The organism is Geomonas sp. (assembly GCF_056994735.1).
Map to the genome: position 1 here is coordinate 1 of NZ_JBXKJL010000237.1, position 56624 is coordinate 56624.

The 56624-nt window shown below is 60.6% G+C and carries 52 protein-coding genes (1 of these 52 running past the window's edge); 31 read left to right on the plus strand and 21 right to left on the minus strand.

Annotated elements, in window-relative coordinates; all coding sequences use genetic code 11:
* The 4 genes from AC11W3_RS10160 to AC11W3_RS10175 form a co-directional block, all read left to right on the plus strand.
* A partial coding sequence (locus AC11W3_RS10160) for a DegT/DnrJ/EryC1/StrS family aminotransferase (protein WP_484092962.1) occupies window positions 1–764 on the plus strand: 764 nt, incomplete at its 5' end.
* A gap of 12 nt (window positions 765–776) precedes the next feature.
* Window positions 777–1544, plus strand: a complete 768-nt coding sequence (locus AC11W3_RS10165) for a class I SAM-dependent methyltransferase (protein ID WP_484092073.1) — start codon at window positions 777–779, stop codon at window positions 1542–1544.
* Window positions 1545–1550: 6 nt separating this feature from the next.
* On the plus strand, window positions 1551–3461 hold the full coding sequence (locus AC11W3_RS10170; RefSeq protein ID WP_484092074.1) for a tetratricopeptide repeat protein: 1911 nt from the start codon (window positions 1551–1553) through the stop codon (window positions 3459–3461).
* Between the two features lie 112 nt (window positions 3462–3573).
* On the plus strand, window positions 3574–4944 hold the full coding sequence (locus AC11W3_RS10175) for a B12-binding domain-containing radical SAM protein (protein ID WP_484092075.1): 1371 nt from the start codon (window positions 3574–3576) through the stop codon (window positions 4942–4944).
* 53 nt (window positions 4945–4997) lie between these two features.
* Here the strand turns inward: AC11W3_RS10175 and AC11W3_RS10180 are convergent, their stop codons facing one another.
* The 4 genes from AC11W3_RS10180 to AC11W3_RS10195 form a co-directional block, all read right to left on the minus strand.
* The gene (locus AC11W3_RS10180) at window positions 4998–6476 is read right to left on the minus strand and encodes a hypothetical protein (protein WP_484092076.1); all 1479 of its coding nucleotides are present in this window, start codon (window positions 6474–6476) and stop codon (window positions 4998–5000) included.
* A gap of 17 nt (window positions 6477–6493) precedes the next feature.
* The gene (locus tag AC11W3_RS10185) at window positions 6494–6928 is read right to left on the minus strand and encodes a DUF2147 domain-containing protein (protein WP_484092963.1); all 435 of its coding nucleotides are present in this window, start codon (window positions 6926–6928) and stop codon (window positions 6494–6496) included.
* Between the two features lie 386 nt (window positions 6929–7314).
* Window positions 7315–8403 (minus strand): alpha/beta hydrolase, encoded by a 1089-nt coding sequence (locus AC11W3_RS10190; RefSeq protein WP_484092964.1) that lies wholly within the window; start codon window positions 8401–8403, stop codon window positions 7315–7317.
* A 647-nt stretch (window positions 8404–9050) separates the two neighbouring features.
* Window positions 9051–10424 (minus strand): sigma-54-dependent transcriptional regulator, encoded by a 1374-nt coding sequence (locus AC11W3_RS10195; RefSeq protein WP_484092079.1) that lies wholly within the window; start codon window positions 10422–10424, stop codon window positions 9051–9053.
* Window positions 10425–10528: 104 nt separating this feature from the next.
* Here AC11W3_RS10195 and AC11W3_RS10200 point away from each other — a divergent pair, with 104 nt between their 5' ends.
* Both AC11W3_RS10200 and AC11W3_RS10205 read left to right on the plus strand, forming a co-directional pair.
* Window positions 10529–11287, plus strand: a complete 759-nt coding sequence (locus AC11W3_RS10200; RefSeq protein WP_484092144.1) for a slipin family protein — start codon at window positions 10529–10531, stop codon at window positions 11285–11287.
* A 218-nt stretch (window positions 11288–11505) separates the two neighbouring features.
* Window positions 11506–12021, plus strand: coding sequence for a ferritin (locus tag AC11W3_RS10205; RefSeq protein WP_484092080.1), 516 nt, complete (start codon window positions 11506–11508; stop codon window positions 12019–12021).
* A gap of 118 nt (window positions 12022–12139) precedes the next feature.
* Here the strand turns inward: AC11W3_RS10205 and AC11W3_RS10210 are convergent, their stop codons facing one another.
* Window positions 12140–13315 (minus strand): peptidylprolyl isomerase, encoded by a 1176-nt coding sequence (locus AC11W3_RS10210; RefSeq protein WP_484092081.1) that lies wholly within the window; start codon window positions 13313–13315, stop codon window positions 12140–12142.
* Between the two features lie 188 nt (window positions 13316–13503).
* On the opposite strand from AC11W3_RS10210, the gene AC11W3_RS10215 reads away from it, so the two are divergent.
* Window positions 13504–13725 carry a YtxH domain-containing protein gene (locus tag AC11W3_RS10215; RefSeq protein ID WP_484092082.1) on the plus strand — a complete coding sequence of 74 codons (222 nt, stop codon included), beginning with the start codon at window positions 13504–13506 and terminating at the stop codon, window positions 13723–13725.
* A gap of 18 nt (window positions 13726–13743) precedes the next feature.
* Here the strand turns inward: AC11W3_RS10215 and ptsP are convergent, their stop codons facing one another.
* Window positions 13744–16107 carry a phosphoenolpyruvate--protein phosphotransferase gene (gene ptsP / locus AC11W3_RS10220; protein ID WP_484092083.1) on the minus strand — a complete coding sequence of 788 codons (2364 nt, stop codon included), beginning with the start codon at window positions 16105–16107 and terminating at the stop codon, window positions 13744–13746.
* A gap of 284 nt (window positions 16108–16391) precedes the next feature.
* Here ptsP and AC11W3_RS10225 point away from each other — a divergent pair, with 284 nt between their 5' ends.
* Window positions 16392–17186 (plus strand): tetratricopeptide repeat protein, encoded by a 795-nt coding sequence (locus tag AC11W3_RS10225; RefSeq protein WP_484092965.1) that lies wholly within the window; start codon window positions 16392–16394, stop codon window positions 17184–17186.
* Window positions 17187–17256: 70 nt separating this feature from the next.
* Here AC11W3_RS10225 and AC11W3_RS10230 read toward each other — a convergent pair whose 3' ends face one another.
* The gene (locus AC11W3_RS10230) at window positions 17257–18360 is read right to left on the minus strand and encodes an NAD(P)-binding domain-containing protein (protein ID WP_484092085.1); all 1104 of its coding nucleotides are present in this window, start codon (window positions 18358–18360) and stop codon (window positions 17257–17259) included.
* 149 nt (window positions 18361–18509) lie between these two features.
* On the opposite strand from AC11W3_RS10230, the gene AC11W3_RS10235 reads away from it, so the two are divergent.
* Window positions 18510–18875 (plus strand): YtxH domain-containing protein, encoded by a 366-nt coding sequence (locus AC11W3_RS10235; protein ID WP_484092086.1) that lies wholly within the window; start codon window positions 18510–18512, stop codon window positions 18873–18875.
* Between the two features lie 4 nt (window positions 18876–18879).
* Here the strand turns inward: AC11W3_RS10235 and AC11W3_RS10240 are convergent, their stop codons facing one another.
* From AC11W3_RS10240 to AC11W3_RS10250, 3 genes are all read right to left on the minus strand, one after another.
* Complete coding sequence (locus tag AC11W3_RS10240) at window positions 18880–19569, minus strand: DUF3047 domain-containing protein (RefSeq protein WP_484092087.1); 690 nt, start codon at window positions 19567–19569, stop codon at window positions 18880–18882.
* A 62-nt stretch (window positions 19570–19631) separates the two neighbouring features.
* Window positions 19632–20522 (minus strand): phosphoribosylaminoimidazolesuccinocarboxamide synthase, encoded by an 891-nt coding sequence (locus AC11W3_RS10245; RefSeq protein WP_484092088.1) that lies wholly within the window; start codon window positions 20520–20522, stop codon window positions 19632–19634.
* Window positions 20523–20684: 162 nt separating this feature from the next.
* Complete coding sequence (locus AC11W3_RS10250) at window positions 20685–22265, minus strand: SurA N-terminal domain-containing protein (RefSeq protein ID WP_484092089.1); 1581 nt, start codon at window positions 22263–22265, stop codon at window positions 20685–20687.
* 236 nt (window positions 22266–22501) lie between these two features.
* On the opposite strand from AC11W3_RS10250, the gene AC11W3_RS10255 reads away from it, so the two are divergent.
* The 6 genes from AC11W3_RS10255 to AC11W3_RS10280 all read left to right on the plus strand — a co-directional run bounded on the left by AC11W3_RS10255 (window position 22502) and on the right by AC11W3_RS10280 (window position 29290).
* On the plus strand, window positions 22502–23548 hold the full coding sequence (locus AC11W3_RS10255) for a rod shape-determining protein (RefSeq protein WP_484092090.1): 1047 nt from the start codon (window positions 22502–22504) through the stop codon (window positions 23546–23548).
* A gap of 42 nt (window positions 23549–23590) precedes the next feature.
* Window positions 23591–24610, plus strand: a complete 1020-nt coding sequence (locus AC11W3_RS10260; RefSeq protein ID WP_484092091.1) for a glycosyltransferase family 2 protein — start codon at window positions 23591–23593, stop codon at window positions 24608–24610.
* 291 nt (window positions 24611–24901) lie between these two features.
* A complete protein-coding gene (gene gmhA / locus AC11W3_RS10265; RefSeq protein ID WP_484092092.1) occupies window positions 24902–25474 on the plus strand; it encodes a D-sedoheptulose 7-phosphate isomerase in 573 nt (190 codons plus the stop codon).
* Between the two features lie 19 nt (window positions 25475–25493).
* Window positions 25494–26066, plus strand: coding sequence for a D-glycero-beta-D-manno-heptose 1,7-bisphosphate 7-phosphatase (gmhB, locus tag AC11W3_RS10270; protein ID WP_484092093.1), 573 nt, complete (start codon window positions 25494–25496; stop codon window positions 26064–26066).
* 249 nt (window positions 26067–26315) lie between these two features.
* The gene (locus AC11W3_RS10275; protein WP_484092094.1) at window positions 26316–28532 is read left to right on the plus strand and encodes a hypothetical protein; all 2217 of its coding nucleotides are present in this window, start codon (window positions 26316–26318) and stop codon (window positions 28530–28532) included.
* Entirely contained in the window at window positions 28529–29290 is a 762-nt protein-coding gene (locus AC11W3_RS10280; protein WP_484092095.1) for a TSUP family transporter, read from the plus strand. The genes AC11W3_RS10275 and AC11W3_RS10280 overlap by 4 nt, the downstream gene beginning before the upstream one ends.
* Before the next feature lie 125 nt (window positions 29291–29415).
* On the opposite strand, the gene AC11W3_RS10285 is transcribed toward AC11W3_RS10280, so the two are convergent.
* Window positions 29416–30084 carry a hypothetical protein gene (locus AC11W3_RS10285; protein WP_484092096.1) on the minus strand — a complete coding sequence of 223 codons (669 nt, stop codon included), beginning with the start codon at window positions 30082–30084 and terminating at the stop codon, window positions 29416–29418.
* A 240-nt stretch (window positions 30085–30324) separates the two neighbouring features.
* On the opposite strand from AC11W3_RS10285, the gene AC11W3_RS10290 reads away from it, so the two are divergent.
* The 8 genes from AC11W3_RS10290 (at window position 30325) to AC11W3_RS10325 (ending at window position 39931) form a co-directional block, all read left to right on the plus strand.
* Complete coding sequence (locus AC11W3_RS10290; protein ID WP_484092097.1) at window positions 30325–30528, plus strand: SlyX family protein; 204 nt, start codon at window positions 30325–30327, stop codon at window positions 30526–30528.
* A gap of 640 nt (window positions 30529–31168) precedes the next feature.
* Window positions 31169–32119: an aldo/keto reductase gene (locus AC11W3_RS10295; RefSeq protein WP_484092098.1), complete on the plus strand. Its 951-nt coding sequence runs from the start codon at window positions 31169–31171 to the stop codon at window positions 32117–32119.
* A gap of 343 nt (window positions 32120–32462) precedes the next feature.
* Entirely contained in the window at window positions 32463–33758 is a 1296-nt protein-coding gene (locus AC11W3_RS10300) for a diguanylate cyclase domain-containing protein (protein WP_484092966.1), read from the plus strand.
* Between the two features lie 30 nt (window positions 33759–33788).
* Entirely contained in the window at window positions 33789–34634 is an 846-nt protein-coding gene (locus tag AC11W3_RS10305) for a PstS family phosphate ABC transporter substrate-binding protein (protein ID WP_484092100.1), read from the plus strand.
* 4 nt (window positions 34635–34638) lie between these two features.
* Window positions 34639–36363: a sensor histidine kinase gene (locus tag AC11W3_RS10310; protein ID WP_484092967.1), complete on the plus strand. Its 1725-nt coding sequence runs from the start codon at window positions 34639–34641 to the stop codon at window positions 36361–36363.
* A complete protein-coding gene (locus AC11W3_RS10315) occupies window positions 36363–36806 on the plus strand; it encodes a response regulator (RefSeq protein ID WP_484092102.1) in 444 nt (147 codons plus the stop codon). Before AC11W3_RS10310 ends, AC11W3_RS10315 begins: the two co-directional genes overlap by 1 nt.
* Before the next feature lie 5 nt (window positions 36807–36811).
* Window positions 36812–38167 (plus strand): GGDEF domain-containing response regulator, encoded by a 1356-nt coding sequence (locus AC11W3_RS10320; RefSeq protein ID WP_484092103.1) that lies wholly within the window; start codon window positions 36812–36814, stop codon window positions 38165–38167.
* 150 nt (window positions 38168–38317) lie between these two features.
* Complete coding sequence (locus AC11W3_RS10325) at window positions 38318–39931, plus strand: HAMP domain-containing methyl-accepting chemotaxis protein (RefSeq protein WP_484092104.1); 1614 nt, start codon at window positions 38318–38320, stop codon at window positions 39929–39931.
* A gap of 245 nt (window positions 39932–40176) precedes the next feature.
* Here AC11W3_RS10325 and AC11W3_RS10330 read toward each other — a convergent pair whose 3' ends face one another.
* From AC11W3_RS10330 to AC11W3_RS10350, 5 genes are all read right to left on the minus strand, one after another.
* Window positions 40177–40893, minus strand: coding sequence for a class I SAM-dependent methyltransferase (locus AC11W3_RS10330; RefSeq protein ID WP_484092968.1), 717 nt, complete (start codon window positions 40891–40893; stop codon window positions 40177–40179).
* Window positions 40894–41025: 132 nt separating this feature from the next.
* Window positions 41026–41517: a methyltransferase family protein gene (locus AC11W3_RS10335; RefSeq protein WP_484092969.1), complete on the minus strand. Its 492-nt coding sequence runs from the start codon at window positions 41515–41517 to the stop codon at window positions 41026–41028.
* A 201-nt stretch (window positions 41518–41718) separates the two neighbouring features.
* Complete coding sequence (locus AC11W3_RS10340) at window positions 41719–42321, minus strand: short chain dehydrogenase (RefSeq protein WP_484092107.1); 603 nt, start codon at window positions 42319–42321, stop codon at window positions 41719–41721.
* Between the two features lie 390 nt (window positions 42322–42711).
* Window positions 42712–43758: a response regulator gene (locus AC11W3_RS10345; RefSeq protein WP_484092108.1), complete on the minus strand. Its 1047-nt coding sequence runs from the start codon at window positions 43756–43758 to the stop codon at window positions 42712–42714.
* Entirely contained in the window at window positions 43755–46079 is a 2325-nt protein-coding gene (locus AC11W3_RS10350; RefSeq protein WP_484092970.1) for a hybrid sensor histidine kinase/response regulator, read from the minus strand. The genes AC11W3_RS10345 and AC11W3_RS10350 overlap by 4 nt, the downstream gene beginning before the upstream one ends.
* 269 nt (window positions 46080–46348) lie before the next feature.
* On the opposite strand from AC11W3_RS10350, the gene fliK reads away from it, so the two are divergent.
* Both fliK and AC11W3_RS10360 read left to right on the plus strand, forming a co-directional pair.
* Entirely contained in the window at window positions 46349–47305 is a 957-nt protein-coding gene (gene fliK / locus AC11W3_RS10355; protein WP_484092110.1) for a flagellar hook-length control protein FliK, read from the plus strand.
* Window positions 47289–47591 carry an EscU/YscU/HrcU family type III secretion system export apparatus switch protein gene (locus tag AC11W3_RS10360; protein WP_484092111.1) on the plus strand — a complete coding sequence of 101 codons (303 nt, stop codon included), beginning with the start codon at window positions 47289–47291 and terminating at the stop codon, window positions 47589–47591. The genes fliK and AC11W3_RS10360 overlap by 17 nt, the downstream gene beginning before the upstream one ends.
* Here AC11W3_RS10360 and AC11W3_RS10365 read toward each other — a convergent pair.
* From AC11W3_RS10365 to purM, 3 genes are all read right to left on the minus strand, one after another.
* Complete coding sequence (locus tag AC11W3_RS10365; protein WP_484092112.1) at window positions 47546–48406, minus strand: ChaN family lipoprotein; 861 nt, start codon at window positions 48404–48406, stop codon at window positions 47546–47548. The two genes, AC11W3_RS10360 and AC11W3_RS10365, sit on opposite strands and share 46 nt — an antisense overlap.
* A 175-nt stretch (window positions 48407–48581) precedes the next feature.
* On the minus strand, window positions 48582–49196 hold the full coding sequence (gene purN / locus AC11W3_RS10370) for a phosphoribosylglycinamide formyltransferase (RefSeq protein WP_484092113.1): 615 nt from the start codon (window positions 49194–49196) through the stop codon (window positions 48582–48584).
* 19 nt (window positions 49197–49215) lie between these two features.
* Complete coding sequence (gene purM, locus AC11W3_RS10375) at window positions 49216–50262, minus strand: phosphoribosylformylglycinamidine cyclo-ligase (protein WP_484092114.1); 1047 nt, start codon at window positions 50260–50262, stop codon at window positions 49216–49218.
* Between the two features lie 142 nt (window positions 50263–50404).
* On the opposite strand from purM, the gene rimI reads away from it, so the two are divergent.
* The 6 genes from rimI (at window position 50405) to AC11W3_RS10405 (ending at window position 54589) form a co-directional block, all read left to right on the plus strand.
* Entirely contained in the window at window positions 50405–50842 is a 438-nt protein-coding gene (rimI, locus tag AC11W3_RS10380) for a ribosomal protein S18-alanine N-acetyltransferase (RefSeq protein WP_484092115.1), read from the plus strand.
* Window position 50843: 1 nt separating this feature from the next.
* Window positions 50844–51653 carry a dihydroorotate dehydrogenase electron transfer subunit gene (locus tag AC11W3_RS10385; protein ID WP_484092116.1) on the plus strand — a complete coding sequence of 270 codons (810 nt, stop codon included), beginning with the start codon at window positions 50844–50846 and terminating at the stop codon, window positions 51651–51653.
* A 2-nt stretch (window positions 51654–51655) separates the two neighbouring features.
* A complete protein-coding gene (locus tag AC11W3_RS10390; RefSeq protein ID WP_484092117.1) occupies window positions 51656–52573 on the plus strand; it encodes a dihydroorotate dehydrogenase in 918 nt (305 codons plus the stop codon).
* Entirely contained in the window at window positions 52573–53610 is a 1038-nt protein-coding gene (locus tag AC11W3_RS10395) for a KamA family radical SAM protein (RefSeq protein WP_484092118.1), read from the plus strand. Before AC11W3_RS10390 ends, AC11W3_RS10395 begins: the two co-directional genes overlap by 1 nt.
* A 345-nt stretch (window positions 53611–53955) precedes the next feature.
* Window positions 53956–54114 carry a hypothetical protein gene (locus AC11W3_RS10400; protein ID WP_484092119.1) on the plus strand — a complete coding sequence of 53 codons (159 nt, stop codon included), beginning with the start codon at window positions 53956–53958 and terminating at the stop codon, window positions 54112–54114.
* A gap of 70 nt (window positions 54115–54184) precedes the next feature.
* Window positions 54185–54589, plus strand: a complete 405-nt coding sequence (locus AC11W3_RS10405) for a TraR/DksA family transcriptional regulator (protein ID WP_484092120.1) — start codon at window positions 54185–54187, stop codon at window positions 54587–54589.
* Between the two features lie 7 nt (window positions 54590–54596).
* Here AC11W3_RS10405 and AC11W3_RS10410 read toward each other — a convergent pair whose 3' ends face one another.
* Together AC11W3_RS10410 and AC11W3_RS10415 are read right to left on the minus strand one after the other, a co-directional pair.
* Window positions 54597–55688, minus strand: a complete 1092-nt coding sequence (locus AC11W3_RS10410) for an AAA family ATPase (protein ID WP_484092121.1) — start codon at window positions 55686–55688, stop codon at window positions 54597–54599.
* Window positions 55689–55751: 63 nt separating this feature from the next.
* A protein-coding gene (locus AC11W3_RS10415; protein WP_484092122.1) for a SpoIIE family protein phosphatase crosses the window boundary here: on the minus strand, window positions 55752–56624 show its end. Its footprint extends 1038 nt past the window's final position; the window shows 873 of its 1911 coding nt (coding positions 1039–1911); its start codon lies off the right edge, out of view; it ends in the stop codon at window positions 55752–55754.

The window sequence follows — 56624 nt, forward strand, 5'->3', positions numbered from 1 at the left end:
TGACGCAGCTGGACGCCGTGCTGACCCGGCGCACGCGCTGCATCCTGCCGGTGCATCTGTTCGGGCAGATGGCGGACATGGGGCCGCTGCTGGAATTGGCCGGCCGCTACGGGCTCACCGTCGTGGAAGACTGCGCCCAGGCCTGCGGCGCCAGCTACCACGGGGAGTGCGCCGGAAGCCTCGGCGATGCCGGGGCGTTTTCCTTCTATCCCACCAAGGTGCTGGGGGCTTTTGGCGACGGGGGGCTGGTGACCTCCTCCCGGGCTGATCTGCACGACCGCCTGCGCAGGCTCCGTTTTTACGGCATGGAATCGGGATATTACGCGGAGGAGGAAGGTTACAATTCCCGCCTGGACGAACTGCAGGCTGCGCTTTTGGACAGCAAGCTCGACCGGCTGGACCAGGCGGTGGCGCGCCGCCGGCGCATAGCGGAGATCTACGACGAAGGACTGGCCGGGGTGGGGGATCTCCGGCTCCCGGTCGTCAGGCCGCGGCGCACCCACCAGTATTACCTCTACACCATCCGCACATCCCGGCGCGACGAGCTGACGCGGCATCTTGCCGCTCAAGGTGTGGAAACGAAGGTGAATTACCCCGATCCCATCCACCTGATGCGGGGCTACCGTTTCCTCGGATACTCCGCCGGCGACCTTCCGGTCACCGAGCGGCTGGCAGCCACCATCGTCTCGCTTCCCATCTACCCTGAACTGCCGGAGGAGCTGGCCGCACGGGTGGTCGCCGCCATCCGGAGCTACTTCGCCTGAGGGGGGCGGGCCATGAACAGCATCGAGTATGGCCGCATGTACCACGCCGAAGACCGCCACTGGTGGTACCTGGGGCTGCATGAGCTGATTGTGCGGACCGTCGAGCGGGAGTCGCGGCGTCTGGGGCGCCCGCTCGATATCTTCGATGCGGGATGCGGCACCGGGAGGCTCTGTCAACTCCTGAACGCCCGCGGCCACAAGGTGCAGGGGTGCGACGCCTCCCGGGAGGCGCTGCGGTTTTGCCGGTTGCGCGGCGTGGCGGCCGTCTCGCTGGCAGATCTCAACTCGGTCGAGCTGGAACCGGCAAGCTTCGACCTCATCACCTCCATCGACGTGCTGTACCACACCGGCGTCACCGACGATGTAGCGGTCATGCGCCGGTTGCGCAAGGGGCTCAAGCCTGGGGGGATGCTGATCCTGAACCTGGTCGCCCTCGAATTTCTGCGCAGCACGCACGACATCGCGGTACACACCAGGGAGCGCTACACCAGGGGGGGGCTTGCCAGGCGGCTGCGGGAGGCCGGATTTGACATCGGCTATGCGAGTTACCGGGTCACGTTGCTGTTTCCCCTCATCTGCCTCTACCGTCTGCTCCTGCGGGCGCTCTCCCGAACGGATGCCGGGGTGGATTCGGACCTCTCTCTTCCGCATCCGTTGCTGAACGCCCTGCTTTTGGGAGTGATGCGACAAGAAAATCGGCTGCTGCGCGTGCTGCCGTTGCCGATCGGCAGTTCGCTATTCGTAGTGGCCCGCAGGCCAGACACCCCTTGTAATGGATAAATGACCATGAAAAAGAGAAAAAGAGCCAACACCCAGGGCGACCAGGTCGGACCGGCATCCGCTGACAAAAGCCTGTGGCAGGATCCCTTTGTACATCTAGTGCTCATTGTCGCCGCGGGGTTTGCCTTGTATTGCACAACCGTGTCGGTGCCGTTCGTGTTCGATGATTACAGCTGCCTGGTTCAGAATCCGGTGATCAAGAGTTTCAGATGTTTTCCAGACACCAGCAGGGTCTTCGATCTTTCCGTGAATCCCGACCTGAAAAACAACCTCATTCTGCGCCCGGTCGCCTACTTCACCTTCGCCCTCAACTACCGTTTGCACGGTCTGAACCTGTTCGGCTATCACCTGGTAAACATTTGGCTCCACATCGGCTCCGCCTTGCTGTTGTATTATCTGGTCGGCCTGACGCTGAAGACGCCGGCGCTGTCCGCCGGCGAAACGGGCAGGGGAAATGAAGACACCCATTGCCTCCCCCTGTTCACCGCCCTGTTGTTTTTGTGCCACCCCCTGCAGACCCAGGCGGTGACCTACATCATCCAGCGCTTTGTGCCGCTTGCCACCTTCTTCTACCTTGCCGCCCTGGCCCTCTATGTGCAATCCCGCTTGGCCTCCCTGCCGAGGCCGCGCCTGATCGCCTATCTCCTCTCCCTGGCCGCCGCCGTGCTTGCCATGGAATCCAAGGAGATCGCCTTCACCCTTCCGGCGGTCATGGTCCTTTTTGAGGCCATCTTCTTCAGCGGCAAGCCGGCCGCAAGGTTTGCCAGGCTGGTCCCCTTCCTGCTGACCATGGCGATCATCCCCCTCAAACTGCTGCAGCTGCCGTCACCGGCAAAACAGCCGGAAAAGATCTCCGGCGCCATGAACCTGGTCAACTTCAGCGGCGTGTCGTGGTGGGACTACCTGATCACCCAATTCGGCGTGATCGCCACCTACCTTCGGCTGCTGTTTCTGCCGGTGGGACAAAACCTCGATTACGATTACCCGCTGCAGCAGAGCTTTTTCAAACCGGAGGTGCTGCTGCCTCTTGCCCTGCTCCTCGCCATCCTGGCAACTGGGATCTACCTGCTGAAACGCTCCGGGACCAACCCGTTCTACAAGATCATAGCCTTCGGCATCTTCTGGTTCTTCATTACCCTGTCCGTGGAATCGAGCATCGTTCCCATCGACGACCTGATTTTCGAGCACCGCGTCTATCTCCCTTCCGTCGGCTTTTTCATGGCCCTGCTCGCCGGTGTCGCCGTGCTAACCAAACGGTTCCTCGGGGAATCGACGGCAAGCCCGAGAACCGCGACCTTTCTGCTGGCAGCCGTGGTTTTAACCCTCTCCGCAGCGACCGTTGCGCGGAACAGCCTCTGGCGGGACGAGGTGGGGTTCAGAAGGGATGTGGTGAGCAAAAGCCCCAACAAGGCCAGGACCCACATAGGCTTGGGAGCGGCATTGCTGCGGCAGGCGGAGGTGGATATGGGCAGCTTTCTGGAAGGAAAGGTGTTGAGGACGGACCGACACCAGCAATACCTGGAGGAGGCTGTCACGGCCTATAAAGAAGCCATCCGGCTCTCCCCGAAGGTGGCGGAATCTTATGTAAAACTGGCCCAGGCTCTCGTGATGCAGAAAAGATTCGACGAGGCGATCAGCTCGCTGGCGACCGCGATAAAACTGGAACCGGCAAGTTCGTCGCCGTACGTCGTGCGGGGTGACGTGTTCCAGGAAGAGGGGGATGCCGTGCAAGCCAGGCAGGAGTACCTCCAGGCGATCAAAAACGAGCCGTCAGACCCGTTCGCGCACATGAAACTTGCCGATCTCTACACCAAGGAAGGTGATATCGAGAGCGCGAGAAGGGAGCTGGAATTCGTCATGCAGGTATACCCGGACGATCAGGCGCGCGAGAAGCTTGCCAAGCTGAAAGGGAGCTGAAGAGACATGTCAAACCGCGCTTTAAGAAGGGAGGCCGGCTTGCCCGGGGCAGTCAATCCCAATCGAGTGCTCCTGTTGCGCCCCCCCCGACCCGCTGCAGGGGTCGGCGTTGTTGAGCCATACGCGCCCCATGAACCTGGCCTATCTGGCCGCCATGCTCCGTACCGCGCAGTTCGAGGTCGCCATCCTCGACTACGAGACCACCCGTTTCAGCGCAGCGCACCTGCAGCAGGTTCTGAACGACATGCGGCCGCTCGTGGCGGGGATCACCTGCACCACGCCCACCGTCACCTCGGCCGCGCGGCTCGCCGCAGCCATCAAGGCGCAGGCACCGGCGGTAGCCACCGTGGTGGGGGGGGCGCATGCCAGCGCGCTGCCGCAACAGACCCTTGAGGCGTGCTCCGGCTTCGACTACGCCGTGATCGGCGAAGGAGAAGCGACGCTGTTGGAGCTCTGCCTCCGCCTGCGTGACGGCGGCAGCGACCGTGGGGTGGCGGGCATCGCCTTTCGCGATGGCGACCGGGTGGCGATGGCCCCGCCCCGCCCGCTGATAGCCGATCTGGACACGATCCCCCATCCGGCGCGTGATCTGATCGACTTCGCCGCTCAGGCCGGGCACTCCAGTCGCGGCTTCTCCAACCGGGTCCTTTCCACCGAACTGTTCACCTCCCGCGGCTGTCCGGTCGGTTGCTCCTTCTGCGCCATCCAGACGACCTTCGGCAAAACCGTCCGCTTCCGCGACCCGCTTTTCATTGAGGATGAACTCTGCCGCATGGTGCGGGAGCATCGCTTCAACCACCTGGTGGTCGCCGATGACACCTTCACGCTGTTGCCGGAGCGCGCGGCGGCCATCAGCGAGATCCTGGGACGCAGCGGCATCGAATCCTGGAACTGCGACACCAGGGTGAACGCCGTGTCGCCGGAGTTGCTCAAGGTGATGAGGCGTAACGGATGCGAGAAGGTCGCCTTCGGGGTCGAATCTGGTAGCCAGCGCATGCTGGATCTGATGGGCAAGGGTATCGGCGTCGAGCAGGTGCGTAGCGCCGTCCGCTGGGCGGAGCAGGCCGGCATCCGGCACATCGAGGGGAATTTCATCATCGGCAGCGATCCCTCGGAGACCCTGGAGGAGCTAGAACTGACCCGCCAACTGATCTGCTCACTCCCCTGGACCTTCGTCTCCGTTGCCGTTATCGTCCCCTATCCCGGCACGCCGCTGCGCGAGCGGATGCTTTCGGCAGGGCTGATCGAAAACGAAACGGGGTGGGAGGATTACGTGATGTTCGGCAAACGACCGGGGTGGCGAACCGAGCATTTCAGCGCCGAGCAACTGTTGCAGCATCAGCGTTACCTAACCCGTTCGTTCTATCTGAGGCCGTCCTACATGATGTCGCGGCTGGCCTCGATCCGCTCTTGGGGAGAGCTTCGGTACTGGACAATAGCAGGGATGTCCTACCTTAAGTGGTACCTGTCCGGCAGAAGCTGAGAAAGGAATGACGGTCGCATGCTGTTGCTGTGGGACCTAGAACGTGGAATCCCTCATACGGCGCGCACCTGGAACAGGGAACATTCCCAAGGCCCCAGCTCGACATACAGACCGGCATCCCTCATGTCGTTGCCGCTTCGTTCGAAGGTCTCACCAGAAAGCCTGTCGTCTAGGCACCACATTTTACCTCTCATCTCATCCCACGGAACCCTGACGAGCCCCTGGGTGGGCCCGGCCGAAAAATTCACGACAATGAGATAGCGCTCGTCATCCTTGACCCAGCACCAGGTAAGAATATTTTGGCAGCTCTGGTTGTCGGGCCAGCCGCTCCGCTCGCAGAGGCGCCAATCACCATTGCGGAAGAGATCGCGGCCGGTCTCCTTCAAGAGCCTTTCGTAAAAGGCCGCAAGGTCCTGATCCACCGGCTCTGCCGGGCGACGGTTAAGAAAGACCGGCAGCCTGACCTTTAGGCCCTCCAGCTGCCCCTCGTGCAGCACTCTTGCCCCTGGGAGAGTAAGGATCGCCACGGCGGCAGCGCGCCCTTTCCCGTCCGGAAACGTGACAGCTGACCTCTGCTCGTCATGGTTCTCGATGAACCGGACCATCCCCTTCTGGTAGGAATAATCCGCCAAAAGGTGCAGCCGCACGCTCTCGGCATCCCCGTGCTCCATCCGGTCGTAGAGTTTCTTGTCGTAGCAGAAGTCAAACCCCTGCTGCAGCAGTTCCCACTCCAAGTCCCAGTAAGCCTCGGCCAGAAACCTGAACTCCGGCCACCGCGCTTTTACCGCCGGGATGATCGTCCTCCAGTAGTCGCTGAACGGCTTCGCTCCAGCACGGGTCCCCCAGGTGCGCTCGAAGATATCGTTCAGCACAAGCATGGCCATATCGCAGCGGATACCGTCGCACTGCCCGGCGATCTCCACGACCGTCTCGATGACCGCCAGCCGAAGCCCCGGTTGGAAGGCGTTGAGTTGGAGTACATCAGGCCACGCCGGGAAGTAGGGGTCCCGGCCGCAGGCAAATACCTCACCTTCCGCCTCGATGAAGGAGGCCGGATCGCTGCACGCATCGTCAGCATTCCCCAGAAGGAAGCATTCAGGATGAGCGCTGACCCATGGGTGGTCTGGGGCTACGTGGTTCGGCACAAAATCGAGGATGAGACGAATGCTGCGCTTTGCGAGCGCTTTACGGGCTGTTGCCAGCCCCTTCGGGCCCCCGAGATGCTCGTCGACCACGTAGCGCCGCACACAGTAGGGTGACCCCACATTGTCCTCCGGCACAAAATCAGGAAGGGTACGTCTGAAATCCTCGAGGAGTCCCTGATTTAGCCTTGAGATCTTGACCCCTGACGGGCTACGCTCCCACACCCCCATGAACCAGACGACGTCAAAGCCATGTGACGCGATGGCATCCCACTCCTTCTCCGGGACCGTGGCGAGGTTCACGAGACTCTGGTATTTGCGGCCCAGTTCACCCAGCCACACCCAGGTGTTGATTTCGTATATGACAGGATGCAGAGGCCATGTTTTCACTTCCTTGCCTCCTCGAATCAACGTGTCCATACCGAGGTGCGCCCAAAAAAGGGGATGCCGATAAAACCACGGACTTCTAGCCGATCGGGTGACACCAAATGTATTTCTCCCCGATAGGTCTTGCCGCTTTCCGGGTCATAGAAGGTACCATTTCCCCAAGTGTTGCCACCCTGTTCGGTGAACCCATTCATTATCCGCAAGCCGATAAGCGTGTGGTTTCTCAGTGCTTGATCTGGATTTTTTCGGTCAATTATCGGCGTGCCAACCTGCCCATTTTTGCTATCGGCATATTTCGGTTCCTTCAGCCAAACAATTTCGCCGCAGATTTTCTCTCCACACCGCAAAATTTCAACTTTCGCCTCATCCCCCTCTGTTTTCCATGTTCCCAAAAGGTCACTCAGCCCCGCGCCGAAGGCTGTTGTCACTGTCAACGGGATCAATGTAAGTACCATAAGAACTTTCATAAAGTTGAACCGCTATAATTTCAAGAGTAGAGCAAAGGATTAAAGTCAATGAATCTATATTACCATGCATCGTAGTGCCGGTCTGCAGGCCCGGGTTGACTGGTGCAGTTTAGTTGCTGATGCAGGCACAGCGTTCACAGCAAGACTTCGCTGCCTTGCACAAATGCCATGTAATTGCAGGGCCATGGTCCAATCATAGGCGAGCTGCTTGGTAACGGGGGATGGAATCGCGCGTTTGGGATGGACCGTAGCCGGTAAGTCCATAGCTTCTTTCGCTGGTCACGTCAGTTTTCGTGGGAGCTGGTATGTCGTGCTGCGATAAAAATGACTGCCAGAATTATGGTGAGTTTTTTGTTCATCCCGTCCCCTTCGGTTCAATCCAAACCCTTCTTCTCGAGAAACCTGTACATCTGGTCGGCAATTTCGAGGTTGTTCAGATCCGAGAATGGAAAGTGTGTGTTGCCACGAATGCCTATTTCGGGAAGATGCACGACGGTCACATCGCCACCGTGGCGGTTCACCGCATCCCTCCATAGCCTGGCCATCGCCAGTCGCACCCGCCATTGGTCCTGACCAGGGTTGGCAATCGGTTTCTCAGGAATGTTGTCGCCGTAGAAGATGATGATCGGGATTTTGGTGAGCTTCATGAACTCCGGAAGAGGCACGCCGACCGCCTCCAACGGACCAGCTGAGCTCGGCATCGGAGCAGGTACTTCGCCGTTCGGGAAGATGAAATTGCTGCCTGGTTCATAAGCAACGATGGCGCGTACATTCTGGCTCTTGATGGCCGTGCGCCACCCCATGCCCCCGCTATGCGAATGCGTGACCAGAATGCCCGCTCCAATCTTGTTGAAAAGTGCGGCAATGGCGTCTGAGTTAACCTCGATATCGATGGGACCGATGTCGGGTGTCATCTGGCGGAAGTACTGATTCATGGCCTCCGGGTCACCTGAGAACTGCACGCCAGGGAAGAAATTGGGCCAGACTCCGAGGCGAAAGATGTCGAACCATTTTTGTTCGTCGGCCACCGGTGTTACGGTACTCGACTTGGTGCTACGCCCTGCATTGCCACGACGAGGCTGATCAACCAGGTACACCCCGAAACCGCGGCGCAGGAAAATGTTCTGATACCCCTCGCGTCCATCCGGTGTAGTTTCCCAGGTCTTAGAGAACTGCCCGAAGCCATGCCAGAGCACGAGGGGAAATTTACGGGCGCGCACCGGAAGCTGGTAAAACACATAGGCGTGGTCCCCGTGGAATGTTTGCCCTTCAGGGGACATTTTGATGGGATCGAAAGTGCCGGGGGTAGTGACCACCGTTCCGCCGATAGCGAAGCTGCCTTGTTCCTGGATGACCAGTGGTGAGGGCTTTTCGTTCCCTCCAGCCATTGCCCATGACGAGGCAAGCACGCTGACGAAGACCAGCATGAACGCGATGAGCGATTTCCCTTGTTTGGCAGTCATGGAATCATCTCCTTTTCAGGTTAACGCAGTACCTTACCGAAGAACCCTTTCAGCTTTGAAACTACGGGCGCTACATACTGCGGCTTGTCGTACAAGTCCATATGAGTTGCCCCGGGAATCAGGAAAGCCCGCTGTGACACCAACCCATCTACTTGCCCGTTTCTGCGTCAGAGTTTCTACCGCTTGCCATGAGGTTAACTTATACCTCAAAGGGCAACGGCAGGTAGACCGATCTTGTGCGATTCTTGCCCGATCATGCGGAAATCCGTTATCACTAACGCAACTCCCTCCCCAATCATGCATCCCACTCCAAGATTCCAGTAGGTGGATCCGGGGACGATCACCGGTTCTCGTGTTTCAGCCGATGATAGAAGGTTACTGCAGAAGGAACCGGGACCGGTAGGCCGATCCTTCAGGATTATTGCCCGATCTTGCGAATCAGCGGATAAGGGTTGTTCTGCGAAATTAGGGTGGGTACTATGCAGTCAGGAGGTGTCTATGCAGAATGATACGGATAACCAGACGTTTGAAGGCGATAAGCTGGAGGTCGCCATCGCGACTTTGGGGGGGAGTATTGCCCGATGGACCGGGTATGATTACCCAAGGCGCCAAACAGGTGGTGCTCGGTGAGGACACGCGCATAGGGGTTACAGCTGCATGCCCAGGCGGCGCATCTTTTCTACGAGGGTGGTCCGGTTGATGCTCAGCATGTTGGCGGCACGGGCCTTGACTCCCCCGGCTAGCTGCAGCGCCTCGCTGATCATCCTCTTCTCAATCTCGTTTATGGTCTGCACCATGTCTATGCCGTTGGGTGACACGCTGGTCGGCGAGCCGTCCAGGTAGTTCTTGGACACGTTGGCGGGGAGATCGCGCAGGGTGATCTGGTCCCCCTCGGTCAGCGCCACCACTCTTTCTATGATGTTCTCGAGCTCCCTCACATTCCCGTTCCAGGGATAGGCCTCCAGCGCCTCCAGGGCCTCCTTCTCCAGATGCATAATGGGACGCTGCATGGAGCGGCAGTTCTTCTCCAGGAAGTGCTTGCTGAGCGGCAGTATGTCCTCGATGCGCTCCCGCAGGGGAGGGATCAGAAGCGGAATCACGTTGAGCCGGTAGAAGAGGTCCTCGCGGAAGTTACCCCGCGTTACTTCCTCCTCAAGGTTGACGTTGGTCGCAGAAACGACGCGAACGTCGAGCTTGATCTGCTTGTTCGATCCCACCCGCTCCAGTTCCTGCTCCTGCAAGACGCGCAGCAGCTTGGTCTGCAGGTGCATGGGGAGTGTCCCGATCTCGTCCAGGAAGATGGTCCCCTGGTTGGCCGCCTCGAATTTCCCTACCTTTTCCTTCACCGCCCCGGTGAACGCTCCCTTTACATGACCGAATAATTCGCTCTCCAGCAGGTTCTCGGGGATGGCGGAACAGTTGACCGCCACGAATGGCTTCTCCTTGCGATTCCCGTTGAAGTGGATCGCCTTGGCTACGAGTTCCTTGCCGGTTCCTGATTCTCCCAGTATGAGGACGGTTGAATCGGTCTTGATGATCCTCTTCATCCTCGTGAAGAGCTGCTGCATCGGCTGGGAGTTTCCTATGATGTTGGAAAATTCATACTTCTCCCGAAGCTGTTTCTTCAGGTAGACATTCTCCTTGAGCAACTGTCCCTTCTCTACTGCCTTGTCGATGATGATGCGGAGTTCGTCTATGTTGAGCGGTTTGGTGATGTAGTCGTAGGCTCCCTTCTTCATGGCCTGGACCGCCGTCTCAGCCGAAGCGTGCCCGGTGACCAGGATCACTTCGGTACGAGGTGAGTCTGCCTTGATCCTGGTGAGGATGTCGATGCCGCTCATATCCGGGAGGAGCAGATCGCTGATCACGATGTCGAAGGGCTCTCCGGCCATGAGGCTGAGCCCCTCCTTACCGCTGGAGCAACCCTTGACCATGAAGCCGTTTCCCTTCAGCAGGATGAGGAGCGCCTCCCGGCTCCCCTGGTCGTCCTCTATTATTAGTACCTTTATGATGGCTTTCATATTAGCAAATCCCCATCTTGCGATTTTTCTTGATAACATGTATGTGCACATTTGGCAAGGCTAATCAACCGGAGCCGACTATCGCGGGCCGACGTGGAGGTGGCATCGTGGACATCTTTGGATTATTTCCGTTGCTGCTGGTGGTGGTTTTCCTGATAGCCATTCTCGCCAACGCGATCAGGGTATTGCCGGAGTATGAGAGGGGGGTGCTCTTTCGCCTGGGACGGGTCAAGAATGTTCGCGGTCCGGGGCTCATCCTGATCATCCCCGGCATCGACAAGCTGGTCAGGGTATCGTTGCGGATCGTGGCCATGGATGTCCCGTCGCAGGACGTCATCACCCACGACAACGTCACCGTCAAGGTTTCGGCCGTCATCTATTTCAGAGTGATCGACGCGGTGAAGGCGGTGGTGGAGGTGGAGAACTTCCTCTACGCCACCAGTCAGCTCTCGCAGACCACGTTGCGAAGCGTGCTGGGACAGGTCGATCTAGACGAGCTACTGGCGAACCGTGAGAAGATAAACAAGGAACTGCAGGAGATCCTGGATCGACAGACCGAGCCGTGGGGGGTGAAAGTCACCCTGGTCGAGGTCAAGAATATAGATCTCCCTCAGGAGATGCAGCGGGCGATAGCCAGGCAGGCGGAGGCGGAGCGGGAACGCCGTGCGAAGGTCATTCATGCGGAAGGGGAGCTGCAGGCCTCGGAGAAACTGGCCGCCGCTGCTGCCGTGATGGCAGGGGAACCGATGTCGCTCCAGTTGCGCTACCTCCAGACGTTGACGGAGATTGCGGCGGAGAAGAACTCCACCACCATCTTCCCCGTCCCGATAGATATGCTGAAGATCTTTCTGGAGAAGCGTTAAGGGTGAAAGGTGAAAGGTGAAAGGTGAATGGTGAATGGTGAATGGTGAATGGTGAATTCGACCGTAAGGTTTCCTCTGTGTCCCTCTGTGATCCTCTGTGGTTGAAGGTTCTCGTCTCTACATCGATGTTGTCTTCCCCTCTGGAACAGGATATGATGGGATCACTGCTGTGACAGTAGCCATCTCTGCAATGACAGACAGCAACGACGGGGGAAACAATGCTTAACGATAAACTTGCCACTGGTTTGAACCAGCAACTCAACAGGGAGCTTTATTCCGCTTACCTATATCTCTCTATGTCATCCTACGCCGGCTCTATCGGACTGAAGGGGTCTGCCAACTGGTTCATGGTACAGTACCAGGAGGAGATGGTCCATGCCATGAAGTTCTTCGCCTTCATAAACAGCCGCGGGCATCACACCGATTTGGCCGCCATTGCCGCTCCTCCGACCGAATTCTCGGGGTTGCTGGACATGTTCCAGCAGACGCTGGTCCACGAGGAGTTCATCACCAAGTCCATCAACGAACTGACGGACCTGGCGCTGGCAGAGAAGGATCATGCCACCCACATCTTCCTGCAGTGGTTCATCACCGAGCAGATCGAGGAAGAGGAGAACGACCGCGACATCATCGGCAAGCTCAAGCTGATCGGGGATAACGGGCAGGGACTGTTGCTGCTGGACAGCGAACTCGCCACCAGGGTCTTCGTGCCGCCTCCGGCTGCTGCGGCTTGAACCTGAAGACGTTTAACAGATCCTGTCCATCCCTGTGGACAGCCGTTGATTCTAAATAAAAAGGCCCGCGAGTTGCGGGCCTTTTTAACTTCAGTCTCTTCGTCTTATCCAGTCTTATCTACTGTTGCGGCTTCTCTATCTTCGCCGTCTTCTTCAATTCCTCGATATAGTCGTTGACGTCCTTCTGCACCTTCTGCCTTTTCAGGAAGGGGACGATCTTCTCCTTCACATCTTCGAACTTCTCCACCGACTCTTCATGTTTCTCGGTAACCCTGATGATGTGGTAGCCGAACTGGGTCTCCACCACGTCGCTTATCTCGCCCGGCTTCAGGGCGAAGGCTGCTTTCTCGAAGGCCGGTACCATCTGCCCGTGGCCGAACTCGCCCAGATCGCCGCCCTGGGCGCTGCTCGGGCAGGTCGACTCGGCGTTGGCGATGGCCGGGAAGTCGCCTCCCTCCTTCAGTCGCTTCAGAATCGCCTCTGCCTTCTCTTTCGCCTTCTTGCGGTCCTCGGGGGAGGTCTTTTCATCAGTCCCTATCAGGATGTGGCTGGCCTTGATGCTCTCGGGCTTCTTGAAATAGGCATCGAGGTTCTCGGTGTAGAACTTACGGGCTTCCTCGTCGCTGACCGTGGCCTTGGCGGCGAACTTGGTCTCTATGAAGTTGCTGATCAGGATGTCCTTGCGGGTGAAATCCCTCATGTCCCTGGGCGTCATATCGACCGCCTTGAGGGCATTTTCGAATTCCTCGGTGGAGGCGAACTTAGCCTTGTTCTCCGCCACCTTGTTCGCCACCTGCTTTTCCAGGTCTTTCACCTGGACCTTGGCCGCCTGCTGGAAGAGCAGCTCCGCGGAGGTCAGCTGCTCCAGGGCTGCAGCCCGGGCCTGAGGCATGACCTGGGCCTGGACGTTCTGCGGTACCTGGTTCTGCGCCAGCATCACTTTCACGGCGCGGTCCAGTTCCAGACGGGTGATGGTCGTTCCGTTGACCTTTGCCATGACGTCATTGGGAGAGGTCTTCGGCTCTGCCTTGGCTTGGTCTTTAGCTTTATCCTGGGCCAGATCCTTTGTCGGTTCGACAGGCTGTGCTTTAGCCTGATCCTTCGACTGTTCCTTGGGCTGCGTCTTTGCTTCTTGTGTGGACTGATCCTTGAGCTGTTCTTTCGCCTGCTCTTTGACGGCCTCTTTAGTAACGGCTTTGGCCGCTACGTCCGCGGCATGGACTGACATTGCCGGGACTGTCATTGCCAGCAGCGCGGCGAGGGTAGGGGTGGCGATTCTTTTGAAGGAAGGCATGCCGATCTCCTTTGGGGTTTTTTGGGATAGTAGCATCGATGTTAATCTTTTTAAACATCAAAAAAATGGCTATGAGTATAACGGTATCTTATTTTTTATCTTCGGGGGTTTTAATGCGTCGCGGAATATGATAAGAATATGCCTGGCTTGAATCGGCCGATCAATTCCAGACTCACGGAGCGTACACAATGTCGAAGAAATCCGAACAGGCACTGCTGGCATTCATCGCCGGAGCTGCAGTAGCAGCTGGCGCAGCTCTCCTCTTTACCCCCAGGACCGGCCGTGAGGTGCGGGAGAAGCTTGGCGAGGCCAAGGACGAGGCGCTCGAGAAACTCAAGCTGCGCATGAAGGGCATCAAGGGCGCCAAGGGTGACTCGCTCAACTACGACGGCGGCGACTGCTGGATATAACGGGCTAAGGGCTAAAGGCTAAAGGCCCGAATGGTGGATAGGCTGGAGACCCAGGTCCCGGCCTGCCTCCTTCAGATAGTCCTTGATCTCGGCGGAACTTGCCATCCCCAGTACCTCGTCGGCGATCCGCCGGGCTTCAGCCATGGAGATGCGGCGTATCGCTTCCTTCACCCGCGGGATGTTCGGGGCGGAGAGGCTGAAGCTGCGGATCCCCAGCCCAGCCAGCAGTATGGCATTCAACGGGTCCCCTGCCATCTCGCCACATATGGTGGCAGGCTTTCCCGCGCGGTCGGCCGCGTCCGCAACCTTCTTTATCGAATGCAGCACCGCCGGGTGGTGCTCGTCGTACCACTTCTTAACCTTCTGATTGTTCCTGTCGCAGGCCAGCGTGTACTGGATCAGGTCGTTGGTCCCTATGCTGAGATAGTCCACTTCCTTGGCCAGCATGTCTGAAACCAGCACCGCGGCGGGCAGTTCCACCATCACGCCTAGCCCGATCTCCGGGTCGAAGGCCTTACCCTCCCGCGTCAACTCTTCCTTGATCTCCTCGACTATCTGTCGTATCAACCGCACCTCGTCCACACCCGAGATCAGCGGGAACATCAGGTTGCATTTGCCGTGAGCCGAGGCCAACAGTATCCCGGCCAGCTGCTCCCTGAAGATGTCCTCGCGCTCCAGGGAGATCCTGATCGAGCGCCACCCCATGAAGGGGTTGTCCTCCTTGGGATGCGGGAAGTAGTGCAGTCCTTTGTCGCCGCCGATGTCGAGGGTCCTGATGCTGACCGGCCGGCCGGCGAATCCGTCCAGCACCTTGCGATAGATGGTCGCCTGCTCGTTGCGGCCGGGGAAGGCGCTTCTGGCCATGAACGGGAACTCCGTCCGGTAGAGGCCGACACCCTCAGCGCCGTGCAGGTGCGCGACCCGCATGTCGCTCAACAGACCTATGTTGGCCAGCAGTGCGATCCTGCAGCCATCGGTGGTTTCGGCCGGGAGGTCGCGGATCCCCTCGAGGGCTCGCTGCTTCTGGTCGAACTCGCCCTGCAGCCTCTCGTATTCGACCTTGATCGCGCTGTCCGGGTTGATGTAGACGCACCCCGAGGTGCCGTCGACTATCACCTCGCTCCTCGCCCCGACCTGCTTCAGGAGCCCTTCCACCCCGAACACCGCCGGGATACCCAGGGCCCGGGCCATGATGGCGGCATGGGCGTTCGTGTTTCCCTTCTCGGTGGCGATGCCGATCACCTTGCCGTGGTCCATGACCGCCAGGTCCGAGGGGAGGAGCTCACGCGCGATGATGATCCCGTCGTCCCTGATCTTGCCGCGCTTCCCGTGGGTTCCGTTCAGGGCGTCGCAGATCCTGCGCCCGATGTCCTCCATGTCGGCTGAGCGCTCCCTGAGGTAGGGGTCCTCCATCTTGGAGAAGGCGGTCACGTAGTCGTTCACCACCTCGCAGACCGCCCTCTGGGCGCCTACGCCCCCCTCGATGAGGGAAGAGATCTTGCCGATGAAGCCTCGGTCCTCGAGGATCATAAGGTGGCTGTGGAAGATGGCGGCGTCCGCCTCGGAGAGGATCTCTTCGACCCTTTTCTCCATGTAGATGGTCTGGATCCTCGCCTTTTCCAGCGCCAGCATGAACCTCTGCTGCTCTTCCGCCCGCGGTCTGACCCTCTCCACTTCAGCCTTTTCCAGCGGTCCCCGGTGCAGCACCGAGACCTTGCCGCCGGCAAAACCGGGGGCGATCGGAATGCCGAAGACCACCGTCTGGGTCGACGGCTGACGCCTGGAGGGGCGCGGGTCCTTGGCCTGGCCGTTACGCTTCAGTCGCTCCACCTCGGCCGCGAAGAAGGCGCGCTCTTCTTCCTTCTTGCGGATCGAGTCCAAGAGCTTAGCGTTGGAGACGATGGAGGAGATCTGCCAGGCGATAGTCGAGACGGCGCTGATCTCGTGCGGCGTGAAGGTGCGCGCCTCACGGTTCTGGATGACGATGACGCCGATGGGGTTGTTTCTTTCGAAGAAAGGGACGCCCAGGAAGGAGAGGACCTTCTCCTCCTTGGTCTGGCGGAAATACTTGTAGCGCGGGTGCAGGGGGGCGTTGTCGGTCGCCACCACGCCGCGCTGCTCTACGGCGAGGCCGGTGAGACCTTCGGAGATCTTCATGGTGATGCCGACGGAGAGCCTGGAGAGACCCCGGGTGGCGTGCAGCCTGAGCGTCTCGCCGTCCTCCTCCAGCAGGTAGATGGAGCAGACGTCGGAAGTGAGTCGCTTCGCTACCAGGTTAACGATGTTGTCCAGCGTCTCCTGCAGGTCGTGGGAATGAAGTATCAGCGCGCTTATATCTTCCAGCGTCCTCAGTCCCAGCTTTTCCCCTGTTTCTTCCGGCATCCTTTCCCCTTTTGTGTCACTGATCGCCCGACATCTTACGGCAACTGCCGATCCGGCACAGTCGTTACGGCCGGCTGTGACTGCCTGAGCACAAGCTGCCCAAGCATTCTCTGTCACAGGGCATATGCGTCACTGTCAGATCTCAACCCCTTTGTTAGTATATATACCAGGATCGAAATGTGAAGCCTTTTTATACTATTTTCAGCGTCTGCTGTTGGCAAAGTAACCTTTTCTCTGCTATAGTGTGCGCCAATGATAAGCAGTCAAAGAGCGCGGAGGTCGCAATGGGAACAACTTTCGATGAGAAGCTGGCAAACGGCATCGCCCACATGGAGTCGGGTGACTATGCCAAGGCCGTAGGGGCCTTCAACGAGTGCCTGGCTCTCGAGCCGGAAAACCCGGAGGGCTATTTCTACCTGGGCGAGGCGCTTTCCGAGGCCGGTCAGTCCGACAAGGCTATAAGTGCGCTGAAGAGGGGGCTGGAGCTTGCCCCCGAGGACCTCGATGGCCTCACCTCGCTCGGTGACGTCTACTTCGAAGCCGGCAGCCACAAGGACGCGCTGGCCTGCTACCGCAGGGTCACCGAGCTGCAGCCCAAGGACTGCGACGGCTACGTCAGCATGGGGCTGGTCTACAACGCCATGGAGCGTGCGGATGACGCCCTGAAATCCTTCCAGCGGGCCCTCGATCTCGACCCGAGTAACGTCTTCGCCCTCAACGCCATGGGCGATCTCTATTATGGGCTGGGCGACAACGAGAAGGCCATCGCCAGCTACCAGAAGGGGATCGACATCGACCCCACCGACGCCACCGCCCGCTTCAACCTGGGCGAGCTCTACTACGACATGGAGGAGCTGGAGGCCGCTGAGCGCGAGACCCTGAAGGCTATCCGGCTCGATCCCGACTTCACCATGAGCTATCTGACGCTCGGCAACATCTGCATCGACCAGGACCGCACCGCCGATGCCATTGGCTACTTCGAGACCTATCTCAAGAAGGAGCATTCCCCGCAGGCGCGGGAGATGATCGCCGAGGTCAAGGCTGTGGTCGAGGGACTTAAGGAAGAGATGCGCGGCTGATCTTCGAGGGGCCGGCCCCCGAATGGTTGCCAGGGAAGTAGGGGGCACTCGCCCCCTTTGCCTTTTCCAGCTACTTCTTCAGCTTGGCCGTGATGGCCTCGATCACATGATACGCGTCGTTGATGGCGGTGTGGATCAGGTTGGGGTGCCTCTCTTCCTGGATCGCTCCCTTGCTGATCCTCATGTAGGACGGCGAGATCGCTCCGCCGATCACGTAGACCCCCTTCCTGGTCGACTCGAATTCGGAGGTCAATAGGAGCAGGCGGTCGCCTTCCTTGGCCACCTGGCAGACCCCCTCCGCGCAGGCGATGGTCTGCACACCGACGCTGTCGAAGATGGAAAGGGGCCCCTGGCTGCCGATGCAGGCAATCACGTTCTTCATCGGGAAGCTCATGGCGTGATAGCGCTCGATGCCGCCGGGGAGCTTGTCCTCGCTCACCCTTATCACCAGCCGGTCCACCCCCTCGTCGTCCACCTCACCGATCCTGGGCGTCGCCCCGGGTAAAAGCCTGATGTTTCCCCCCAATAGGATCTCTTCTCCCAGCCTCTGGGCCGTCTCCTTGTTGACGTCGAAGGTCTCGGCGACGTGCGCCCAGTAGACCGGCTCCTTGTCGTTGACGCTCCGCTTTTCCTTGAGGATCGAGATGATCACGTCCGCCGCGCTGTTTCCGCCGCCGATGACCAGGGTCCTGACCCCCAGGTACTTCCTCGGATCATCCAGGGTCTTGGCCACCATCTTGGCATCGCCGTAAACGGAGAGTTCCTTCGGTATGGAGCTCCCGAAGGCCAGGAGCACCTTCCTCGCCTGGAAGACACCTTTGCTGGTGACCACCTTCAGGAAGTCGCGGCCGTCCTGGATGTCCTCGAACTGGGTCTCGGTCAGGACGTTCAGCCCCTCGTGCTGCACGAAATGCTGCACGTACTGGATGTATTTCTCCACCGTGACCGGCTTGTCGGGCGGGCGCAATTCCTCGACCAGGAAAGGCTCCGGGTCCTCCTTGGGCTTCGAGGGGTAGACGTTTTTCCCTTCCGGGTAGGTGGTCGCTATCCCATGGAAGACCCCCTTGCCCGACTCGATCAGCAGGTGGGAGAGTCCGCTCTTGTGGCACAGGTAGGCTGCGGCTACCCCGCCGGGACCTCCCCCCACGATGATTACGTCATATCTTTGCTCCATGGCGATCCTCTCTCATTATAATGATGTCCCAACTATACACGGTTCGTCCTCCCCGTGCCAAGCCAATAAAGACTTTCCTTGGCAAATGAAGCCCTTGGGGTACTATTATGGCAGTTCAAATCACCGCACACGGGAAAGGAGGACGGGTTATGGCACAAAGAGAAAGGGAAGAAAACAACGCAATGTTGGGAGCCATGATGTTGCTGGTCGGCGGCCTGGTCGGCGCCGCGGTAGCCCTCATGTACGCGCCGCAGAGCGGCGAGAGGACCCGCAAGGGGATCCAGCGCTACGCCAAGAAGGCCCGCAGAAGGACCGAGGACGCGATGGAGGCGGTGGAGGACTTTTCGGAGCAGGTGGCCGACATGGCCGAGGCGGTGGGCGACCGGGCGGCCGATCTCTTCGGCAGGAGCAAGGGGATGGCCTACAGCGCCAAGAAGGGTCTCATCAGGGCCTTCGAGGAGAGCGAGGACCGCCTGGAGAAGCAGCGCAAGCGGCTTATGAAGATGGTAGGTTAGGCACTCAGGGCACCCGCAGGGTGATGTCGCCGTACCACGCGGTGGCCTCGTCCTGGGTGTCGTCGGTATCGGTCATAATGGCAATCCCCCCCAATAGGGGGGGCTCTTCTCCGAAGATCCTCTTGTAGTCCTCGTGAACGTTCCGCTCTTCACTGACCCACTTCCCGACCTTCTCGTCACCGCTCTCCACCGCCATAATAACCGAGTTGGACGTGTACGGGCTCGGCACCTCGCTCCCCTTGGGCATCTTCGCGGACCAGACGTAGTTGATGGCGCGCATCCTCCAGAAGGGGCGCGGGAAGATCACGTAGATCCTGGCCGCGAAGTCATCCCCGCTTTTCAGCTTGATGTCCTCGCGCTTCAGGGTGTGGTCGATCTTCCAGCTCCAGGTCAGGACGGGATACTTCCTGGTATCGACGGTGATCTTCTTGATCTTGCCGGAGCCCGCCTTCACCGCGTGGGCCTTGAGCTTCCCGTCTTCGAGGGCGTAGCTGGTCTTCCCCTTGTACGATTTGTCGGTCCAGCCGCCAAGCTCCGAAGCGCTGAAGCGGCCGACCGGTACTTCGGAAGCCGTCGCGGGTTTCCCGGCGGATGCCCCGACTGATTTCCCGGCGGGCGTCGCGGAGGGGGTGCCGCTGGGTGAAGCGGCGGTGGCGGAGAGGATCAGGCTGGCGATCAACAGGTGGCTGAGCATATTTTCCTCGGAATAAAAAAAGGCCCCACCCCCGGAGGGGGCGGGGCCTCTTGTAGCAACGGCTAGATTCCCTTGCCGGTAAGCTTCACCAGCGCCTCCATGTACTTCTCGGCGGTCTTCTGCACGATCTCGTCCGGCAGCGGCGGGGCGGGAGCTGTCTTGTTCCAGTCCAGGGTCTCCAGGTAGTCCCTCAGGAACTGCTTGTCGAAGGAGGGCTGGGGGCCACCCGGCTGGTAGCTCTCCTTGGGCCAGAAGCGGCTGGAGTCCGGGGTCATGCACTCGTCGATGATGATCAGCTCGCCCTCGTAGATGCCGTATTCGAACTTGGTGTCGGCGATGATGATCCCCTTGGTGTCGGCGATGTCGCGGGCCTTCTGGTAGATCTTCAGCGTTACGTCGCGCACCCTCTCGGCAGTCTCCTGGCCGCAGAGCTTGGCCATGGTCTCGAAGGAGATGTTCTCGTCATGGGTGCCGAGCTCGGCCTTGGTGGAGGGGGTGAAGATCGGCTGCGGGAGGCGGTCCGATTCCTTGAGCCCCTCGGGGAGCTTGATGCCGCAGATGGAGCCTGTCTGCTGGTAGTCCTTCCAGCCGCTTCCGGAGATATAGCCGCGCACGATGCACTCGGCCGGAAGGGGGGCGGCCTTCTTCACCAGCATGGAGCGGCCGGCCAGGGTCTCGGCGTAGGGCTGGCACTCCTTGGGGAAGTCGGCGACGTCGGTGGAGATGATGTGGTTCTTGATGATGTCTTCCATCTGGCGGAACCAGAAGGCCGAGATCTGGGTCAGTACGTACCCCTTGTTGGGAATGCCCTCGTTCATGATGACGTCAAAGGCTGATATCCGGTCGGTGGTGACGATGAGAAGTGCGTCCCCAAGGTCATAGATGTCACGCACTTTGCCTCGGGCTGCCAGCTTCAGTCCCGGGAAATCCGTGGTAAGCACCGGCTTGGTCATAATCTTTTCTCCTTTTCAATCGGTTTAGCGTGAAAAGTGAAAGGTGAAGAGCACGTGAACGTACCCTCCACCTTCCACCTGATAACCATGTCTTATGTCAGTTACTGCCGAAACCCCTTGACGAGCTCGACAGGCCCGGTATGAGCTTCTCGAAAGGTGCCGTTAATCGGCGATGACAGCCGGGTTGATCTCGATCTTGGCCTTGGCGCGGAGCTCCTTCAGCCACTTGTCCAGCGCCTCCTGCTGTTTCTTGGGCACGAGGTTCTGCCTGATCGTTTCCTTCTCCTTGGCGAGATTCGCGGTCGGACCCTCGATCCTGTTCTTGAGCTTCACTGCGTACCAGCGGTCCCCGACCTTGACCACGTTCTTGGCCACCGGGGCCGCCTGGGTCAGGGTGAAGGCGGTTTCCATCAGCTCCGGCGAGGTGCCGACGGTCGGGATGTTCCCCTGCGGAGCGTAGCCGAAGGCCCCGGTATCCTTGGTCTGGACTCCGCCCTTCGCCAGCTGGGCCAGTGCCTCCTCGGCCCTCTTCTTGGCCAGGTCGGCTGCCTTGGCCTGGACCGCCCTCTGCTCCACGGCGCCCCTGATCTCGGCCAGCGGCGGCACGGCGGCCGGTTTACGCTCCAGCACCTTCACGAGGTAGATCCCTTTGGAGGTCTCGACCGGTCCTCCGAGTTCACCCTGCTTGAGGGCGAAGGCGCGGGAGACCAGGGCGGTTTCCCCTGCGATGGATGCGGCCGGAGCCTGGGTGGTGAAGAGGGGGGTCTTTTCGACCTTCGCGCCGAGCGCGGATGCCGCCGCGTTGAGGTCAGCCTGGGCGCGGAACTTGTTGACCGCGTCGGCCGCCTTCTCGAAGGCCTCTTTGGCGGCCTTCTGCTTCTGGGCGTCGGCGGTGGCCTTGTCCTTCACTTCGGCAAAGGGGAGTATACCACCCTTTCCCTGGTAGCGGTCGATGTTCTTCTGGTAGTAGGTCTGGGCCTCCTCGGAGGTGACCGTCACCTGGGAGGCGACCTGCGCGGGAGAGACGATGGCGTAGGCGATGCTGATCTGCTCCGGGGTCTTGAACTCGTTCTGGTGGTCCTGGAGGTAGCTGGTCAGCTCCTGGTCGGTGAGCTTGATCCCACCCTTGACGTCGGCAGGGGAGAAGGTGACGTACTGCAGGTCGACCTTGTCGTTTTGCTTCTTGTAGGCATCCAGGATCTCCTGGTCGGTGACCTTGGCGGAATCGGTGATCTTCTTCTTGGCCTTCTGCACCAGGAGATCTTCCTCCTGGGCATCCTCGAAGGCCGCCGGGGTCATCCTGTTGGCTTTCAGGGTCTGCTGGTACTGATCGAAGTTGAACTGGCCGTCCTTCTGGAAGGCCGGAACCTTGGCGATTTCGGCGGCGACCTCGTCCTTGCTGACCTTGATCCCCATCCGCTTGGCCTCTTTGCGGATCAGGAGGTTGTCAACCAGGGTGTCGACGGTGAGCTTCTTGATCCCCATCTGCTTCTCCATCTCCGGGGTAAGGGAGCGGCCGTAGATCTGCTCGTACATGGAGCGCGTGCGGTAGTAGCTGCTCTGGAATTCGTCCAGGCTTATCTTGGTGCCGTCGACCTTGGCCGCATAGCCGGAGGGGCCCCCCTGCTTGTCACCACCTCTACCCCAGACCAGGAAGATGGTCCCTATGAAAGAAAGCACGATTACCACGAAGACTATCTTTATAACAATTGACTCTTTGTACTTTCTCATTATGCCAAGCATTGCAGTGTGGACTCCTTTGTAGGGAAGGTATGGGCATTACATTAGGACAAGAGTGGCGAATAATAATATAATCTAATAGCAAAAGCAACAGGAGAATGAGGATGGCGGCCGGTCTTGCTGAGAGTCGTAAAAGGTGTCCCGGCCCCTTTTCTTTGTTGCAAGGGTGCGAACACTTTGCTATATTTTTCCCTTTGTCAGGTGCGCTACGCCCGAAGTGATAAACAAAGGAGTAAGAGATGCTCAAGATTTTCGATGCCCTTTTCGGCATGTTTTCCAATGACCTGGCCATAGACCTCGGCACCGCCAACACTCTCGTTTACCTGAAGGGGAAGGGGATCGTGGTAAGGGAGCCGTCCGTGGTGGCGGTGCAGAAGGTGCAGAGCACCGGGCAGCAGAAGGTGCTGGCGGTCGGCATGGAGGCCAAGAAGATGCTGGGGCGCACCCCCGGTTCCATCACGGCCATCCGCCCCATGAAGGACGGCGTCATCGCCGACTTCGACATCACCGAGGAGATGCTGCGCTACTTCATCCACAAGGTGCACAATCGCAAGACCCTGGTCCGCCCCAGGATCGTGATCTGCGTCCCCTCCGGGATCACCCAGGTGGAAAAGAGGGCGGTCAAGGAGTCGGCCGAGTCGGCAGGCGCGCGTGAGGTCTACCTGATCGAGGAGCCGATGGCGGCTGCGATCGGCGCCGGGCTCCCCATCACCGAGGCCTCCGGCAACATGATCGTCGATATCGGCGGCGGCACCACCGAGGTCGCGGTCATCTCCCTGGCCGGCATCGTCTACACCAAGAGCGTCCGCGTCGGTGGCGACAAGATGGACGAGGCCATCGTCCAGTACATCAAGAGGAAGTACAACCTGCTGATCGGCGACAGGATGGCCGAACTGATCAAGATCGAGATCGGCGAGGCCTACCCGGGGAACGAGGTGGTCCACATGGAGGTCAAGGGGCGCGACCTGGTCTCCGGCATCCCCAAGACCACCGAGATCGATTCCAACGAGATCCGCGAGGCCCTCTCCGAGCCGGTGACCGCCATCGTGGACGCGGTGCGCAACTGCCTGGAGCGGACCCCGCCCGAACTGGCCGCCGACCTGGTGGACAAGGGGATCGTGCTGGCAGGCGGCGGAGCGCTGCTGCGCCACCTTGACGTGCTGCTGCGCGAGGAGACCGGCCTGCCGGTGGTGACCGCCGAGGATCCCCTCTCCTGCGTCGTGCTCGGCTCCGGGAAGGTGCTCGACGAGCTGGCCCTGCTGCGCAACGTCGCCGTAAGCTCGTAAACCACACAACATCCGGAGCGGCAACTGGACCTAGGGAGCATCATGCAAGATGCTATTGACATAGACGTCGTCATACCTGTCTGGAACAAGCCCAATGAAACGCGCAACTGCCTGGTCAACCTGATCAATAACACGCCAAACGCGCGCTTAATCATGTATGACTGCGGCAGCGATCGCGACACCGAGAGGCTCCTTCAGGAATTTGCCGACGGGCTGGACGATCGGGCGCTGCTGATGCGCGACGACAGCAATATAGGCTTCGTCAGGGCGGCCAACCGGGGCCTGCAGAGGTCGGAGGCCCCGTATCTGGCGCTGATCCGCAGCACCACCGCGGTCTGCGCCGGTTGGTTCGAGCCGCTCCTGGCCTTCGGCTCCGCCCATCCAGAGGCCGGGATTCTCGTTCCCTGCCTCGAGTCTGCCGAGAACGAGTGCACCGGCCCGATGGAGGTCGACCACGGTTCCTTTGCCGCCATGGTCATCACCAGGAAGGCGTACCAGGAGATCGGCGGCCTTGACGAGGGTTTGGATGGCGGTCTGTGGTGCCAGAGGGACTACACCCGCCGCGCCTGCGCCAAGGGGTTGCTCACCTTCCGGGTGCCCGGCCCCGCGCTGGCCTTCCAGGAGGACGTGGCTCTTGGCTCGGTGCGCAGGCGCAAGGAGAACCTGGAGCGGAGCTTGGCCATCTTCAGGGAACGCTGGGGGGAGGGGAGCAATTACGTGGTCCATGTCCCCAAGGGGGTCGAGAGGGCCCTCCTGTGCCAGAAGCTGGAGGTGATGGTGAAGGGAGCACGCCGCGGGGACAGCTTCCACGTCCTGGTCCCCATGGTGCTCTACAAGGCCGCGCTCCTCGCGGGACTGGGGAACCTGCACGAGAACGTCAGGCTGGTGCCGCTGCCGCGCCTGGCCCTGGACATGAACCGCAGGCACATCTTCGAACGAATTGCCGCCAGCACCCCCGGAACTCTTCCCGTCACCGCCGTAGACGGCATCGCCTTTCCCTGGAGCCCGTCCTACCTCTCCTTCACCGAGCTAAGCGAGCGGATCCAGAGTCACTACGCGTAAAACTACAAACGGCTCCAGGTTCCCGGTTCCGGGCATTTCAGGTACTGAAGCGCTAATCTTCCGCTATGAGATTGTCCTCCCCGAATGCCCTTATCGGGGATCCAGATTTCACGTCGTTTAGGAGCTGGATTCCCGATCAGAATCGCTTCGGGAATGACAGTTTTGGAAGCTGGCGGAAGAATGGTACTAATCAGGTTTCAGGTTGGCCGTTTTCCGGTCGACGCCGGAGCTTCCAGGAGCAGGTTCTGGTAACTTTCGGCAGGTAAGCCATATCGAGAGCAGGGAGGGTTGATGTTAGCAGAGATAAGGTCGCAGCTGAGAAGTCACTGCGATGTGATGTCGGTCATCGAGAAGGAGCTTTCCCCCGCAATTGAGCAGACGGTCTCTCTGCTCACTGCTGCCTTGCGCGATGGAAAAAAAGTCCTGGTCATGGGTAACGGCGGCTCCGCGGCCGACGCCCAGCATTTCGCCGCCGAGATCGTCGGGCGCTTCAAGCTGGAGCGGCCGGCCCTTCCCGCCATCGCCCTCACCACCGACACCTCCATCCTTACCGCCATCGGCAATGATTACGGTTTCGACCGGGTCTTCTCCCGCCAGGTGGAGGCCCTGGCCCAGGCCGGCGACGTGGTCATCGGCATCTCCACCAGCGGCAACTCCCCCAACGTCCAGCTCGCCCTGGAAGCAGCTGCCGGTAAAGGGTGCCGGACGGTCGCGCTGCTAGGCAAGGATGGCGGGACCATCAAGAAGGTCGCCGAGCTTCCCCTGGTCGTTACCTGCAACGACACCCCCCGGGTCCAGGAAGGTCACATCACCATCATCCACATCATCTGCGATCTGGTCGAAAAAAACCTTTTCGCCGCCTGATGAAAAGAGAGCTGACAGCATGGCAAAGAGAAAAGCCGTCTTCATGGACAGGGACGGTACCATAAACGTCGAGGTGCAATACCTCTGCAAGACCGAGGAGTTCGAGTTCATTCCCGGTGTTCCCGCCGCCTTGAAGCGTCTTAAGGACGCCGGTTTCCTGCTGGTGGTGGTAACCAACCAGTCGGGGATCGGACGGGGCCTCTACGACGAGGCCGCCCTGGAGTCGATCCATCGGCACATGCACGAGGAGTTGGCCGGTTACGGGGCCGCCATCGATGCCTGCTATTTCTGTCCCCATCACCCCGAGCACGCCAAGGGAGATTACCTCAAGGAGTGCGCCTGCAGAAAGCCGCTCCCCGGCATGTTGCAGCAGGCCGCCGGGGACCTGGACATCGACCTCTCCGCCTCCTTCATGGTGGGCGACAAGCTGGGAGATATAGAGGCCGGGATCAACGCCGGATGTACCTCTCTCATGGTCCTGACCGGTTACGGGGCCGCCCATGCCGAGCGACGCCCTGCCGGAGTCGAGCTCTATCCGGATCTTCCCGCCGCAGCCGCAGCGATCCTGGCGCTCGACGCCGCGAGAGGCTGATTCTCCCGATCTATTCCCCCCGACTCCTGCATCCAGCCCTATCCCCTCTCCCCTCGGAGAGGGCGCCCGCAGCGCGGGCGAGGGAAGTTGCGAAGTCCGAGCAGTGAGCCCTCTGCCGACCCCCTCACCCTGCCCCTCCCCGGAGGGGGAGGGGATCTCAACTTCTTGACTCCCTGCTGAAACGCTCATAGAGTAGCGCGACCATGTTTGACTGTATCAGGGCCAATCCGCTGTCACCGAGGTGCGCCGATGGAGCTTGTGTCCTACCTTGACCTGATTCAGAACCCCGAGCCGGTTATGACCCTGACGCTGCCGCGGAAGAGCGGCAGGATCCCGAAGGGGACTTACCGTTTCCTGGAGTACTACTGCATCGAGCGCGGATGCGACTGTCGCCGCGTGATGCTGCAGGTGGTCAACGAGAAGATGAAGCCTAAAGCCTTCGTCAGCTTCGGCTTCGACCAGCACGGTCCTTTTGCCGGACCCTATCTGGAGAATTCGAAACGGCAGGGCCCCTACGCGCCGGACCTCCTCGAGCTTTTCGTGAAGTACCTCAACGCAGGGCCTCAATATATCGAGATTTTGTACCGGCACTACGTGGCGGTTCGGGAGAAGTCGGAGGTGAAGACGTACGCGGGGAAACGATTTCCGAAACCGGGGACCCTGGTCTATCAGGCGACGGCGCCGCCTGACCTGGCAGCGGAAATAGAGGAGTCGCTAAGAACCCTGCAGAAGGGGCGCCCCTCTCCGGGAGCGTCCACTGGACCAAAGGGGAGACCCGCAGCCGCGTCGCCAGAGGTCAGACCGCCCAAGCCTGAGACGGTGGCCTCCTTTGTTTCACGCTACGTCGAAGCGGGGGCCGCCGGTCACTCTTCCGCTATCATCCGGCTCCAGGACGACCTGCGGAAGTTCCTGCTCGCTGACATGGGGGCGGGGGAGGAGCTGGCTTCACTTCTGCCGGCACTTTACCAACAGTCGCCGCAACCGGACGAGCAGATCCAGGGGGCGCTGAGGCTCCTTTTCGACACGCTGGATCTCCTGGACGAGGAGGTCGAGGTTGGCAACGTCAGGGCCAGGAGGTCGATGGAGATCGTGCAAAAGGCCCTTGCCCGGCATATCTACGCGGAGAACGAGGACCCCGATCTCTGCGCCGCCGTGACCAATATCCTGGTACAGAGCAGGGTCGACATCCTCCCCGTGCTCCGGGAATCGAATCCCTTGACGCTTGCCTCCTGCGGCGCGCGCACGGATCTGCACGATCTGCCGGCTGAAGACGTGCTGACGGGGATCTCCAGAAGCTTTCAATCGATCGGTGTCACCTCGCCCTTCGAAGGTGTCCAGGAGTTGCTCGACCTCTTCACCCTGAGCGATACCGGCATCCAGACCGCGCTGATCGGCGAGATGTTCGAGGCGGAAGACCCTCTGCTGCGCGATGCGGCGGCACTGATGCTCTTTCATCACGACTCCGGGGTGCGCCTGGGGGTATCGAGGATACTCTCGACCATCGACGGCCGTCGGATCAGCGGGGAGACCCTGCGCCGGTTGATCATCTCCCGCAACTGGTTCGAGAACGAGGTCAGGAGGGATGTGGACCGGGGGATCGCCAGTGCACGGAAGGCCAGGGTGGAGTGCGCGCCGATCAAGAGGCTCCCCTCGACGACGGTGTATGCTTCGTCCATCGACCCCGTGGGGGAACAGTCCTTCCAGGTCCTGGTCCCCGATGGCCAAGCCTTCGCCAGGTGCACGATCGTCCTCAAGCAGGAGGAAGGTGTTGTCAACTCCTTCGTGGTGCCGCTGAAGTCCCAGTACCAAGTGGACGATATCGTCAAACTCCTCAGGAATGATCCTTCCTTCCTCGAGTCCTCGGCGGAGCATCTTGACCTGCGGGTCTGCAACGCCCTGGCGGACGGGGCCCGCGCCGGCAAGGTTCCCAGCCATTGGCTGGTGCGGATAGCCGAACTCCTCGGGCGGGACCGTTGGCGGATCATTACTTTGGACGCCGCGAGGGAACTCCTGCTGCTGCAAGAGGAGCTGGCCTCGCATGATCCGAAGCTCCTCGAAGAGCGGGAATATCGCGACTCCGTCGAGCTTTCCTGTGCTCTTTATGCCGAGTCGCCACTGCTTAACAGGTGGCATGAGCATGACGAGGCGGTTGACCGTGAGGTCGAGGCCGCACGAGGTAGAGGTAAGGCGATCGATTCCGCGGCAGCAACCGACCGCATCCTCGGCGTGCTGGAGAAGCGGCGGGGCTATTGGCTGGAGCGGCTGGTGGTGACGGCGTTGTGGCTGAAATCGTCATCCAGGCCTCCGGTCAAGTGGCATCGCATCTACCACCTCGCCCAGGCCGTCGCCGATGAAACGATCCCCTTCAGGGAGATCCCGCTGATGGTTTCCATCGCCCAAGCCACTCTTCGGGCTTACATATCAAGTAAAGGCAAGGCTCCTGGCAAGCCTGCAGAGGTCAAATGATGCATCTTTCACCAGCAATGCTTCCCCTCCTCTTTCTCACCGGCGCCCTCGCAGGCCTCATCGACTCCATAGCCGGTGGGGGAGGGCTGATCACCATCCCCGTACTCCTCGGCATGGGGCTCCCCCCCCAGGCCGCTCTCGGGACCAACAAACTGCAGGCCAGTTTCGGCTCCTTCAGCGCCATGGCCCATTTCGTCAGGGCCGGTACCGTGGATCTGCGCGAGGCGCTGGCGGGGATCGTCTGGACGGCAATCGGGGCGATTCTGGGCTCCTACACCGTCCAGCAGATCGACCCCGGTTTTCTCAAGCGCGCCATCCCGTTCCTGCTTCTTCTCATCCTCTGCTATACCATCTTCACCCCTAAGCTTGGCGCGGAAGAGGTGCATCCCAGGATGAAAAAGGGAGCCTTCTACGCGACCTTCGGGCTCTTGCTGGGGTTTTACGACGGCTTCCTCGGACCGGGCACCGGCTCTTTCTGGGTCATCGCCATCATGCTTGGGCTCGGCTTCGACATGCGTAAGGGGACCGGCTACACCAAGGTCTTCAACTTCGTGAGCAACATCGTTTCGCTGGTGCTCTTCATCGCCGGCGGGCATGTGGTGATGGTGGCTGGATTGCTGATGGGGGCAGGGCAGGCGTGCGGTGCCAGGGTCGGCGCCAGATTGGTGATCAAGAAAGGGACCAGCCTGGTAAGGCCGGTCTTCATCTCCTCGGTGCTGGTGGTGACCGCGAAGCTCTTTTACGATAATTATAGGTAAGGCTAAGGGCTAAGGGCTAAGGGCTAAGGGCTAAGGGCTAAGGGGACTCCCCCCCTCCCTTGACGGGCCTGCGCGCTGTAGCACGCTGGCGCGCAAGCGGGAGGGGGCTGGGGGGCTTGCAGATGCTAGATCTCCCGCATGGCGCCCGCCTCGCCGGTATGGGTCAGACTCAGGGCCTCCAGCTCTTCCTCCAGGTGCGCGATCATCTCGCCCAACTGCTGTAGATAGACTCCCGGGGCGTCAGGCAGGTTCCGCAATGCCGACTCCAGCCGCCTCGCGGCGGATACGCTCGCCTTGAGCGGAGCCAGCGGGTTCACCTCCTCGCGCAGCGCGGCTACCTCCTTGTACTTCTTCAATACCGTCGGGTGGCTGCGCTCCTCTTCGACCACGCTATTCCTCAGGTCGACATACTCTTCCTCGGTGAACCCCTTCTCCTCCTTGGCCTTGCGCAACAGGTCGATGGAGCGGTAGTCCGGCAGCGGCTTCAATTCTTCCCGTGCTTGCAGAAGCTGCGGCTCTTCCTTCTCCATGAAGCGGTAGGCCGTGGTCAGTTTCTCGGCGGTTCCGCGCTTGATCCTGATCTCCTGGACGCAATATTCCTCGAAGCTTTGATAGCCCCACTCCCGGAAGTGGCCCTTTCTGCTGACATCCAGCAGTTTCTCCCCGAGTTCGACCCACGAGGACTTGAAGCGCTTGGCCTTGTCGAGTACCTCGTAGCGCTCGGATCCCGGCTCCACCCGTTGCATGATGGTTTCGATGTGACGTTCGCTGGTTGATTTCGGCGTTTCCGGCATTCGTTGCCTCCGTCCTGGTTTTGCCTTCCATTTTTGCTGCGGAACAGAGAAATTAGCAGAAACGGGCAGGTTTTTGAAGTTTTTTATCTTGGAGATGAAGGGGAATGGAGTTAGAATTTCCTTGATATGCTTGGTATAACTGTCTGACCGTGGCAGCAGATACTCTCATTGTGTTAGTGGCGGTAAAGTAATGGATACATATTTCGGTGATAACAATCACCACAAAGGAGATAACCGACCATGGAGCAGCGTCTGACAGATATGGAGATGCTAATAATGCACCAGGGGCATGTCATAGACCAGTTGAACGAGGTGGTTACGCTTCATCAGACCAGCATCGACCGACTGACCCTGGAACTGAAGATCCTCAAGGAGCACCTCAGCGGAATGATGACTTCGCAGAACAAGACGTCTTCCGAGGAAGAGCCCCCGCCGCATTACTAAGCGTTCGTCTGCCCCTCGTCCTACGGAGAAGGGGGTGAGGGACGTAAGCCATGCGGTGCCGGCTCTCCCTTTCGTAGGAGCGCCCTCCCGGGCGCGAACCGCAGCAACGATGCCCCTCACACGGCAAATCCCCCCTGTCCCCCCTTTGACAAGGGGGGGACGTCTGGAAGCAGCCGCGGTGGACGGCACGCTGTTGAATGGTGAATGGTGAATGGTGAATGGTGTCACAGTTCCTGGGCGCATAGCCTCCGTGGTGCTGGTGAAGGTCCATTTACCCCTCGCCCTACGGGAGAGGGGCAGGGGTGAGGGCTGGGGCCATTATGGAACCGGTCCGACAAAGGCGAATCCCCCCTGTCCCCCCTTTGACAAGGGGGGGACGTGTGCGGCTCTTTGACAAGGGGGGGACGTCTGCGGGGAGGGACGTGCTGTTTGCCTAGGTAACTTTGAAGAATAGCCCTAGCTTTGAATGATCAAGAGCCGTGTCCGCAGTAGGCGGGTTGCTCCCGTTGTAATGCGCGATCGGCACAATCTAGCTTTGAATGATCAAGAGCCGTGTCCGCAGTAGGTTTTCCTCTGTGTTCCTCTGTGTTCCTCTGTGGTGAGGCCTTTCCAGCCGAACAATTACGAAATGGGAGATGTTATGAAGAATGTAACTTTGGGCGCCACCGGGCTTAGCGTCAATCCGCTGGTCTACGGCACGCTTCCCCTTGGCCCGTTGCAGGCTGCCGTTTCCCCCGGGGAGGGGGGGCGGCTGATCCGTTATGCCTTGGAGCGCGGGGTGAACCTCCTGGATACGGCCGAGATGTACCAGACCTACGCGCATATCCGCCACGCCCTTGCCGGCTTCACCGGCGAGGCCTTCATCGCCACCAAGACCCACGCAAATAACGCGGAACTGGCCCGCGCCCACGTGGAGCGTGCCCTGAAGGAACTGGACCTGGAGAGGCTCGACATTGTCCATCTGCACGGCGCCAGGGTGGCTGACCCCTTCACCGACCGGGCCGAGGTCATCGAGGAACTGGTCCGGATGAAGGAGGAAGGAAAGATCCGTCACGTCGGCCTCTCCTCGCATTTTGTCAGCGCCATTGCCAAGGCTGCCGCCCATCCCGAGATCGAGGTCATCCACCCGCTGATCAACCGGACCGGCATGGGGATCATCGACGGCACGAAGGAGGAGATGGCTGCCGCCATTGCCGACTGCGCCGCTGCGGGGAAGGGTGTCTATGCCATGAAGGCCCTGGCCGGCGGCAACCTGATCTCCAGCGCCCGGGAAAGCCTGCGCTTCGTCATGGGCCTCTCCGGCGTCCACGGTATCGCCATCGGAATGCTCTCCGAACCGGAGATAGACGGGAACCTCGCCCTCTTCGAAAGCGGCTTGACCGAGGCGCAACTCTGGGATCAACTGGAAGGAAGAAGGCGCAAGCTGCGCATCATGCAGGCCTTCTGCAAGGGATGCGGCGCCTGCGTCCCGGCCTGCACCAACAACGCCCTCGACCTTGTCGACGGCAAGGCCTGCGTAGACGAGGAGGTCTGCATCCTGTGCGGCTATTGCGGTGCCGCCTGCCCGGAATTCATCATCCGCGTGGTTTAGCTCTCCTGCTTCTCAATCTGGTGTTTATATTTTAGTTAAAATAATGTAGTATCCCCGCCATAAATCTTTTCTTAAAGGAAGCCATCTTCAATAAGCAAGATGGCTTCCTCTCTTACCTGCTGTACTTGCTCAATATATTGTATTAATTTCCTGTAATTTGTTTATTGTTGTTATCGCAGACCAACCGTTGATTGGACCGGTTCCTAGCATTCTCCGGTGAAATTAACTCTACAGTTACTTCAAATTCATGCCGATAGAGCAGTAACACAATGGCGTGCGAAGGCGTTTCCATATGGTGCCCTTGAGCATACCTAATACTGCACGGGTGGTGACTGTACCAGTAATGACCGATACCGTACCTACACGCATTATCTACATGGAAGACGACCTGGGACTGGCGAGGTTGCTCAAACGCCACCTGGAGCGCCGCGGCTACGAGGTCGACGTCGCCTGCAACGGCGAAGAGGGGCTCTCGATGCTGCGGGAGTGCTTCTACACCGTGGCGGTGATCGACTACAACATGCCGGTCATGGGCGGGATCGAAGTCATGCGCCACTTGGCCGACATCGAGAACGCTCCCCCGGTCATCATGCTGACAGGCGACGGCAACGAGCAGATCGCCGTCGATGCCATGAAGCTTGGCGCCGCCGACTACCTGGTCAAGGATCTCGACCGCGGTTACCTGGAGCTCCTGCCCATCATGGTCGAGCAGGTGCGCGAGCGTGCCCGCCTCATCGAGGAGCGCGAGGCCATCCTCAATGAGGCCAGGGAGAGCGAAGAGCGCTACCGCAGGCTGGTGCAGCTCTCCCCCGACGGCATCTCGGTCCATTCCCGAGGCAAATTCGAGTTCATCAATCCTGCCGGCGCCGAGACCCTCGGTGCCCGGTCATGTGAGGAACTGCTCGGGCGAGAGGTGCTCGATTTCATCCATCCCGACCACCACCAGCTCTTCGCCGTGAGTCTCAGGCTCCTGGAGGAGTCCGACGCGGTCTTGCCCTGGAAGGAGCAGAAGATGCTGCGCTGTGACGGGTCTGAGATTGACGTGGAGATGACGGCGCTGCGCTTTGGCGGGGACGGCCGCCCCGCTTTCCAGACCATCTTCCGCGACATCAGCGACCGCAAGGCTTCCGAGCGCCGGCTCGAGTGGATGGCGAGCTACGATCCCCTGACCGGCCTTCCCAACCGCGCTCTCCTGTTCGACCGCCTGAACCGGCTGATGTTGCAGGCCGCGAACCACAGCTTCAAGTTTGCCATGCTCTTCATAGACCTGGACCGCTTCAAGGAGACCAACGACAGGCTGGGCCATTATTTCGGCGACCTGCTGCTCAAGGAGGTCGCCCAGCGGCTGGTTTCCTGCGTGAGGCAGTCGGACACGGTGGCGCGGATGGGGGGAGACGAGTTCGTGGTCATCCTCTCCCGGATCGAGGAGAGAGGTGATGTGGCCACGATGGCGGAGAGGCTGGGTGAGGCGATCAACACCCCCTACATCATCCAGGGCGAGGAGTGCCGCATCGCTGCCAGCATCGGCATAAGCCTCTATCCGGATGACGGCAAAAGCGAGGAGTTGCAGGTAAAGGCGGACCAGGCGATGTACAGGTCCAAGAAGTCGGGACGCAACAAGTATCAGTTCTACAGCTGAGAATATACAAGGTCCGAGGGAGGAAGCACGGTGAGGAGACAATTTATCAGGAGCAGGGGTGCAGCATTGTTGCTGGCGGTCGCCGCCGGTCTCTTCTGTGGCGGTATGGCGCAGGCTGAGACGGTCAGGGTCGGCGGCGCAGGTTCCGGTCTGGGAGGGATGAGGCTTTTGGCCAAGGCCTTCGAGGAAAGCCATCCCGGCACGAAGATCGAAATTTTCTCCAGCCTGGGGAGCTCGGGGGGCATCAAGGCTCTCCTGGCCGGCTCGCTCGACCTGGCCGTAAGCGGCAGAGCCCTGAAGCCCGAGGAGCAGAAGGCCGGAGCGACCATGCAGGAGTACGCCAGGACCCCCTTCGTCTTCGCCGCCAACAAGAGCGTGACCAAGGAGAACCTCTCCTCCGCCGAGCTGGAGAAGATGTACCAGGGCCAGCTCCTCAAGTGGCCGGACGGCTCGCAGATCCGGCTGGTGTTGAGGCCTGACGGCGACACCGACACCAAGATCATCAAGGCCATCTCGCCGGCCCTGGCCGAGGCCGCCAAGACCGCTTCGTCACGCCCCGGGATGATCTACGCCGTCACCGACCAGGACTGCGACGAGGCAATCACCAAGACCCCCGGCGCGGTCGGTCCCTCCACCCTGGCCGAAATCATCACCGAGAAGAGGGGCGTCCACGTCTTCTCTTTCAACGGTGTCAAACCGTCCGTCAAGGCCCTGGCCGATGGCAAGTACCAGCTGGTCAAACCGCACTACCTGATCACCACTCCGAAAACGTCTGCGGCTGCCCGCCAGTTCGCCGAGTTCGTCATGTCCGCCAAGGGGCGCGCCATGCTGGCCAAGGTCGGCAACATAGCCACCGGCGGTGGAAAAGGACGCTAACCAGATGAACGAGAAGCCTGCGCTCTCCAGGATCACCACCCGGTTGGCCGTCACGATGTCGGTCATCCTGGCCCTCGCCATTCCGGCAGGGTACTTCCTAATCTCCTACCAGTTCATTGTGGGGAGCCTGGAGGCGGAGGCGGAGATCAATGCCCGACTGGTTTCCGGCATCGTCAGCGCCAACCCGCTGCTGTGGAAGTTCGAGCAGGTCCGGCTGGAGGAACTCCTGGCCCGCCGGCCCCGTGGCGGCTCCCCCGAGACCCGGCGCATCTTCGATGCCAAGGGAGAGATGGTGGCCGAAAGCTCCGGCGACCTCCCGGCCCCGTGCGTGCGGCGTTCCAACGAGCTGATGGACGCCGGCGTACCGGTGGGAAGGATCGAGATCACCCGCTCGCTGCGGCCCCTGGTCGCCAGGACCATATTCACCACCCTCTTCGGGCTCCTGGCCGGGTTGCTGGTCTTCCGGCTCCTCCCGTACCGGGCCATCATCACGGCCCAGAACAAGCTGGAAGACGCCAACTCCTTCCTGAACACGGTGATGGAGAGCAGCACCAATGCCATCATCGTGCTCAACGTCTGGGGCGGGATGTGGCTCGCCAACCGGCGCACGCAGGAGATTTCCGGCTACTCCCAGACGGAACTGGAGGAGAGTCAGTTCCTCGACCTCTTCTCCGGGAAAGCGCTGGAGCAGGTGCGGGAAGAACTGGAGAAGATCTCCTCCGGCCAGGTGGCGAGCGTAGTCTTCGAGACGCAGCTGATGACCAAGAACGGCCAGTTGATCGAGATCAGCTGCGGCGCCGCACCCTTCAGCCAGAATGGCCACCGGGCCGGCATGGTGATCAGCGCCGAGGATATCACCAAGAGGAAGAGGGCGGAGCAACAGCTGAAAAACTTCGCGGCGGAACTCGAGGAGACCAACGCGGAGCTCAGGAGCTTCGCCTACATCATCTCCCACGACCTCCGTGCACCGCTGGTCAATATCAAGGGGTTCGCGGCCGAACTGAACAGCTGCATCGACGACCTCTACGGCGCTTTCAATAAACAGTGCTGCAGCCTTGATCCGGGCGAAAAGACGCGGATGAGTGCGGTCTTCGAGCAGGACATCCCCGAGGCGCTCGACTTCATCAACGGCTCGGTGGTCAGGATGGACAGGCTGATCAACTCCGTCCTGAAACTCTCCCGCATCGGCCACCTGGAAATCAAAAACGAGCCGGTGCAGTTGAGGGACATGGTCGATTCCATCCTGAAGAGCATGTCGCACCAGATCGAGGAGCGGAAGGCGACGGTCACCGTCGGCGCTCTTCCGGTGATAAAAGGGGACAGGATCGCCATCGAGCAGATCGTCGGGAACCTCCTGGACAACGCGGTCAAGTACCTCGACCGGTCACGGCCGGGGGAGCTGTCGGTTTTTGCCGAGACCTCCACATCCGCCGTCACCGTCCATATCCGCGACAACGGCAGGGGGATAGCGAAGGACGACCAGGCGAAGATCTTCGAGATCTTCAGAAGGGCGGGGCGGCAGGACGTGCAGGGAGAGGGGATGGGGCTGGCCTACGTCAAGACGCTGGTGCGCAAGCTGCACGGCCAGATCTGGTGCCAGTCGGAGGCCGATTCCGGCAGTACCTTCAGTTTCAGCCTGCCGCTGGACGGAGGGCATGGTGCCCTCCCGATCCAAAGTGACAGGACAGAGGAAAGCAGGACACAACGTGGTGATGGTATAGGGATATGATGAACGGACATGAAGCAGTTACCATATTGCTGGTTGAGGATGATGCGGGGCATGCGCGGCTGATCCAGAAGAACCTGCGGCGCGGCGGGATCAACAACCCCATCAAGCATCTGACCAACGGGAGAGAAGCGGTGGACTTTCTCCTGAAACCGGGGGAGTCCGGCGAGGATTGCTGTCCCGACAAGATCCTCATGCTCCTCGACATGAACATGCCCGAGATGGACGGCTGCCAGGTGCTGCAGCGGATCAAGGGTGACGACAGGACCAGGAAGATACCGGTGGTCATGCTCACCACCACCGACAATCCACACGAGATCGACCGCTGCTATGAGCTCGGGTGCAACGTCTACATGACCAAGCCGGTTGAGTACGAGGACTTCTGCGACGCCATCCAGAAGCTGGGGATGTTCCTGTCGGTCGTGAAGGTCCCGGGAAAGGATTAGCTTCCATGTCACAGGAAAAGGCCACGGGAAATTCCCCCGAGTCCCCTCAGGGGCAGGGGGGCCGGATACTGTACATCGAGGACGACCTCGGTCTGGCACGCCTGATGAAAAACCATCTGACCCGCCACGGCTATAGCGTGGAGCTGGTCTACGATGGCGAGCAGGGTCTGTCGCTGATCGAGGAGGAGGCCTACGACGCGGTGCTGGTGGACTACAGCATGCCGGTTATGGACGGCATGGAGGTGGTGCGGCGCATACTCGAGCGCGAAGTGCCGCCGCCGGTCATCATGGTCACCGGAAACGGCGACGAGAAGGTCGCGGTCGAGGCCATGAAGCTTGGAGCCACCGACTACCTGGTCAAGGACCTGGACATGAGGTACCTCGAGCTCCTGCCGATGGTCCTTGAAAAGGTCCTCCTGGGGCGGAGGCTGGCCCGGGAACGTGAGCGAGCGCTGCAGTCGATCCGCGAGAGCGAGGAGCGTTACCGGAAACTGGTCGACCTTTCCCCCGACGGCATCGTCATCTGCTGCCGCTTCCGCATCGAGTTTGCCAACCCGGCGGCGGTGTCCCTCCTCGGGGCCCAGTCGCCCGACCAGCTCCTGGGTGAGCTGATGCTGGGGTTCGTGGAGCCCGCCTCGGTTGAAGAGTTCAGCGGCCAGCTGGAGCGGATCGAGACCAGCAGCGTGAAGATACCGTGGTTCGAGGAGCGCTTCGTAAGGCTCGACTTCTCGAAGCTCTCGGTCGAGGTCTCCGGCATACCCTTCACCTTCAGAGGGGAGCCGGCAGTGCAGATCATCTTCAGGGACATCTCCGAACGGGTAAAGGCCAAGCAGCTGCTGGAACGGATGGCCTACTACGATCAGCTGACCGGGCTTCCCAACCGGGCACTCTTCTTCGATCGGTTGAGGATGAATCTGGAGCACGCCAGGAGGTACCGTTCCTCCTTCGCCCTCATCTACCTAGACCTGGACGGGTTCAAGCAGATCAACGACACCCGCGGCCACGACAAGGGTGACGCCCTCCTCTCCCAGGCCGCCGCGCGGCTGGAGGGGTGCTGCCGCAGCTGCGACACCATAGCCCGCATAGGTGGCGACGAGTTCGTGATCATCATGTCGCGGATCACCGAGGCCTCGGACGCGGTCATCGTCGCCCGCAAGGTGGTCAGCGCCATGAGCGACGACTTCGACCTGAGCGGCGAGCGTTGCACCATCGGGGGGAGCATCGGGATCAGCGTCTATCCTGATGACGCTGACGATGCCGATGCCCTGCTGAAGAAGGCGGACATGGCGATGTACCAGGCCAAGCAGCAGGGAGGAAACCAGTTTCTCTACTTCAGCGAGCTGGGGAGCCAGCGCCCCTGACGGTTTTCCAGCAGAGGCAATGACCTGGCGATGTAAACCTCAACTTTTTTGAGCCCGTGCCGAATAGAAGCTCGGTCCCTGTCGGTTCCTGTCAGCAAGCAACTTTTTCATAGCGTGCAGTTCTAACCCCTTTTTTTCGGAGTATACAAGATGTCCATTCGTTCCAAGTTGTTGTTGTGCTTTTCCGTCCTGTTGACGATGCTGCTCTTCCTGGCCGGCGTTACGATCCGTAGCAGCATCAAGCATGAGAACGATTACCGCAGTCTCTACGAAAACCACGTAAAGGGAGCGGTTTATCTGGCAGACGCGCAGAACGCACTGTGGAAGCTCAGGTTCGGGCTTTCCCAATTCATCTCCGCGGACGATGCCGCACGGAAGAAGATCATCTCCGACGAGCCTGACCTGTACAAGACCCTGGAAGGGAACCTCGCGTCCTTCGAAAAGGGGGAGCTCTCCGATCCGGAGAAGGCGACCCTCAAGGAGTTCAATGACATCTACAAGCAGTACGTAGCCGCCAGGCCCAAGTGGTTCGAGCTCTCCATGGCCGGCAAGACCCAGGAGGCCGCCGACTGGCGCGCCAAGACGACCTTCCCGTTCGGTGCCGCAACGGTCAAGAGCCTGACCACTCTCATCGACATGCAGCAGAAGGAGGCCCAGAAGGCCCTGGAGGAGGCCGCCGGCTCGGCCCACACCTCCCGCAACATCGCCATCGCTGCGGCGATTCTCGCCCTTCTGCTGGCTTCCTGCGTCTTACTGTACGTCTCCGTCAGCATCACCACCCCTCTTCGCGAGACCGCCGATGCGCTCTCCGACATAGCCGAAGGGGAGGGGGATCTGACCCGGCGCCTGAAGGTCAGGAGCAACGACGAGATCGGGAAGGTCTGCGCGGCCTTCAACCTCTTCGTCGGCAAGATCCAGGGGACGGTGAAAGGGGTGTCATCCGCCACCCACCAGGTACTCTCCGCCGCCGAGGCGCTCCACGACAGCGCAGGCTCGATTGCCGCCGGGGCGGAAACGGTCTCCGGCCAGGCCTCGACCATGGCGACGGCCGTCGACGAGATGGTCCATACCTCCGGCGAGATTGCCAGGAGCTGCAGCCAGGCCGCCGACTCGTCCCAGCGGGCCAGCAAGGCTGCCGAAAACGGGAAGACGGTCGTCCAGGGGACCGTGACGGGGATGGAAGAGATCGCCAGCCGGGTCAAGGAGACGGCGCGCGCCGTCGAACAGCTGGGGGTGCGCTCCGACCAGATCGGTCAGATCGTCGGCACCATTGAGGACATCGCCGATCAGACCAACCTGCTGGCGCTCAATGCGGCCATCGAGGCTGCTCGCGCCGGCGAGCAGGGACGGGGCTTCGCAGTCGTCGCCGACGAGGTTCGTGCCCTTGCGGAAAGAACCACCAAGGCAACGCGCGAGATCGGCGAGATGATCAAGTCGATCCAGTCCGAGACCAGGGAAGCGGTCGGGGCCATGGATGAGGGGGTCCGTGAAGTCGAGCGCGGCACCAGCGAAGCCGCCCGTTCCGGCGTGGCGCTGCAGGAAATCCTCGATCAGATCTCCGCCGTGACAGAGCAGGTGCACCAGATCGCCATCGCGGCCGAGGAGCAGACCTCGACCGTCTCCACCCTGGGCGGCGGCATCCAGAGCATCTTCCAGACCGTCAGCGGTACCTCGCACGGCGCCACCCGCACTTCGGCGGCGGCGGAGCAGATGACCCAGCTCGCCAACGACCTCGGACAACAGGTCCGTCAGTTCCAGGTCTGATCGCAAAACTTTGCTGGACGAAGATGAAGGGGAAGGCTGACATTCAGCCTCCCCCTTTTCTTATGCCGTTGACCTTTGGATCCGCGGGAGTAGGGCCGAATCCCGGCCAGCCGAAATGACACTCTCGGAAGGAAGTTGAAGCCGGTCTGCAACTGGGCGCCAGAAGTCGGTGTTGCCAGAGGCGCCGGGAAGAAAAAGGAGCTTTTCTGGTGGTATCTTCATTCACCGCTCCTGGTGTGGCAGCTCTATCTGGACGAGGACGTATGAGAATCATCCGGCAGGCTCTTTCTTATCCTCAGCATCTGGTTGCCTCCTTTTTGAAACTCGTACGGGACCTCCTCGACGGACGGCTGATATCCTTCTGAAGAAAGGGTCGAGACCACCGCTTCGAGGTGGCGAGATCTGGCACAACTCAGCTCCACCATGGGGAAGACCCGCACCTCTGCCGCTACCCGGCAGAGTTCTCGCAGCGCATCAAGATGGAACTCCATGTCGAGATGATCGCTGTAAAGGAAGAGGAAGTGGGAACAGAACGCCAGGTCGAATGAGGCGTCCGGGAAGGGGAGGTGGGGGAGTTCGCCCGCGACGTACCTCCCTTCTCCTTTTCCCCTCTCGAAATCCGCGACAAAGTCGGACATTGCCTGCATCCGAACCCGCCCGAGTTCTTCCAGCGAATCGATTTCCTTCCAGACGAAGCTTTCCCTGTTGAGCCTGGTCTGCTCCATGATCACCGGGAATGTTTCCTCCACCCGCCGCGTGATCTCACCCGCGGTGAAGCTGTAGATGGGGTCGACAGAGACGACGGAGCCCCCGCGGGCGGTAAGGGTAAAGTTGAAGCTGGCGGGCCCGTCGCCACAGCCAAGGAACCTTTTGGCGAGGTCGCCGGCATCGAGGGAGAACATGGCTACATATTCCCGGTAGCATCGCCCCCAAGGCACTACTTCTTTAAGATCAAATGGCATCGGCTATCTCGTGGTTACACGGCTATTGGGGGATCAACAATAATGGAAGAACGAGAGATTTACAACGACAACATTTACGCAGAAAGTGGAATGCCGGTATCAGCTAGTGTCATTGCAGGGGCAGCCCGCGTGTCAGTAGATAAACGGGATGAACTTGCGGGCTTTCTTGCTGTACTGGTCATAGCCGGTAAACTTCTCCCTGAGCCACTTTTCCTCTCGCCTCGCCTTCAGGTCCAGGAAGATGAAGATCACCACGGCGTAAAGAAGTGTAAGTGCGCCATTGACCACGAGGGCCCATCCAAAGGCGATGATAATGATGCCGCCATAAATCGGATGGCGGACCAGCCGATACGGTCCGGTCTCGACCAGCTGTGCATCGTTCTTCGGTCGCGGCAGCGGGGTAAGGTTCCGGCCCAGGGTGAAGCCTCCGGAAAAAGCCAGCGCCATACCAGCAACAAAAAGTGCCATCCCGCAGAGAACCGCCGCCACTTTGAGGGCGTGAGGCCACGCCGGCAGCCGGGGGAGGTTACGCGGACCAGCCACGAGCAGCAGAAAGAGAGCCGCCTGCATCACCACATACCATTCTCCGCGCTTGCCTTGCCACCACCAGCTCTTGTCGCTCATTTCCTCATGTACTCCTTCACTTCTCTGATTAGACTTTCAAGTTGCTCATGCCGCACAAGATACGACTATGGCCTGCGTTTTTGAGCCATTCCTCCGCGGGAAGCTGATGATCAAGTCCCGGCACGCGGCATAAAGAAAGCTCAGCGGGAAGGGGCGTCGCTGAGCTCGTTGGATCTTCTTGTGTTGTGAGTAAAGGGCGGTTCAGGCGTAGTCGCGGGCGTTGATGATGGTTCCGCTGCGCGTGCCGTCGACGCTTGCCCGGTACGCCTGGGCCACCCGCTCGGCGGGCATACCGTTCGAGCTGTCCATGCCCAAAGCTTCGAGCGTTTCCTTGACCCACGGCGGGCTGACCACGTTGACCCTTATTCCTCTGGGCATCTCCAGCGCCGCCGCCCGGGCAAACCCCTCGATCCCTGCGTTGACCATGCTGATGGACGTGCTCCCCGGCATGGGCTGGTGGCTCAAGACGCCGCTCGTCAGGGTGAACGAGCCGTTATCGCTGATGTAGTTGTGGCCCACGCGTACCAGGTTGACCTGTCCCATCAGCTTCCCGAAAAGCCCCAGCTGGAAATCCTCGTCGCTCAGTTCGGAAAGGGGACCGAACCTCGCCACCCCAGCCGCGCATACCAGCGCGTCGAATGATCCTATCTCCTTGAACAACCTCTCGATCGACTCCTTTTGAGCCATGTCGACCCGGAAGTCTCCGCTTTTGGATGCCACCTTGACGACTTCGTGCTGCGAAGCCAGGACTTTCACGACCGCTTTACCGATGGTGCCGGTTGCTCCGACGACGATAACTCGCATATCCGATTCCTCCTCTTCAGGCGATCTTGTCGTTCTTGCAGTATCCTCACTGTTAATGAGATCACAGACTGCAGGACACGGTCAAGTATATCTGATTTTCACCTCCGCTGTTGAAGCCGTGGGCGAAACCGAGAGGAGGCGTGACCTTGAGCGCAGGACCCGCCACGACAGAGAAAAAGACCGGCTGTTTCGCCGAGGAGGGTGAATCCCCGACTGCTTCCGGTCAGGTTGGTCTTCAGTATCCGATAGTTAGTGCCGTTCAGGTGGACCAGGGTGCTCGTTTGCAGCTGCTGCTGGCCGGCACCTGACGCTGAAGGGGACAAAAGGGCGGGAATGGCGGGATATCCTGCAAAACTACCACACAGCAGGGAGGCGTCAATTTACCTGTTTCTAGAGCAAATGCTTGCCTGCGGCGGTCTCCCATGAATGCTTGGGGATGGTCAGGAATACCTCGACGAGATCCGGATCGAACTGGTATCCGCTGCACCTGATGACTTCGTCCCGTACCTCCGCGTAGCTCAGCGCTTTCCGATAAGGACGGTCAGAGGTCATGGCGTCAAGGGTGTCGACCAGGGCGAAGATCCTGGCGCTGAGGGGGATTGAGTCACCCTTAAGCCCGTTGGGATAACCGGTACCGTCGAAGGATTCGTGGTGCGAGAGCACCAGTTCCGCGGCGCCCTCGAAATACCTGATCCCGGAGAGGATCTCGTAGCCCACAGCTGGGTGCTGGCGCATGATCTCCCACTCCGCGCCATCGAGCTTGGCCGGCTTCAGCAGGATATTGTCTGAGATCCCGATCTTGCCGATGTCGTGAAGGAGGGCGCCTTTGGCCAGGACCGTCAGCCCCTGCTCGTTGACCCCTGCCGTATGGGCCAGGAGCCGGGCGTAGTTCATCACCCGTTCCGAATGGGAGCCGACCTCCTTCTCCCTGGCGTCCAGCGCCCTGATCAGCGCCGCCAGGGTGTGTTCGTAGGCCAGGTTGATCTCGCCCATCACGTTGCGGATCACCTCGGTCTGCTCGCGTACCTTGTGTTCCAGGTTGGCCTGGTACTCGCGGTTCTCCAGCACCAGGCGGCGTTTCTCCAAGGTGTTCTTGACCGTGAGCAGTACCCGCTCGAGATTGAAGGGTTTGGTGATGTAGTCGTCGGCACCGCAGTGGATGCAGGAAAGGGCGGTGTCCATGTCGTTCATCGCGGTGATCATCAGCACCGGGGTGTCGGGGGTCGCCTTTTTGATATCCTTCAGCAGGTCGATCCCGGAACGGCCCGGCATCATGATGTCCAGAAGGGCCATGTCCAGATGCTGGTGGTTCACGATTTCCAGCCCCTCCTCGGCGCTGGCCGCCTGGTGGCAGATGAACCCTTCCTTGCTGAGGGTGATATTGATCAGATCACGGATCATTTCCTCGTCATCCGCTATAAGGATGTTCCCTTTCAATTGCTACCTCCTGAAGGCGCCGGTGGGTGCTGTTCCGCCCCGGCACCCAGCAGCGTTTCCCTGATCTTTTTCGCCAGGGCGTCGCTGGTGAAAGGCTTGGGAAGGAACTGCACGCCTTTCTCCAACATTTTTTCGAAGCTCACTCTGTTGTCAGTGTGCCCTGACATGAAGAGTACCTTAAGTTTGGGATTTTTCCGAGTCAGCACTTCGGCCAGCGCCGGCCCGCTCATGAACGGCATGACCACATCGGTCAGAAGCAGGTCGATCTCTCCGGCGTGCTGCTCGAACAGGGTCACACCCTCTTCGGGGTCGGTGCTTTCCAGCACCTTGAAGCCGCGCTTTCTCAGGGTGTGCACCACGAGGTTCAGTACCCCGGGCTCATCCTCGACCACCAGAATGGTGTGGGAGCCCTCCAGCTCTTCCTCCGCCGGCTGGCACTGGGGGGCATCCGCCTGCTGGTTGACCCTCGGCAGGTAGATGTTGAAGCAGGCCCCCTCGCCAAGCTCGCTGACGACCTCGATGTAACCACCGCTCTGCTTGACGATGCCGTAGACGGTGGCGAGCCCCAGGCCGGTGCCGCGCCCCATCTCCTTGGTGGTGAAGAAGGGCTCGAAGAGCCGCCGCTTCACTTCTTCCGTCATCCCCAGCCCCTGGTCCCTTACCGAAAGCGTGACGTAGCTTCCGCGGACCGAGCCGGGGTGGAGCAGGGTGAATTCCTCGTCGAGTTCGCAGTTCGAGGTCTCGATGGTGATCCGGCCGCCGGTTTCCGAGGCGTCGCGGGCGTTGACCACCAGGTTGATCACCACCTGCTCGAACTGGCCGGGGTCCATCTTGATGAACCCGACATCTCCGGAAAGCTCCGTCGCCAGCCCGATATTTTCACCGATCAGGCGGCCGAGCATCTTCTCCACAGATTTTACCTGATGGTTGATGTTCAGCACCTTCGGTTCCAGGATTTGACGCCGGCTGAAGGTCAGCAGCTGCCGGGTCAGGTCGGCCGCCCGCTCGCCCGCGCGCAGGATCTGTTCCGCCTCCTTGCGCATCGGCGATCCGCTCTCCAGTCCCCTGATCAGCAGCGTGCTGTAGCCGTTGATCACCGTGAGGAGGTTGTTGAAGTCGTGGGCCACCCCGCCTGCCAGCTGTCCTACCGCCTCCATCTTCTGCACCTGCCTCAGCTGGTCCACGGCGCGCCTGCGTTCGGTGACGTCCTCCTTCACCGCTACGAAATGAGTGATGTACCCTTCGGAGTTCTTGACCGCGGAGATCGAACCGCTCTCCCAGAAGAGTTCGCCGCTTTTCTTGCGGTTATGAAGCTCGCCGTGCCACTCGCGCCCCGAGGTGATGGTCTCCCACATCTCCTGGTATACCTCGCGAGGAATGTTGCCGGACCTGAAGATCCTGGTGTGTTGGCCGACCAGTTCTTCCACGCTGTACCCGGTGACCTCGACCACTTTGGGGTTCACGTATTCGATGATGCCGCCGGGGTCGGTGATCACGACCGAGACCGGGCTCTGCTCCACCGCCCGCCAGAGCTTGCTGAGCTCCGCCTCGGCACGCTTGCGTTCCGTTATGTCGAGGACCGTCCCGATTACCGCGCGGGAGCCGTTTTGCCCGGTCCTGGCGCCGTTGACCTCCAGATCGATCAGGGAGTCGTCGGAGCGCCGGCCGTGGAAGAAGAAATGGAGACTGTCGCTGCCGTTCTTGAGGGGGAGCAGGAAGTTGATCGCGACCTTGACCTGGTCCTCCTGCGCCACCAGGTCGACCAGTCTCCTCTTGCCGATGAGATCCTCGGGGCTGTACCCGAAGATCTCACCGAATTTGGGGTTTACATAGCTCAGCAGGTTGTCCTGCAGCATGAAGATGCCGACCAGGGTCTGGTCGACCAGGCTTTTGAAGCGGGCCTCGGTGGCGTTCAGGGCATCCTGCGCCATCCGGCTCTCGCGGCGTACCGCCGCTTCATTGAGCTCCCGCTTGATGGCGGGTATCAGCCGGGAAAGCCTGTCCTTGATCAGGAAGTCGTGAGCCCCGGCCCGCATGGCCTCGACGGCAACGTCCTCCCCGAGCTGGCCCGATACCATGATGAATGGGAGGTCGGTCCTTCTGGCCTGGAGTATCTGCAGTGCGGCCAGCCCGGAGAATCTGGGCATGATGTAGTCGGAGACGACTATCTGCCATCCGCCCAGGTCCAGGGCCGCCTGCATCTCGTCGGCCGTCTCGACCCGCTGATAGCTCGGGGCGAACTCCCTATGCAGGTGCCGAATGATCAGCGCCGCGTCGTCGGCGGAGTCGTCAATGATCAGGATGCGCAGTGGCTCTTTCATCGATATCTACGGTTCCTCGCTGCTGCAGGTTCAGCGAACTGGTTCCAGTAATGGCTTATCGGTTAAGGATTGGATATGTTTAGCCGAAATGAAGATAAATGGAAAGAAAATAAGCTTATGGATTGCTCATAAGCAGGCGTTCTCATTGGGGGATGGCGGAGGGGAGGGAAGATCAGGGGCTTCTTCACGCCGCTCCATTCCTCCCCCTTTACAGCGGGATCGCCCTCCACTACTATAGGAAAACCTGCCGGTAGGAGTACAGCAAAGCCATGTTAATCAACGATGAAGCCCAAAAGCAGGTCCTTCCCATCATAGCGAGGACGACGGTCGCCCCCCCGAGCGATCAGCAGGAGAGGGCCGGCGCCCAGTTGCAGATGAACCCCGGGCAGCAGGTGAAGGCCGAGATCATCGCCAACCTGTCTAACAGCCTCTATCTGGCCCGCATCGCCGGTGAGATGTACAAGCTGGAGATCCCGCTGAACGTTCAGCCGGGCGAGACCATGGACATGACCTTCGTGGCGGCGGAACCGCGGGTAACCTTTCAGGTATTGCGGCAGCCGGAGGGAAGCGCCTCGGTGCAGCTGAGCTCCATGGGGAGGTGGCTGGCGACCGTTTCCGAAACCCCGACCCTCCCCACCACCCAGCAGCCGCTGCTGGAGACACCGGCGCAGGGGGCACTGCTGCTGGCGACCCGCATGAAGGAGGCGCTGACCCAGGGCGGGCTCTTCTACGAATCCCACCTGACCCGGTGGGCGGCAGGCGGGCTGCACCTTTCCGAGATCCTCAGGGAGCCGCAGGGAAAGCTTTCCCGGGCCGCCTCCGGCGACCACGCCGCAGGCGGCGCAGACGAGGCCTTAGAGGGCGGATTCGCCGACTCCCGGACCATTCCCCTCATCAAGGAGCAACTGGCCTTGCTGAACTCAGGGATCCTTTCCTGGAAGGGGGAGGCGTGGCCTGGGCAGTCGATGGAGCTGTCGGTCACGGAGAGGGAAGCGGAGGAGGGGGAGCCGGGGATCGAAGCCAACCTTTCGTTGACCCTCCCCCATCTGGGCGGGGTGGATGCGAAGCTTCATTTCGGGCCGGATGGGTTGTCGGTCGAACTGGAATGCGACCGGCCGGGATCATCGGAGGTGCTGAGAAAGGGCGGCGATGGCTTGCGGCTGGCGCTCTCCGCTGCGGGATTGCACCTTACACGATTGGCGGCTAAAGATGGCGAAGCGGACTGACGACATGAAGCGGGCGGTGGCGATGGCCTATGGCGCGGAGGACGGCGCGCCGCGGGTGGTCGCCAAGGGGAAGGGGATAACGGCGCAGGCCATCATCTCCCTGGCGCGGGAGAGCGGTGTCTACGTGCACCAGTCGCCGGAACTGGTGAACCTCCTGATGCAGGTCGATCTGGATAACGAGATCCCACCCGAGCTTTACCATGCCGTGGCGGAAATCCTTGCCTGGCTCTACTCCATGGATCAGGGCATCTCCGTCGGCCAGGCAATCGGCTCCTCCAGGAGATAATCGGCGTCATCCCTGGTGATGGTGTCGGCGGTCATGGTCGGCACAGGAGGCAGCACGACCTTGTAAGAGAGCAGCCTTAACTCTGCAGGAATCCCGCCTTTCTCCCTGGCATGCCCTCCCCCAGCCAGCACCACCATGGTCGTTTCGGGATGGATGGCGAAGTAGTCGCTGATGCGCCGCGCCATGACCCGATTTCTCAGCATCTGCGCCTCGCACAGGTAGCGGAAGGAATCCCCGTTGCGGCCGTGAAGGGCGTAGGCGGAGCTGATGAAATCGAGGTAGTCATCGCTGACCTCGGCGTTGATCCCCTTGGGGAGGAGCCTCAGTTCATCGCCGGTGAGCGAGGCGAAGCCGCTCTTCGCCACCTTTTGGACCACCTGGCGCGGCGCGTTCATGGCCAGGATAGGGATCTTGTTGTCACGGGCGTAGAGCAGGATGTCCTCATAGAGCGACCACGGTATATTCCTCCAGTTCCATTCGAACACCTTCCTGAAGGCACCCTCCGGAACCTTCCCCGCACTCCAGGCGTTGAGCGCCGGTTGGCTCGTGTCCTCGAACATCTCCATCGCGATGGCCAGCGGCCTCCCCTCGTCCTTCATCGCCTTGATGATCTCGAGCTGGAGCTTGTGGTGGGCCGGTGCGTCGTGGCGCTCACCGAGGAATAATAGCGGCGTATCGCGCAGTTCCTCGATCATGGTGCCGACAGCGATGACCTGTTTGTTCTCGACGCGCATGACCCTGTCGATGGAGCAGCCGGTCAGCGGCAGCGCGAAGAGCAGCAGGAGGGAGGATATGAGCAGACGGGCTTTGGACATGACGACGGTTATAACAGCTTTGTCAGGAGAGGGGAAGGGATATTGGCGGGAAAATAAAAACCCCTATCCCTCCGGAAGAGGGACAGGGGTGAGGGCTGGTGCTGGTTGCCCGGTGTCCTGTAGGAGCGCCCTTCCGGGCGCGAACCTTGGCGGCGGGGCCGCCGCTTTCGCGGGGTCAGTCGCTGACGGCGACCCTTCTCCCTTCGACCTTCAGCCGCCCTTCGGCGAAGAGCTTGATCGCCTCCGGATAGATGCGGTGCTCTTCCTTCTGAATCCGCTCCGACAGGGCATCCTCGGTATCTCCCTCGAGGACGGGAACCGCAGCCTGCATGATGATCGGACCGGTGTCGCAGCCGGAGTCGACGAAGTGCACGGTGCACCCGGCCAATTTGGTGCCGTAGTCGAGAGCCTGGCGCTGGGCGTGTAGTCCGGGGAAGGCGGGGAGGAGGGCGGGATGGATGTTCAGCACCGACATGGGGAAGGCTTCCAGCAGCACCGGAGTAATGATCCTCATGAAGCCGGCAAGCACCACCAGCCCGACCTCGAACTCGCGCAGCGTCGCCACCACGGCCTCGTCGTAGGCTTCCCTGCCGGTGTAGGCACGGTGGTCCAGGTGCCGCGCGGGGATGCCCGCTTTCTTCGCCCGTTCCAGCGCAAAGGCGTCCGCCTTATTGCTGATCACGCAGGCCACCCTGACCTTCAGCGTCCCCGCCGCGCAGGCGTCGATGATCGACTGCAGGTTGGTGCCGCTGCCTGAAACCAAGACCCCTATGTTCAGTACTTTTCCCATGCCGGCCGCTGGCGGTGCTCTAGACGAGCTCCACGCACTCCTTGCCCGGGTCGCACTTGACGACTTCGCCGATGTGGAAGGCTGTCTCGTTGAGGCCTGAGAGCCTGATCATGACATCCTCGGCCTCGCGCTCAGGTACGATCAGTACCATGCCGATGCCGCAGTTGAAGGTCCTGAACATCTCGTTCTCCTCGATGTTGCCGCCCTTCTGGATCAGCTTGAAGATTTCGGGAACCTCCCAGCTGTCTTTCCTGATCACCGCTTTGCAGCCGTGGGGGAGGACCCTGGGGACGTTCTCGAGCAGACCGCCGCCGGTGATGTGGGCGAGGCCGCTGATGCTGAAATCCCTCAGGAGGTTCATCACCGAGCGGACGTAGATGCGGGTAGGGGTGAGGAGTTCTTCGGCCACGGTCTTTCCGAGGCCGGGGATTTCGTCGTTGATCCCGAGGCCCATGTGCTCGAGGATGACCTTGCGGGCCAGGGAGTAGCCGTTACTGTGCAGGCCGCTGGAGCTGAGGCCGATCAGGTGGTTGCCGACCGTGATGGAGGAGCCGTCGATGATCTTCTCGCGCTCTACCACGCCGACCGCGAAGCCGGCCATGTCGTATTCGTCACCGGTGTAGAAACCGGGCATCTCGGCGGTCTCGCCGCCGATCAGGGCGCATCCCGCCTGGACGCAGCCGTCGGAAACTCCCTTGATGATGGAGGCGGCCTTCTCGGGGTCGAGCTTGGCGGTCGCGAGGTAGTCGAGGAAAAAGAGGGGCTCTGCTCCCTGCACGATGATGTCGTTGACACACATGGCGACCAAGTCGATGCCGATGGTGTCATGACGGTCAGCGAGGAAGGCCAGCTTGAGCTTCGTCCCCACGCCGTCGGTGCCGGAGACAAGTACGGGGTGCTTGTATTTCCCCATGTTCAACGAGAAAAGACCACCGAAACCACCGATGTCCGCCAGGACCTCCGGACGGGAAGTCGCCTTCACCAGCGGCTTGATCATCTTGACAAACGTATTGCCCGCATCAATATCTACGCCTGCGTCTTTGTATGTGATTTTAGTCTTTCCCAAGGGAAACCTCCGATAAATTAAAGGGGAAATCTAGCGCATCTCCAGCCAAAAGTCAAAGTGAAAAAATTGTTTACTTCGCCCCGACCTTTGCTTATCATGCCTCGTCGTGCCTGCCTTTCATGAGAAAATATGCCTCCGTCAGATGGTCGAAAAAGACCTCGACGAGGTGCTGGAGATAGAGGCTCACTCCTTCTCCCGCCCCTGGACCAGGAGCCATTTTCTCGATGAAGTAAGCTCGCCGCACGGCTTCCCCAAGGTCGCCACTCTGGCAGATGGGACCATCGTTGGCTACCTCTGCCTGAAGCAGGTGCTGGACGAGGCGGAGGTCCTCGATGTCGCGGTCAAGATCTCGATGCGGGGCATGGGGATCGGCCGGTTGCTGGTGGAAGATGCCCTGGCCGCCAGCCGTGAACGGGGAGCTTCAGTCGTTTCCCTGGAGGTCCGGGTCGGCAACGTCGGGGCAATCGCCCTTTATGAGCGGCTTGGCTTTCGCGAGGTCGGCCGCCGCAAGGGATACTACGACCATGGCGAGGACGCCATAGTGATGGATTATACTTACACCGGTCAGTCAGAGGAGTGAGATGCAGTTTAAATCAATGGTTCTTTCCAACATGGAAGTCTCCCCGGGCTATTTCAGGATGAGGATGACCGCCCCCGGGGAGCTGCTGGAGTCGGCCCCGGGGCAGTTTCTCATGGTGAGGGTGGTTGACGCCATCGACCCCCTGCTGCGCCGCCCCTTCGGCCTCTTCGACGTCGGGACCTTCACCCCCGAATACGCCTGCTGCGGCACCCAGTGCTATGCCGAGATCCTCTACAAGGTGGTAGGGAAGGGGACGAAGACACTTTCCGCCCTGCACCACGGCGACCTGCTCGACGTCCTCTCCCCTTTGGGCAAGGGTTTTCAGGTCGGTCCCTCCGGCGAGGAGAAGATCCTGGTCGGAGGCGGCATCGGACTGGCGCCTCTCTACTACCTCGCGAAGGAACTGGTGCTAAAGGGTGAGAAAGTCAGGCTTTTTGCCGGCGGCAGAAACCGCGACGACATCCTGTGCATCACCGAGTTCGAGAGGCTCGGTGTCGAGACCTATGTCTCCACCGACGACGGCACCCTGGGCGAGAGCGGACTGGTTACCGAGGTGCTTGATCGTCACCTGGGGGCGGGTATGCGCATCTTCGCCTGCGGCCCGACCCCCATGCTGAAGGCTGTCGCCCTGATGGCTCAGGGGCGCGGCGTTCCCTGCCAGGTCTCGATGGAGGCTTACATGGCCTGCGGCGTAGGTGCCTGCCTGGGCTGCGTCATGAAGGGAGCCAACCACTCCGACGAGACCCCTGACTACCGCTGTGTCTGCAAGGACGGTCCCGTCTTCGACAGCTTTGAACTGCAATGGAGCTAGTAATGCAAAGACCTGATATGTCCGTGGAAATCCCCGGGATCAAGATGCGTAACCCGGTCATGACCGCTTCCGGCACCTTCGGCTACGGCGCCGAGTTCGCCGACTACATGAGCCTCGAGAGCATCGGGGCCATGATCAGCAAGGGCCTTTCCCTGAAGCCCAAGGCCGGCAACGCCACCCCGCGCATAGTGGAGACCCCCGGCGGGATGCTCAACGCCATCGGCCTGCAGAATGTCGGCGTCGAGGCCTTCATCGATCACAAACTCCCCTATCTGAAGGATGTGGCGACGCCGGTGATCGTGAACCTCTACGGAAACACCCTGGAGGAGTACGGCGAGGTGGCGGCGCGTCTCGACGGCCAGGAGGGGGTTGCCGGCATCGAAGTCAACATCTCCTGCCCCAACGTGAAGCAGGGTGGGATCGTCTTCGGCACTGATCCGCAGGCGGCTCAGGAGGTGGTGCGGCTGGTCCGGAAGAATACCTCGAAGCCGATGATCGTCAAGCTCTCCCCCAACGTGACCGACGTGGTGCTGATGGCCAAAGCCTGCGCCGACGCGGGGGCCGATGCCCTCTCTCTCATCAATACCCTGACCGGGATGGCGATCGACCTCGACCGGCGGCGCCCGGTGCTGGCCAACGTCACCGGCGGCCTTTCCGGCCCCGCGATCAAGCCGGTGGCCTTGAGGATGGTCTGGCAGGTGGCCAAAAACGTTCAGTTGCCGATCATCGGCATCGGTGGCATCATGAACGGGCGGGACGCGCTCGAGTTCATCCTCGCCGGCGCCACTGCCATCCAGGTCGGAACCGCGAGCTTCCTCGATCCCTCCGCGGCGCAGAAGATCGCGCAGGAGATGGAGAGCTACCTGGTCGAGAAGAACATCCCGTCTATCGCCTCGCTGATCGGGGCCCTCGAGGTCTGATGGAAAGGTGGCAGAAAAATCTGGAAAGATGCATTACCAGCCCGGAGGAGCTTTCCGGGCTTTTCTGTCTCGACGGCTCGTCGCTCACGGAGGTGGCGGCGAGGTACCCGATGCGCATAACCCCGTACTACCTGGGGCTGATCACTGGGCCCGGGGACCCGATCTGGCGCCAGTGCGTTCCGGACCCGGCCGAGCTCCACGATCTTTCCCAGTCTCCAGACCCGCTCGACGAGGAGCGCCTCTCCCCCGTGCCGGGGCTGATCCACCGCTACCCTGACCGGGTGGTCTGGATCGCCTCCTCGGCCTGCGCCGTCTATTGCCGCTTCTGCATGAGAAAACGCGGGGTAGGGTGCGCCGGGATGGCCGCGGCCCGCGTCGACGAGGCCATCGCATATATCGCCTCGCGGCCCGAGATCCGCGACGTGATACTCTCCGGCGGCGACCCGCTGCTGCTTCACGACGACCAGCTCGACCAGATCCTGGACAGGCTGCGGAAGATCCCCCACGTGGAGATCGTCCGGGTCGGAACCAGGACCCCCGCCACCTTCCCCGAAAGGATCACCGCCAGGCTGGTCCGGATGCTCAAGCGCCATCATCCGCTCTATCTCAACACCCACTTCAACCATCCACGCGAGGTCACTCCCGAAGCCGCCAAAGCCTGCGCCATGCTGGCAGACTGCGGGATCCAGCTCGGCAACCAGACCGTGCTCCTTAAGGGGGTCAACGACGACCCGCCGGTGATGCGCGAGCTCATGCGGCGGCTCCTCGCCATCCGCGTGCGCCCGTATTACATCCACCAGATGGACCTCGTCAAAGGGACTGCCCACTTCAGGACCGCCATCTCCGAGGGTGTCGCCGTGATGGAGGCTCTCCGCGGCCACACCTCTGGCCTTGCCGTCCCCCACTACGTCATCGACCTCCCGGGCGGGAAGGGGAAGGTGGAAGTCCCCTCTGGTAAGGTTGTCCGTCGCGCGTCCCGTCTGCTGTTCAGGAATTACCTGGGGGAAGAGATTGATTACCAGGATCTTGAGCGCTGAACTGATAGGGCAACCGATAGTATCTCCCTCCTGATCACCTCCTCCCGTTAACTCCCCGATCCTGAAAGCCTCTGTGGAGGCAAAAAAATTCATGAAGTACTGGTTGAAGTAACGCACATTATGTCACTGGAGTTGCACAAAAGCTAAGCGACGTTGGCGTGGTAGATCTGGCCGGGGGGGCAACTCCGCCGTGTCCCCCGCCAGAGCCTGTCCAGGCCCTAGACACGGGCGAGGGTGGTGCGGAGGGCGAAGGGGTGCGGGGAGGGTGAAATTTGCTTTTTTTGCACCCCGTCATAATGAGGTATACTAAGGCTGTTTCAGGACCTGTCGCTGAGGAGGCTGATTATGCGAAGGCTTTCGATAGAGGAACAGATCGGCAAGGACCGGCCGGTGATCAAGGATGTGAATCCGCCGGTATGTGGAGTGTGCGGAGCGGAGCTGGAGATGGATCCGGAGAGCGGAGAGTACCGGTGCCCGATCTGCGACGCAGACGAGGTGCGTTAGCCGGGGAGAGTTGAACGCCTGACCGGGGGCTGGGCAAACGGCCAGCCAGGGCGGTCAAAGGAGGTGCCATATGCCGGCGAAACTGGAGGGGGACGAGCTCGAGTTCAGAAACCTGCTGACGGAGCATAAGCGGAGGCTCTGGGCGGAATTGAGGGAAGACATCTTCAAACAGACAGGGGAGGATGTGCATACCCAGTACGAGGAGTTTGTCCCCGATCTCGGGGATCAGAGTATTCTTGACCTCCTCTCCGATGCGGGGCTGGCCATAGCCGATATCAGGAAGGAGCAGTTGACCCAGCTGGAGGAGGCCCAGCGGCGCCTGGAGCAGGGAAACTACGGGAAGTGTGAATCGTGCGGAGAGCCGGTCGGCATCGAGAGGCTGAGGCTCGTGCCCTTCACCCCTTACTGCGTCGACTGCCAGCGGGAGCAGGAGGAGAAGGAAGGGCCGCCCAAAGGGTCCGGCACCACGTTGTAGCCAGGTGCTAAAGGAGCGCGTCGATGGCCTGGAAGTCCAGGTGCTGCTCGGCGTTGGCCATGATCCAGTTAAGCTTCTCCTGGTCCTCGTAGGTGATCTTGGCCACGTCGTCGGAGAGCGCCGTGAAGGCCTCGGCGGTGGTCTCCTCGACCCGTATGTAGGGGATGTGGCTGTCGTCCAGGATCTGCTGGCTGATCTTTGAAACCGGGCCGTGGCCGGCGATGACCAGTCCGGCGATCTTCTCCTTGTAGGCCGGGATGTGGTAGAGCGAGGAGAGTGTCACGATCAGTTCATCGCGAGAACTGGTCACGATCATCAGGGTGGAGTCCAAAATGCCGTCGATCACGCGCTGGGACGAGGCCGCCCCCAGCTGGATGTTGTAGATGATGCGGCTTTTCTGGGTGATGTCGCCGTGCAGCGGGAGGTCGAAGAGCTTGGCGATGTGTCCCAGGGTCGGGTTTGCCAGGATCGGGGAGTAGTTGAAACCGTCGATGACGGCGATGTTATCCTGCTGGAAGGCCTGCTTCAGGTACTTCCGGGTCACTTCCTTCTTGCTGGGGATCAGCTTGTTGACGATGATCCCGCGCACGTCGGCACCCTCGCGCTGGTAGAGAGCCAGGTTCAGGTGCACGGCGTCGATGACCTTTCCAATGCCGCTCTCGGTCACGATCACCACCGGGGCATCGATCAGCTTCGCCACCTTGGCGTTGTTGAGACCCACCACCGCCCCCACGCCGCCATGTCCCGCCCCCTCGATAATCAGGAAGTCGTACTTCTCCTCCAGCTCACCCACCGCCTTCACGATGCAGTCGCTAAGGGAGAGATCGTCCAGTTTCCCCGCCAGGTAGTCCTTGGTGAAGTCGCGGTGCAGGGCGACCGGCGACATCAGCGCGATATCCTCCTCCATCCCGAAGGCGCGCGCCATGAGGAGCGCGTCCATGTCCACCATGAAGTCGTCGTAGAGAAGGACCTTGGGACCGAACGGCTTGACGAAACCCACCCTTTGATACTTTTTCCTTGCCTGGTGCATCAGCGAAATGCTGATGGTGGTCTTGCCACAGTTCTGCCCGGTCGCCGCCACAAAGATCTTCTTCGCCATCCGCCACCCCTTTCTTCGAACCCGCGTATGTTTACACAACTGGGGGGGGCGCGTCAAGTAAAGTCAGATGAACTTGAGCAGCAGCATGGAGATGTCGTCGCTGAAGGTGGAGGCGCCGCTGAATTCGCTCACGGCGGCAAGGAGGGAGTCTATGATGGCGGCGGCCGCTCCGCGGTGCTGGGCAGCCAGTACCTCCCGCAGCCGCTCGGTCCCGAAGAGTTCGCCGCCGGGGCCCTGGGCCTCGATGATGCCGTCGGTGTAGAGGAGGAGCAGGTCGCCCCGCTCGATCTGCAGGCTCGGCTGGTCGAAGGTCACACCCCTCTGGACGCCGAGGATCAGCCCCTCTGCGTCGAGCTCGGCAAAGGAGGAACTGGAGGGACGGTAGACCAGGGAGGGTGGGTGCCCGGCGTTGGTGTAGCTGAGCCTCCCGCTGGCGGTGTCGAGGCTCAGGTAGCTCATGGTGATGAAGAGCTCGGCCCGGCTTAAATCCTCGTACAGCAGTTCGTTCAGGGCCGAGACGATCTCGCTCGGAGTGTGTAGCGACTTCAGCTGCGCCCTCAGCACGCTGCGGGTCTCGACCATGATCAGCGCGGCGCCGACGCTGTGGCCGGAGACGTCGGCGATCACCATGTCCAGCTTGCCGTCGTGCAGGAACAGGTCGTAGTAGTCGCCGCCGATGTGGGTGGCGGGAACGCAGCGCCCGGCGCAGTCGATGCCGGTCAGCTGGGGAGGGGCGGGGGGGAGAAGCGAGAGCTGGATCTGTTTGGCGATCTCCATCTCCTTCAACATGCTGGTGTTTTCCATCAGGGCCTTTTCGGCCCGCTTGCGGTCGGAGATGTCCTGCTTGATGCAGACGAAGTGCCTGATCACCCCGCGCTGGTCGGTGACCGGGGTGATGGTCTGCTCCTCGGGGTAGAGGGCGCCGTCCTTGCGGCG

What these genes read in the sequence shown, in the direction of transcription:
- AC11W3_RS10165 (WP_484092073.1), top strand. Translation starts at nt 777, where the DNA reads ATGAACAGCATCGAGTATGGCCGCATGTACCACGCCGAAGACCGCCAC.
- AC11W3_RS10170 (WP_484092074.1), top strand. Translation starts at nt 1,551, where the DNA reads ATGAAAAAGAGAAAAAGAGCCAACACCCAGGGCGACCAGGTCGGACCG.
- AC11W3_RS10185 (WP_484092963.1), bottom strand. Translation starts at nt 6,928, where the DNA reads ATGGTACTTACATTGATCCCGTTGACAGTGACAACAGCCTTCGGCGCG.
- AC11W3_RS10190 (WP_484092964.1), bottom strand. Translation starts at nt 8,403, where the DNA reads ATGACTGCCAAACAAGGGAAATCGCTCATCGCGTTCATGCTGGTCTTC.
- AC11W3_RS10195 (WP_484092079.1), bottom strand. Translation starts at nt 10,424, where the DNA reads ATGAAAGCCATCATAAAGGTACTAATAATAGAGGACGACCAGGGGAGC.
- AC11W3_RS10205 (WP_484092080.1), top strand. Translation starts at nt 11,506, where the DNA reads ATGCTTAACGATAAACTTGCCACTGGTTTGAACCAGCAACTCAACAGG.
- AC11W3_RS10210 (WP_484092081.1), bottom strand. Translation starts at nt 13,315, where the DNA reads ATGCCTTCCTTCAAAAGAATCGCCACCCCTACCCTCGCCGCGCTGCTG.
- AC11W3_RS10215 (WP_484092082.1), top strand. Translation starts at nt 13,504, where the DNA reads ATGTCGAAGAAATCCGAACAGGCACTGCTGGCATTCATCGCCGGAGCT.
- ptsP (WP_484092083.1), bottom strand. Translation starts at nt 16,107, where the DNA reads ATGCCGGAAGAAACAGGGGAAAAGCTGGGACTGAGGACGCTGGAAGAT.
- AC11W3_RS10225 (WP_484092965.1), top strand. Translation starts at nt 16,392, where the DNA reads ATGGGAACAACTTTCGATGAGAAGCTGGCAAACGGCATCGCCCACATG.
- AC11W3_RS10230 (WP_484092085.1), bottom strand. Translation starts at nt 18,360, where the DNA reads ATGGAGCAAAGATATGACGTAATCATCGTGGGGGGAGGTCCCGGCGGG.
- AC11W3_RS10235 (WP_484092086.1), top strand. Translation starts at nt 18,510, where the DNA reads ATGGCACAAAGAGAAAGGGAAGAAAACAACGCAATGTTGGGAGCCATG.
- AC11W3_RS10240 (WP_484092087.1), bottom strand. Translation starts at nt 19,569, where the DNA reads ATGCTCAGCCACCTGTTGATCGCCAGCCTGATCCTCTCCGCCACCGCC.
- AC11W3_RS10245 (WP_484092088.1), bottom strand. Translation starts at nt 20,522, where the DNA reads ATGACCAAGCCGGTGCTTACCACGGATTTCCCGGGACTGAAGCTGGCA.
- AC11W3_RS10250 (WP_484092089.1), bottom strand. Translation starts at nt 22,265, where the DNA reads ATGCTTGGCATAATGAGAAAGTACAAAGAGTCAATTGTTATAAAGATA.
- AC11W3_RS10255 (WP_484092090.1), top strand. Translation starts at nt 22,502, where the DNA reads ATGCTCAAGATTTTCGATGCCCTTTTCGGCATGTTTTCCAATGACCTG.
- AC11W3_RS10260 (WP_484092091.1), top strand. Translation starts at nt 23,591, where the DNA reads ATGCAAGATGCTATTGACATAGACGTCGTCATACCTGTCTGGAACAAG.
- gmhA (WP_484092092.1), top strand. Translation starts at nt 24,902, where the DNA reads ATGTTAGCAGAGATAAGGTCGCAGCTGAGAAGTCACTGCGATGTGATG.
- gmhB (WP_484092093.1), top strand. Translation starts at nt 25,494, where the DNA reads ATGGCAAAGAGAAAAGCCGTCTTCATGGACAGGGACGGTACCATAAAC.
- AC11W3_RS10275 (WP_484092094.1), top strand. Translation starts at nt 26,316, where the DNA reads ATGGAGCTTGTGTCCTACCTTGACCTGATTCAGAACCCCGAGCCGGTT.
- AC11W3_RS10280 (WP_484092095.1), top strand. Translation starts at nt 28,529, where the DNA reads ATGATGCATCTTTCACCAGCAATGCTTCCCCTCCTCTTTCTCACCGGC.
- AC11W3_RS10285 (WP_484092096.1), bottom strand. Translation starts at nt 30,084, where the DNA reads ATGCCGGAAACGCCGAAATCAACCAGCGAACGTCACATCGAAACCATC.
- AC11W3_RS10290 (WP_484092097.1), top strand. Translation starts at nt 30,325, where the DNA reads ATGGAGCAGCGTCTGACAGATATGGAGATGCTAATAATGCACCAGGGG.
- AC11W3_RS10295 (WP_484092098.1), top strand. Translation starts at nt 31,169, where the DNA reads ATGAAGAATGTAACTTTGGGCGCCACCGGGCTTAGCGTCAATCCGCTG.
- AC11W3_RS10300 (WP_484092966.1), top strand. Translation starts at nt 32,463, where the DNA reads ATGACCGATACCGTACCTACACGCATTATCTACATGGAAGACGACCTG.
- AC11W3_RS10310 (WP_484092967.1), top strand. Translation starts at nt 34,639, where the DNA reads ATGAACGAGAAGCCTGCGCTCTCCAGGATCACCACCCGGTTGGCCGTC.
- AC11W3_RS10315 (WP_484092102.1), top strand. Translation starts at nt 36,363, where the DNA reads ATGAACGGACATGAAGCAGTTACCATATTGCTGGTTGAGGATGATGCG.
- AC11W3_RS10320 (WP_484092103.1), top strand. Translation starts at nt 36,812, where the DNA reads ATGTCACAGGAAAAGGCCACGGGAAATTCCCCCGAGTCCCCTCAGGGG.
- AC11W3_RS10325 (WP_484092104.1), top strand. Translation starts at nt 38,318, where the DNA reads ATGTCCATTCGTTCCAAGTTGTTGTTGTGCTTTTCCGTCCTGTTGACG.
- AC11W3_RS10330 (WP_484092968.1), bottom strand. Translation starts at nt 40,893, where the DNA reads ATGCCATTTGATCTTAAAGAAGTAGTGCCTTGGGGGCGATGCTACCGG.
- AC11W3_RS10335 (WP_484092969.1), bottom strand. Translation starts at nt 41,517, where the DNA reads ATGAGCGACAAGAGCTGGTGGTGGCAAGGCAAGCGCGGAGAATGGTAT.
- AC11W3_RS10340 (WP_484092107.1), bottom strand. Translation starts at nt 42,321, where the DNA reads ATGCGAGTTATCGTCGTCGGAGCAACCGGCACCATCGGTAAAGCGGTC.
- AC11W3_RS10350 (WP_484092970.1), bottom strand. Translation starts at nt 46,079, where the DNA reads ATGAAAGAGCCACTGCGCATCCTGATCATTGACGACTCCGCCGACGAC.
- fliK (WP_484092110.1), top strand. Translation starts at nt 46,349, where the DNA reads ATGTTAATCAACGATGAAGCCCAAAAGCAGGTCCTTCCCATCATAGCG.
- AC11W3_RS10360 (WP_484092111.1), top strand. Translation starts at nt 47,289, where the DNA reads ATGGCGAAGCGGACTGACGACATGAAGCGGGCGGTGGCGATGGCCTAT.
- AC11W3_RS10365 (WP_484092112.1), bottom strand. Translation starts at nt 48,406, where the DNA reads ATGTCCAAAGCCCGTCTGCTCATATCCTCCCTCCTGCTGCTCTTCGCG.
- purN (WP_484092113.1), bottom strand. Translation starts at nt 49,196, where the DNA reads ATGGGAAAAGTACTGAACATAGGGGTCTTGGTTTCAGGCAGCGGCACC.
- rimI (WP_484092115.1), top strand. Translation starts at nt 50,405, where the DNA reads ATGGTCGAAAAAGACCTCGACGAGGTGCTGGAGATAGAGGCTCACTCC.
- AC11W3_RS10385 (WP_484092116.1), top strand. Translation starts at nt 50,844, where the DNA reads ATGCAGTTTAAATCAATGGTTCTTTCCAACATGGAAGTCTCCCCGGGC.
- AC11W3_RS10390 (WP_484092117.1), top strand. Translation starts at nt 51,656, where the DNA reads ATGCAAAGACCTGATATGTCCGTGGAAATCCCCGGGATCAAGATGCGT.
- AC11W3_RS10395 (WP_484092118.1), top strand. Translation starts at nt 52,573, where the DNA reads ATGGAAAGGTGGCAGAAAAATCTGGAAAGATGCATTACCAGCCCGGAG.
- AC11W3_RS10400 (WP_484092119.1), top strand. Translation starts at nt 53,956, where the DNA reads ATGCGAAGGCTTTCGATAGAGGAACAGATCGGCAAGGACCGGCCGGTG.
- AC11W3_RS10405 (WP_484092120.1), top strand. Translation starts at nt 54,185, where the DNA reads ATGCCGGCGAAACTGGAGGGGGACGAGCTCGAGTTCAGAAACCTGCTG.
- AC11W3_RS10410 (WP_484092121.1), bottom strand. Translation starts at nt 55,688, where the DNA reads ATGGCGAAGAAGATCTTTGTGGCGGCGACCGGGCAGAACTGTGGCAAG.